The following is a 57,671-nucleotide window of genomic DNA, read 5'->3' on the forward strand; positions in this document are numbered from 1 at the left end:
CGGTAACAACCGGGTGGTTACGAAACATCGATCAACCGTCGCTGCTGTCATTTACTGTCCAGTTTGTCGAGGCCGCGACACGAAAGTGTACAACTATGCTTCCGGTAGACTCTCGCCTAAGTCACTGAATAACGCGGAGGAAATTCCTCAAAGGCGTTTTTGCGCAGTTGGCACAACTTTTGACATCATTCTTGCTAGGTGGCAGGAGCCGCCGACGAACGTCGAAGTCGTGAGTGAACAACGTATCGTTCTAATGCATCGCCCGTACGACAGTTGTTTGAGGATTAAACCATGCTCCGCACTCTTCCAGCCATATCTAAACCAAACATTGGCCGCCAGTGCAATATTACCGGCACCGATGTTCCGGAAGCAATGATATTCCGAGGCGACTTATTGATATCGTCGCTATCCGGATCGCCGCGCTCCATAAGCTCCATATATTACTATGATGATAACGGATCGGCGCTCTACGAGCGTCTTTGTAAGGAGGAATCATATTATTTATTCCGGGACGAGAGGAGCATACTCGCCAGAAATGCAAAGTCAATTTCTGGAATTACAGGCCCGGTTTCTCTTGTCGAGCTAGGATCTGGGAATGCAGAGAAAACACTTCTATTGATTACCTCTTATTCTGAGATTTTCGGGTCAGTTAACTACGCCGCTATTGACATAAATAGCTCTATCTTGAAGAGAGCTGCTGAAAATATTTTATCAATGAAGTCGGATGTAAACTTCACAGGAATTATCGGAACCTACAATACCGGCTTGGAAAAAGCCGCCACCCTCGTCGGCCCAAAACTCTTACTTTCCCTCGGGAGCTCGGTTGGAAATATGTACGATGATGAGTTATGTGACCTCCTCGGGTCGGTCCGATCGTTTTTGGGTCGCGGCGACTATTTCTTGGTTGGTATAGATTTGGACAAAGAATCTGACGTCTTGGAGGCAGCCTACAATAACCAAAGCGCAATTCTGGCCAATCTTTGTGTTCTGCAGCATTTGAATTGGCGTTTCGATGGAAACTTTGACCTATTTCAGTTTCGACATGTCGCATTCCATAATAAATCTCTTTTTCGCATGGAGGGCCACCTGGAGGCTATGCAGGCTCAATCAATCGATCTCAAAAAACTGAAATTCTCTTTCCACCTCAAAAAAGGAGAGATGATCAGGACGGAAATCATGCGGAAAGTCAACCTGCATCGGTTTCATGAGATGTTCATCAAGTATGGATTGAGCCCGGTGCATAATTGGACTGATTCTAACAAGAGATATGCGATATCTCTCTTACAGCGTGGATAAAGCGACAGACGTAGACTTCCGCGCTTCCGTGGATAATTAGACGTAGTTTTGGCCTTAACTTACGCTCAGCAGTGTAGCAAGCGTTAGCTTTACGCTGCACACGGGGCGGCGATATATCCTATCAAGAAAGTCAGGAGGGCAAACGTGAGCGAACCCACATCTTTGCGGCATCCCACTGCCGCGGCTGTACTCAGCAGATCTCAAATCGAGCGCATCATTAAGGCGACTAAGGACCGTTTCGATGAGCAGGTCGAGTTTTTGCAGCAGTTGGTGCGTGCCGCCTCACTTCGAGGCAATGAAGCGCGAGTTCAGAACATTGTCTCCAATGCCCTCGTAAATCGTGGCTATGAAGTGCGTAGCTTCACGATTGATCCAACTCGCATCGGCGAGGATCCTGCTTTTTCGCCGACTACTTTTGAACTCAGGAACTCAACTATTGTCATTGGTTCCAAGCATTCACCCCGAGAAGGCGGCAGGTCTCTGGCACTCAACGCACACGTTGATGTGGTGCCGGTTGGCAGAAGGGCGCGTTGGAAATACGACCCGTTCTCGGCAACTCTAGAAGGAGACTGGCTCTATGGCCGTGGCGCGGGTGACATGAAAGCTGGCTTGGCCGCAAACCTGTTTGCCCTCGACGCACTGTCGGCTGCGGGGTTCGACCTGACAGGGGCGGTCCAGTTTCAATCAGTCATCGAAGAAGAGACCACAGGCAATGGAGCGGCAATGGTTCTCGCCGAGGGCTTCCGAGCCGATGTTGTTCTCATACCTGAGCCTACCGATGAGAAGGTTGTCAGCGCCAACACCGGCGTCATGAAATTTGCGATCACTGTTCAAGGAGTACCCGCGCACCCATTCGAAGTCGCCGCCGGTAGGAGCGCACTCGACATCGCAATTCGCACCATCGAACATCTGCGCCGCCTCGAACAAGAGTGGATTGCAGAGCGCCCGTTCGACCAACCCGATTTCGCCGGCGTCGACAATCCGATAGCATTGACAATCGGCACCATATCGGGAGGCGAGTGGCTGGCCTCGGTGCCAAGTGAGTGTCGTTTTGAAGGCCGCATTGGCTTCTATCCTGGCGAAACCCCAGAGGCCCGTGCGGCAAGTTTTGAGCGCTTTCTCAGAGAAGTATTTCAGAATGATCCACTACTGAAGGGATGCCCCGAGCCGGAGATCGAGTGGGTCGGGGTCAAGCAAGGGGGATTTGTTCTTACACCAGGAAGCGAAGCAGAAGCACTTCTTGCGACAGCCCACACACTTGCTGACAGCTCCGGAAGGGAGCTTCAACGTTTCGTCATGCCTTGCTACCTCGACGCTGCTGTCTTCGCCTTGCATGGCGACATGACCAGTCTTGTCTACGGCCCGATTGCAGAGAACATTCACGCAGTTGATGAGCGGGTGAGCCTGTCGTCGCTGATGCGGATTACAAAAGCGATCGCTCTGTTTGCGGCGGCTTGGTGTGGAGTAGAGGCCCGACCCGAGCAAGTTTGAACAAAGGACGTAGAGCATGCTTCCGACCAGCCCGCGGTTCCGATCTAATTGATCTTTTCTAGAGCAACCGCAAAGCTCTTGCAGTCTGTGCTGGCGCCTGCTGTCCGCACCCTTAGTGTAAGCGGTCAGCAATAACGTCAGGTTTGAAGCTTCAGGGTGAACATCCGACGAGGCAGCTTCGCTGAAGGCTCGTCTTTAATTTACCGACTCGTGCGATAACCTGGACTTTGATCGAGTCAGAACGCCGGTGAAGCCTTCCGAGGTGACGCCCGCTCACCATCTCTGTCGAGATTCGCTAAGCTGGTGGTGGCTGCCCTGCGGGATTTTGTCCGTAGTTTCACATTTCATCGCAAGCGGTGTTTTGACGTTTTGACCGCACCTTCCGGATCGTAATGATGTTGAGCTCGAACGATGGCTTGGACGTATGTCGATTTCAGAGCTTACGCTTAAAATCGAGCGATGAGGAGCCGGTGCGCCGGTTCGAGGTTTGCGCCGGCAGCGGCCGACGGCGCGAGTGGTTAGCTTCACAATCGGGCCAATCATCGGGGTCGCCGTCGATCATTTTAATCGGAGTACCTTCTTATCATCGGCGAAATCATTCGGATAGCCGGGCTCACATGGCTGGTCGTGAGCATCCAGACACGGTTGTTGGACCTGACCGGAATGATGTGTCTCCACATAACAGCCTCCATCGTCTACTTCGGCGCGTTACTCTCCATTCCATCAACGCAGGGATTGCTCCGAGCAGTTGCAGGGAAGGCGCTCGCGCGAATTGTCACGGGCGCGGTCTCAGTAGGCTTGGCTGCAGAAGTGGTAGGTGCTGTTACGGCCGGTACGGCCCTTGCGCTATTCGGAACGACAGCCTGATGATCTGTATCGCGTTTTCGGCTTTGGCGGCTGCTTTTGCGAGTGGCTTGCATGCCGAGGGGAGGGTTCCGACTTATGCAAGTGGATCGTCCTACGTTGCCTCGATCACCGAAGGGGTACGGATTATCTTTGTCAATTGCCAAGTGTTAGTAATTTGCCTCGCACTCATCTATTCTTGGGCTACAGCTCAGATGGCCTTGTCACTGCTGGCGGGCTTTACTCGCCTGGAGCTTCGCCTGAATGCCGACGCCTATGGATGGATAGAAGCAATGTGGGGGATTGGAGGGTTGAGCGGCGGGGTTACTCCAATTTGCCTATCTCGTAAAGCATTTGACCGTAACTTGCTGCGATTCGGTGTGCTGCTTCTGCCAGCGGCGACAGCAGGCTTTTCCGTAGCACAGGGCTTTTGGACCACGCTGCTGCTGCATGGGCTGATGGGCACGGCCTTCGCCATAAATTTGGCGATCTGCAATTCGCACATCCTCAGGGCGGTCGACGCCCGCGCCATTGGTCGCGCCCGGAATAATCTTCAGGCCGCCATTGAAGCAGTAGGTGTTGGGGTTTTTCTATCTCCTATTTTTTATCGTGATGCATCCGTGCGTGAAGTCTATTTAGGGTTCTCTTTGATCCTCGCTTCGGCCGCAGCGATGCTCCTGGTCGCCCATCATAGGGCTGAAAGACATGCTAAAGCATTGCCCTCGGTTGCCCCCTGTGAGCGACGCGACAAGCCGATCCCCCAAACCCCCTGTGCTTTTGACTAGGCCGGCGAAGGCATGCGGCCATGTTGGCCGAAGCGGTTGATCGCAGAGTGCGGTGCCCCTGGATTCCGGCCGATGCGCTCTGTTGTGGGGATTACCAGACGCGCCATATGCTTGAGGAGCGCCAAGCTCATCGGCTGTCACGAATATCCGCACCTCATCGCTCGGCAGATCTATGGCCCCAAGCCCGCCAGTGTGCTTCTATCCTCCCAATCGTCACTCTGCCGAACGAAATTCGTCAGGCCGAGCCCATGCTCGCCTACGCAGAAAACGTGGTTTGTCAGTGCCTCCGTGAATTGACCGGATGACGATCACTTGCGCCGAGATCGGGGCTTTCTGAATGTGCTCATTGAACGAGCAACAGAAGGGAAGCTCTCATGGCAGGAAAGAAGTTTATCGGCCTTGACGTTCATCAGGACACTATTGCCATTGCAGTTGCAGATGATGGCGTTGACAGTGAGGTCCGTTATTTCGGGACAATTGCCAATCGACCTGAAGCCCTGCATTCGGCGCTGAAGAAGATCGGGCAAGGCGGCTCGGAGCTTCGCGTCTGCTATGAATCCGGGCCATGCGGGTTCATCATCTATCGCCTCCTCGCAAAGCTCGGCGTGGACTGCATGGTGATCTCACCGTCTTCAAAGCCGCGACGGCCGGGAGATCGGGTGAAGACCGATCGTCGGGACGCGCAAACGCTAGCCCGTTTGTTGCGCGCCGGCGAGCTGGTCGCGGTGTGGGTGCCGGACGAAGCGCATGAAGCGGTTCGCGACGTCGTCCGCGCTCGGCGGCAGGCGAAAGATGAACTCGGTGCGGCAAAGTCCACTCTGAAGAGTTTCCTGCTGCGTCACGGTCGACGGTTCAACGGCAAAGCGATCTGGGGCAAGGCTCATTGGGGCTGGCTGTCGGAACAGAAGTTTGCCTTTCCGCACCAGCAATTTGTGTTCGAGGAATACAAGCGGCGCATTCATGATCTGATCGCCCGTTGCAACCGGCTGGACGACGTTTTGAAGGAAGCCGTCTCTGGCTGGGTACTGGGTCCTCTGGTCCATGCGCTTCAGGCTTTGCGCGGTATCAAATTGACGGCGGCCGCTACGCTCGTTGCGGAGATCGGCGATCTGCATCGGTTCGGCAGCCCCAAACAGCTGATGGCATGGCTCGGCCTGGTACCGGCCGAGCATTCCAGCGGCAAGAGGATCAGGCGTGGAGAGATCACCCGCAGCGGTAACGCGGCGGCTCGGACGATGCTGATCGAATCGGCATGGCATTATCGTTTCCCGGCCCGCGAGGGGCGAAGCTTGATAGACCGGAATGCCGAGATTCCGGAACATATTAGAGCCATTGCCTGGAAAGCGCAGGTTCGCCTTTGCGCCAAGTTCCGGAGACTTGTCGCTTCGGGAAAGCAGACGGTCAAGGTTGTGACCGCCGTTGCTCGGGAGCTGGCCGGGTTCATCTGGGACATCGCCCGGCAAACACCGCCCGTCGCTGTTGAACCACGGCGCTAGCGCGCGCAGGGCGAAGCTGGTCTGGGTTGCGCAGCCCGGAGCGCGCGGCCTCAGCCACAACGCGGTAGTTGCGAACGGAAAGAAACACTGGACTTGGTTGGCGTGCTGCGCGGTCTGAATGATGTAGGATAATCCTCGATACGGCGCTGGGGCAGATATGATCAATGCCCGGTCAATTGAAGGAGGAAGGTCCGCGACGGAAAAGGGTCGTGCGGTAGCCAATCCGCGAATAGGTGCTTGATCAATCGTCGTCAGGCAACAGCCGCGCAGCACACCTGCCAAGTCCCCGATCTTGTAACGGCATCAATTTTGGTGCCAGAATTACTATGAGCACAATCAGTCGTGATCGTCATAGGAGTGCCGAAGTAAAATTCCCCAATTACACTGACGGGGTCGTCATGGACGAAATGGCCTTTTTTCGGCGGACGTCTCCTTGGTTTCGGCGGCGGGCTGAAGGCTGGCGGCGTGATCATCGCCTTCGAGCGGACATGCTCCGGCGTGAGCTCGGCATGCTGACGCAGTCGATAGCTTGATCCATCGATCTGCACGACCACGGCATGGTGCAGAAGCCTGTCGAGCAGCGCGGTGGCGGCCACCGGGTCGCCGAAGACATCGCCCGTTCGGCAAAGCCGCGATTTGAGGCAAGGATCATCGCGTCGCGTTCGTAGCGGGTGTTGACGAGTTGGAAGACCAGATTGCCGGCGACGGCCGGAAGATACCCGATTTCGTCGACGATCAGCAGGCTTGGCTGCAAAAGAAGCGGATGCGCCCTGGCGCATGCCTTCTCGTTTTCCGCGGCTACACGGCGCTGACCGACTTCTTGCGCAACTTAGGCCGCCGAGCGAGCAAGGCTTTGAGGTTCGCTTCGAGACACCGCGGGGCGAGCGGACGCAGGTCGATTTTGCCCAGTTTCATGTCGTCTTCACGGATGAACCGACGACGCCGAGGTTTGTCTTCCATGGTGCTCGCGGCTACAGCCGCCTCATCTGATCGCGGTTCGTGATGCATCAGAGCCTGCCAACCGTGCTGCGTTGCCACGTCGCCTGTTTTGAGGCCATTGGGGGCGTTCGGCGCGAGATCCTTTACGATCGGATGAAGACGGCAGTCACGGGCGAAGGCGCGACAGAGGGTATTATCTATAACCGTGCGGTGATCTCGCGCGTCAGTGCGGCTTTCATCCGAGGGCATGCCGTCCCTATCGGGCCAAGACCGTTTTGCTATATTCGTGAAGACTTCTTTCTGGCGCCCTCGTTCCTCAACCTCGACGACCTCAGCGCTGAACTGTGGCACTGGTTGGACAGCGTCTCCAGTCCGCGCACACATGCATCGAGCGGTAGCAGCCGCTCGTAGAGCGCGTCGAGAGGGTCACGCGCGAGATCGAGGAGATCACCCGGAGCGAGGCGAATTGCCGACGCCTGATGAGTATTCTTGGGTAGGTCCGCTCATCTCGATGACGGCGGTGGCGGCGATCAGCACGGGCGCAGCCTTCGACCGCGGTTGCGGCTTTGAGGTTTGGCGCGGCTTGATGCTTCGGCAGCAGAGTACCGGTGGTAAGCCGGTCCTCGGGCCCATCTCGAAGACGAGGCAGCAGGTATCATCGTCACTCTCTTGGTTGGTGCACTTTTCGCTTCGTTCGGGGTAGTTGCTCAGCCTGTCCCATATACTACAAGGTCAGGCATGAGACACGTCGCGTTGAGGGCCTCATAAGTTTGTGAACCGAATTCCCCGTTGGCACGATATATGCAAAGCTGCAATCGCTGTCTCACGGAGTGAGGAAAGATGATCGTGGGCCTGCCGTCGCTTTGGCCCTTACAGCCCAGTGGCGGCTGTGTTTGGCGTGAGGGAACTGAGAAGGGAGCCTGTGGATGGCTGATGGCAGACAGAGCCTAGTTTTTCAATCCGACGTCGAGTCGGAGCGGGTGACATTCCGAAAACCGGCGCCCAATCATGCAGCCGATGTGTGGGATCTCGTCGGGCTCTGCCCGCAACTAGACCGCAACTCGTTTTACTCCGAACTCCTGCTTTGCACTGATTTCGCTGACACTTGCGCAATCGCGGAGAGCGCTGGAGAGATTGTTGGTTGGCTATCGGCGTATCGCCCGCCCAGAGAGCCATCCACGCTCTTCGTCTGGCAGATTGCTGTGCATCCTGGGGTGCGCAACAGAGGGGTGGGCAAAGGCCTCATCGTCTCAGCCTTGAACAGGCCATGTTGCGAGAGCGTAACGCACATCAAGGCCACCGTCGCGCTCAGCAACAAGGCCTCCAACTCGCTCTTCGCTACTTTGGCTCGGGATCTGGATGCGCCAATTCGACAAGCTTTCTGGTTCGACCGTGACGTCCATTTTAAGGGGCGGTATGAGAGCGAATACATGATAGCGATCGGACCGCTCAAACCACGCTCCATTTAGCTCCTGCAGCAGCGCCTTCGGGCCTTCCGACCTGCTCGGCCCGACCGTCGGTGCCTCGCTATTCACTGAGTCTTGTGAACGGCAAGAGAGGGCAATATGGACTCCCAGTTCGACATCCCAGGTGGGGCTACGCGGTCGGCTTAAGGTGATCGGAGGTCCGACGGCCGGCGGCGCACAGACGCGGAGAAGACACGCAAGTAGGGGTGACACGCTGGCAGGCCATGACTGGCCAAAGCGGCTGCGGCATGAGTCTCTGACGCTGCCTGAAAGCATCGTCGCGGCTCCCCGCCTTTGCGGCGCTGCTGGTTGACGAGCCGTCCCGGCCGAGGCTGACCGGTGCCAGTGTTGATATCATCATGGATGATATTGTGATATTTGATATGGGCCGGCAAGATGCTCGAGCACGCCTACACGCTCCAAGGCGCTCCGCTATGCTTCGCGTCGCGCCATCTTCGAACGGTTCCTGACCGACGGCCGCATCGAGGTCGACTCCAACATCGTCGAGCGCTTACTCGCTCTTTGCCGGCAGCGACGGCGGCGGATGGACTTGGCGACCTGCGACCCTGCTGCACAACGGCGAAGATGAACAACGTCGATCCGCTGGTCTGGCTCACTCAGGCCCTCAAGCGGTTGCCAATGGCTTGCCGAGATCAGAAATCGACGCGATCATGCCGTGGACCTACCACCGCCTGAACGCTCTCGGGCTTATGGCTTACGGAACATCGTCAGAATGACTGCTTCAACGGTCAAGGTCGTCATCCGTGCTCCCAACGTTGGCGTTGACCAGCACGTCGAGCGCAGGGACTGTCGCATCTCTAACTGGCTAACTGTCGCGTTACCTAAGACGGTACTCCCAGGGATAACATCGATTGGACGTCCGCTCGCTTACTCGCCTGAATCGCTGGATCCGGTACAGGGACCGAATTTATCAGAAGCCGCGTATAATCATGGTGCGGGGTCGACATGACCTCGCGCGCTGATCCAAGCTCTAGAAGCTCGCCATGGCGCAGAACTCCGACCCGATGTGAGATTTCTTCCACCACAGCCAGATCATGGCTAATGAACAATGCGGCAAAGCCCAACTCCTTTTGCAAGGACTTGAACAGGTCTAGCACTTTAGCCTGAATCGAGACATCCAAAGCCGACGTCGGTTCATCCGCTACAATGAACTCAGGATTAAGTGCCAATGCTCGAGCGAGACCCACCCGTTGCCGCTGACCGCCTGATAGCTCTCCAGGATAACGGCCGGACATATCACGCGGCAGTTGCACCTGATCAAGTAACTCCAGCACTCGCGATTTAACTGCTGAAGCCGAAGACAGGGCGCGATGAACACGTAGCGGCTCGGCAATACAATCGAACACCGTCATAAATCGATTAAAGGAAGAAGCTGGATCCTGAAAAATAAACCCGACGCGTCGGCGCAATTCGCGCAGCCTCTCCCCTTTCACATGGCGCAGATCAGTTCCGAAAAGCCGCATCGCACCGCCAGTTACAGGCGAGAGCCCAACGACGGCACGGCCGATCGTGCTCTTGCCAGATCCGCTTTCGCCGACAAGACCCAACACCTCGCCAGCTGCGATGTCGAAGCTCACTCCCCTAATCGCGTGCACCAACGTTCTGCCGAAGCGGCCCGGATAGGTAATCTCCAGCTGATTAGTCTCAAGGACCAGCCCCTCCCGGTTGGTAGCATCCTCCTTCGGCGTCCCCTCGCCCAAACGTGGGACTGCGGCTAGTAGTCTGCGGGTATACTCAGCTTGCGGCGAAGCAAAGAGTGCCGCGCTGGAGGCCTCTTCTACGATCCGGCCTTGGTACATTACCGCCACCCGGTCTGCTAGCTCTGCCACTACTCCTAGATTGTGAGTGATAATTAGGATCGAAGTGCCAATTTCGTCTCGGCAGCGCCGCAGCAGATTCAGAATGCCCGCCTGGACGGTCACGTCGAGAGCGGTCGTCGGTTCATCTGCGATGATGACCGCCGGGCGAAGCGCCAGCGCCATGGCAATGACGACCCGCTGTTTCTGACCGCCAGAAAGCTGATGCGGGTAGTAATCGACCCTCGTCTCAGGATCCGGGATACCGACTTCGCGCAGGAGCTCAATGGCACGGGCGCGACGTTTCCGCATATCACCCATTCCGTGCGCCCTCAGCCCTTCACCAATCTGCCAGCCGATGGTAAACACAGGATTGAGTGCGGTCGATGGCTCCTGAAACACCATGGCTGCTGCTTTGCCGCGAATCCGCTCCAGGTTCTTCGGAGAGGCTGCAAGCACGTTCTCCCCAGTCAGGTTAATGCGCCCGTCAACAATAGCGCCTTCGGGGAACATTTTCAGAGCTGAACGGGCAGTCAATGATTTGCCGGAACCGCTCTCGCCGACCAAGGCGAGTATCTCACCAGGTCTAAGTTCCAACGAGACATCGCGCACAGCCTCAATCGCGCCTTGGCCAAAAGAGATATTCAAGTTCTCGATGACGAGGGGCATGGTCATTGATGATCTCCTTTGCCGCTGCGCGGCACGACAAGACGAAAAAACCTCCTTACGCCACCAGCTTCTCGGGCGCTCATCCTTGGATCAACCAGATCGCGCAAACCGTCACCGATCATGGTGAGGCCGACCACGGTGATCACTACGGCCGTGCTGGCGAAAAGAACCATGTATGGCGCTTTTGTAATTGCGGCCTTTCCATCATAAAGAATATTGCCCCAACTGGCTGCCGGCGGAGGCACGCCCGCGCCGAGAAAGCTCAACGCTGCCTCAATCACAATCGTCTCTGCGAAAATGAAAGTTACTTGCACCGCTACAATCGATAGCACATTCGGGAAGATGTGCCTCGCCATGACATGGAGATTGCTTCCTCCCATGGCTATGGCAGCTTCGACGAATGTTTCTGAGCGAAGGGCAAGCGCACGAGCGCGCACGAGTCTGGCGATGCCTGGCACAAAGACAATCACCAGTGCAATCACAAGATTGCTGAAATTCGGCCCGAAGGTCGCCGTCAGCGCGAGCGCGAACAGCAGGGCTGGAATGGCCATCAACCCGTCGCAAATTCGCATAATGACATGGTCCAGCAGACGAGAAAAGCTCGCGAGGATGCCAACAGCAACGCCGAGCGAGGCAGCCAGCACGGTGACGAGGGCCGCCAGACTAAGGGATGTCGAAGCCCCGAACAGAATGCGCGCCGCCAGATCTCGTCCGAAATTATCGGTGCCGAAGGGATGCGCCACCGACGGCGGCTTCAGCCGATTCAGAGGATCGACCGCCAGTGAATCGAGGCCCATCAAAGGTGGGAGCACGACCGCAGCTAGCGCCATCCCCCCGACGATGATCAGGCCAACGATCAGGTGAGGATTTTGCATCGCGCGGGAAAATGCCCCGCCACGCCGACCGAGGATAGTTTGGGTCAATTCAGTCATAGCCCTGTTCACTTCACAACTGAGTCTGTAAGTCGCACCCTAGGGTCGATGACGCCGTAGAGCAGATCCACCAACAGGTTGAGACCGAGATAAATGATGGTCAAGAACAGGACAACGCCCTGCAAGACGGGATAGTCGCGTCGCTCGATCGCATTGACGAGGAGTGAGCCGATCCCAGGTATATTGAAGATCGACTCTGCTACGACTGCACCACTCAACAGTGATGCGAAGCTCAAACCGATCATCGTGATGATTGGTAGACCCGCATTGCGCAACGCGTGGGCGAAGAGCAATCGATTCTCGCTGACACCGCGGGAGCGAGCGGCATCCACGTATTCTGATTTCAAAACATCGAGCACCGAAGCACGCACCGTGCGTGTGATAAGAGCTGCATAGATCGTTCCCAGGGAAAGTGCGGGAAGGATAAGATAACGGAGCCCGTTCCAGGGATCGCTAAATGGATCGCGGTAACCTGCCACCGGCAACCATCGGAGCCAGACCGAAAAAATGATTACCAGAAGGAGACTGAGGACGAAGCTCGGGAACGTAAGTCCGATAAGGGTAAAGCCTGCGATTCCCTGATCGAAGGCCGAACCTCGCCAACGGGCTGCCAGCGTTCCCAATGGGACGGAGATCACAAGGGCGTACACAATGGTGAGGACGGCAAGTTGCATTGTCGGCCCAAAATGCTGCCCAATCGCGGTACTCACAGGCATATTCAAGAAATAGGATGTCCCCAAGTCCCCGCGGAACGCATGCGACATCCATTCAAGATAGCGATGCCAAAGGGGCTCATTCAGTCCCATGCTGTCCCGAAGCTTCTGGACGTCGGCTTCCAGCGCCTCTGGCCCAAGCACAATGCGCGCCGGATCTCCTGGTGCTAACCAACCGAGAGAGAAAACAACGATTGAAACAACAAGCAAGACGGGGATAAGTGCCCCCGCCCTCCGGAGAGTGTATGTGAACATAAGATGAAACTCCGAATTCGGGCGATGCCGCACCACGCATGGATGCGGCATCGCTGCACTAGAGCGACCTCATCAGCCAAGATCTTCGGTTTAGTCGCGCAGACGAGCAGTCCAGAACATCAGGTCGTATTGAACGTCAATCGCCTGAACCCGTTTAGACGTCGCGAACGGGAAGTCCACCTCGCCGAGTCTCACGGATGGAATATAACTCTGATTCCATTCTTCCAACTTGCGATAGAGTTCGTTCGCTTGCTCCATCGTGCCTGCCTTGCGAAACTTGGCTAAAATGTCTTCAAGCTTCGCGTCTTGCGGTCCTCCGGGAAAATCCTTGTTCAGGAAAATTAGCTGCGTTGGTGCGGGCTTGGGGGAGGCCTCCAGAATGATCAGGTCCCATGCCTGCCTGTCGGCCCGCGCCTTAACATAGGTTGACCAATCGTAACTTTCGAGCTTGACCTTCAAGCCCAACCTCTGCAGCTGTTGCTGGACGACGATTGCGGAATTGTACATCTCTGCATAGTCGCGAGAAGTAATGAGGACTAATTCTTTGCCATCATAGCCTGCTTCCTGAAGCAGGTTCATGGCCTTTGTAACATCGGCGGGATTGAAATCGGTCTTGCCGACGTCCGCTGCCCACTGTTTCTGAGCCAGCAGCATCAAGTGGTTGTTTAGCCGGAAGAATTGCGGATCAACGGCAGCGGCGGTCAAAACCGATTCCCGCTCAAGCCCTAAGTTGATCGCCTCACGGGCACGCTTGTCCTGAAAAATGCCTGGCTTGCCGAAATTGAATCCCAGATTGATCATCGCGCTTGATGCCGAGCCAAGGTTGAGTTCATCACTCGAGCGCAGCTCCGATATGCTATCGTATGCCAGGGGAGTGGCGATATCGTACTCGCCGCTGGATAAGCCGAACGTCCGCGTGGATTCGTCGGGTACAAATTCAATTCTCAGCTTGGCGAATGCCGGCGTGCGGTCCCCTGCTGTGCCACTCTGTGTGCCATCGAAGGACGTATAGTCAGCATAGCGCTCCAATTCGAGCGCACGATCTGCCTCCCAGTTAGTCAGTCGGAATGGACCCGTTCCGACTAACTTGGTCACAGGCTTATCTGTTGCTGCTTCAGCAATCACGCCCGGCATAATAACAGGATCCTGCGTGTAGGCAGGTGCTAGCGACTCCAGCGCATTGAATCGTGGGACGGGAAGATTGAGCACAACCGTGTCCGCGCCTTCGGCAGCCCAATTTGCGCCCTCGAAGACGCTTTTTCCTGTGAGAGAGTAAGTCTGCCATCGCTTAAGCGATGCGACGACATCCTTGGAGGTCAACGGCTCACCGTTGTGAAATTTGACGCCACTACGCAAGGTAAAGCGATACGTTCGGCCATCTTCGCTGACGCTCCAGCTTTGAGCAAGTCCGGGCTGGACGTTCATACTGGCATCAAGCGTAACCAATGTTTCGAATATGTTCCGAGCGAGAACGTTCGTTGTACTTACGGTAGTTACATGCGTGTCGAGACTTGGCGGCTGGGCACCAAAGGCTACGACCAGAGTATTTTCCTCCTCTGCGAAGCACGTGTTCGAAAACGTCAGTGAAGCCGCCGCGAGCGCCAACACCGATGCGCCGAGCAAGCTACGTCGTGTGAATTTAAATGCCATTGTAGTTCCTCTCTGTTTAGGTTTGTTTTGTATTGTTTTGGTTTAGGATGTGAGCTGGTTCACATTTCTTTTGGCATCGCCTGACCCCGACGCCTTAAGTTCAGGTTCACTCATGACCAGACGACAGGTGTTTGAGTTCAACTCCAGCTTGGTTCCAAACGGCTGGGAGAGTGCCGAAAAGTGCTCGAGGATGACAGATGCGGCCTCCCCTAAGGCAAGCCGCGGTCGTCCTCGGCGATGACGAGCTTCGCCCAGGCCCAGCGACACCGGGTGGATGATCAGGGAGACGAGATCATTACCTTCGAACTCGCAGACCGGTAACACGGTTTCCCAATATCTTGGATAAGCGGGGAAGCCGATGCGGTCATTATCAGTTCGCTTCTGGTAAAGGGCGCCTGGTGTATGACTGTCCTCTACTCGAAAAAGATCATACGAGTCCGCTGGCAGGCGCTGTACCAGCTCGTTCTGGCCAATAAAATTGCCGAGGCTATAGAAGATTGGCTTCCGCTTATAAATTTCGAGGCCTCGCAAAATGTGAGGACCGTGGCCCACGAAAACATCCGCACCTGCGTCGATGGCAGCATAGGCGAACTCTCTTATGAACTCGGCAGGATCCTCTTCCCTTTCGCCTTGCTCGTGTGCATGTATGCTCACCACGACTATGTCCGACATTCGTCGGGCCTCCTCGAGCCAGCGCAGGATTTCATCGAGATCTTGCTTGTTCGGGGTTTGTCGGTGCTTAGGGCAGTCAGCTGCCCGAAAATTCATGCCGTTGAATGGAAAAATATCGGCCGCACTCTCAAAGCCGAAGCCGAGATCGATGTCGAGGCGGCGCAGTTGCTCGATGCCTAAGTCAAAGGAGATTATCTTTATCTGCTCCAGCTGCGCAGGGAGGATCTCGTAAACGTTCTCGACACGAAGAGGGTTCAGACCCGGCCTACCCTGCATCGCACGCGTCCGCCTGGCGGCCTGCTGCCCACGAGCAAAGGTAGAGGCACAAGCTACCATGCCAAAAGTTGCAGATGGCGTTGTAAAATAGGAGACCTGCCTTGCTTCCTCGAGGTCTCGGCCGCAACCCGCATGACACAGTCTTCGGCGGTCGAGTTGATGCAAGACATACTCCAGCCCCGATATGCTGTAGTCCAAGCTGTGATTTGTTGCGGTTGCGAACAGGTCAAAACCCGCTTCAACTAGTTCATCCAGAACCCACGACGGCGCGCCGAAATGGGACCCGCCACTATCAAGCGCGGGATCTCCTTGGAAATCATTGGGTAATACTTCGAGGTTCGTGAACGCGGCATCAGCTTGGCGAATGATGTCAAATAGAGGTTTCACTTCCCGGTCGCTGTTGCTGAGAAGCCGCCGTTGGATGATGCTGTCGCCGGTCAGCGCTAACGTTGTCATGCGGCTTTCCGCCTCCCGAGATGATAGTTGTCGTAGAAATTGGTCGACCAGCAACGGTAGCCTCTGCGCTCCGTTCTAGGCCCAAACATGCGGTCAAATGGCCGATGCTGGTAAGTCAATCGGGCTCCAAATCTTCTCCAGCGTCATGTTCGCTTTGCCTTGCGTAATACTTTTGGCAGCACGTCGTCGGGTATCGGGCATTCGTAGGGATTACCGTCCATACGCGATCGGTACTCAGTCTTTGCGGCTTCGACCAGTGATCGTTCGTTCAAGAGATCGAGGGCCGTTGCGGCGAGGACCTTAGCTGCATACGTCATCCCCTTGTGAGCGGCGGGGAGCTTGCCTTGCGCCACCATCTGCCAACTATGAAAGGGTGTACCGACAGCGTAGCAGGCTCCCCAGAACTGCGCTGTTGGCACGACCCGGCTAACGTCAGCGACATCGGTTGAGCCCAGATCGAGCTGACGCTGGTTGCCAAGTGGGACTACACCCGTGTGCATTACCTTTGATAAGTCAACATCGAGCCCAAGTTGCACGAAGGAATCCGCGATTTCCTCCTCTGACAATGTTTCACGGATTCGTTCTCCGAAGTCGAAATCCGAAGCATCGAAATCCGGGCCTCCGGCGGCTTCCAGATTGCGCTGGAGTGCACGGTCGAGCACAGTATTTGGAAGCATAGCCGAAGTGGCGCGGTCAATTTCACATTCGACCGTCGTCTCAGTCATCAGCGCGGCGCCCTCGGCGATCTTTTTTACGCGCTCAAAGATGGCCCAGACTGCACCTATGTCGAGTGAGCGCACGAGATACAATACCGAAGCTTCGGCCTGGACCACGTTCGGCGAGATCCCCCCTGTACTAGTGATTGCGTAGTGCACGCGGGCAGTCTGCGGCATGTGCTCGCGCATGTAGTTGACGCCGACGTTCATCAATTCAACGGCGTCCAGAGCGCTACGACCGAGGTGCGGCGAGACGGCAGCGTGGCTCGCTTTGCCTGCGAAATGAAAATAGGCTTGCAAGTTGGCAAGCGTGTCGGAGACATTTACGGCATTAAAGGGACTGGGGTGCCAGCAGAGAGCGGTGTCAACATCGTCGAATGCACCTGCGCGAGCCATGAACGTCTTTCCAGAGCCGCCTTCCTCGGCCGGGCAGCCGTAGTAACGGATAGTGCCGGACCCATTATTGGCCCTCAGGTAATCTTTTACTGCGACCGCGGCCATTACGCCTGCCGTGCCAAGTAGGTGATGACCACAGCCATGGCCTTCCTTTGACGGGTCGATTGGCTGCATCTCGGTTGCACCGGCAACCTGGCTTAGGCCCGCAAGCGCGTCATACTCTCCAAGAATGGCAATGACGGGAGAGCCGGCGCCGTACTCGGCCGTGAAAGCAGTCGGAAGCGCGGCAATATTCCGCTCGATTCGAAAGCCTTCCTCCTCCAGCGCCTGCATCTGTGCCTTCGACGATTCGTGTTCCTGGAAACGTATCTCGGCGAGATCCCATATGTGGTCAGCGAGCGCTATGAACTTGTCCTTCTTAGCATCAACGTGAGCACAAACTGCTTCGATCACGAACTTGCCCCCCATTCGATTTCTGGGCCGACCTGGATGTACGACATCTGCAGGAACATAAGCCCCCCCAATCGCCCCCTATCTGCCCCCCTCCAAAAATGATAAAGAAGCTTAACGCTCATGTCTGCGAAGCGTAAAGCTACCTTTTGCTAGCTAATAGATAGAATGTTGCAGCGTCCTGTTATGCATAGGTGCGCATATTGCTAGGGTCGTGTATGCCCCACCGAATGCGGGGCGACAAAAGGTGGCCTGCTGCCGGTGTCGTGGACACCGAGATAAGGTGCTCCTCCTGAAACCGGAGAATATGTGCGGGCTTCTGTAATTAGCGGATAGCGATTCCAGTAAAGCGCGGACAGCGTCCCGCACAGACGACGAGCGGGGCTGCTAATGTGTAGGTCGGGCAAATTAGCCTGTGCCGACCAGCGCGGAACGGGATCCCCGCAATGCAGATCAGCTTCTCGCGAATGACGTGTCCGCCTCCCTGCATCCCAACTTTAGCCCGTCTTAGTCATGACGGGCATATGATGGGCTGACGGGTGTAGCTTAAGCAAATGATGGCGTAGGATTAGGTTGTCTAAGCCACTCCGGTCGACTGCATCTTGTTGCCCGTTTGCTTTTCCAACCGCTGGACGCAAGAAGATCACAGCCGCTTTTAACGGCGGACGCATCACAAGCGGCGTCTGCAACTGAATGACGGCTTGCCGGGCGATCCACGATCCGCGTGATCCGGGGCGGGTGAGGCATGGCCGATATCCTGCGCGGCCGCATCTTCGCTATCGCCCAGCGCCTCCGAGGATGCCAATGATCTCGACCGGCTACGCTTCGACCCGGCCTTCAAGCTCGCCTGCGGACGATTGCCCGACAGCGGGCTTGACCTGTGCTCGTAGCCGACCTGCTCTCGCTTGGAGAACCTGCCCCGACCTCAGGACCGTGATGCGCTTGGGTGGCGGGCTGGTCAACCTGTGGCCATCGATTTATGCCGCGCCGCGGGAAAACATTACGCGCGACATCCATGACAAGGTGGACGTCGTTCACGGCCATCAACAGCTTTCGTTGTTCAACGGCCACAATGACGAGTGCTTTTCTTTCCGTTCCACATCTACGACCCGATCTAAATCTACGACGCTCGCCCTCTCGCCACGAGCCTGCGTCCGGGAAAGACACTGACAGGCAAGGAGATCCGCGGCGACAGCCACTATGGCCGGGCGCACACGTCATGCAATGGTGTGAGAACAACAGAACAACAACGGCAGCGACTATCCGCTCGGGCTCGCCGGCGACAAGGTTCTCAAGCGTCTCGTTGAGAAGACCGCCGACGACATCCGCCCCTCGCCCTTGAACAGATTCCGGTGCTGCGCGGATATACAAATACCCGATCTGAGGCGAAGTCCTGCAAGGAGGAACACCGCGTCTGCGCCCGGATCGAGGCGACTACGATGGGCCTCGACATCCTTTTCGTCTCCACCAACATTTTTGAGGGCTCCGCTGAGCCATGTACTGCGCCCGCGGTCAGGCCGAGAACCAGATCAAGATGCACAAGAGCCTGCTTGCCTCCGACCGGCCCTCCTGCCGATTACTAATCGCCAACCAGGTCCGCCTTGTCCTCCACACCGCCGCTACTGGCCGCTACTAACGCTGCGCTAGGCCATGCCGCGCGAGATTGCAAGTGCAAAGCCGAGCCGCCACGGTCGGGCTGCGACTCACCAAGTTCGGCACCCGCATTACCGGAAACCGCCTCGCGCATCCGCTTCGCCTTCGACGCTACATGCCCCGGGGCCGAGCTCTTCCGCCACCTGCGGCCCGCCGCGCATGAACGCCGGGGCGACGATGCCAGCAGAGCCAAGAACCCTTTAACGTCAAACGCGTGCCGCCAAGTCCCAATCTTCCTACCCAAAGTCTACTCCACACCGTGAATAAGAGGGGTTAGTCACACTGGGGTTCACCGCGCGATATTACTTTGAAGATGCGTTCAAACGCCATCGCAGCCTGATTTCTTCTACGGAAACCGAAGCCGCGTAGGTCGCCGCGTTGCAGCACGGCAATAAGCTCACGAAGTTCCGACGAAAGAAGCTCCACTTCTTCTTTCCAATCGAGCTTAGGCACACAGCTTAACCAGATTCGGCCGATCTCAAAGTAAAGATTTTCAATGATTTCCCGCGCCCGAATGTTGGAAATCGCTGCTGCTAGTGCTTCTTCCGCGTCGCGATGTATCCTTCCAAGCAAATGGATATTATGGTTTGATTGTAATTGCTCTGACTCCTCAACCAATCTTTGCAGCGAGTGAATTGTAGACGCTGGTATCGGCAAATCAATGAACCTGTAAAGGTTCTCAGCCAAAACCATTCTAACTTCGTATATCTGGCTGAGTGTTCTTGCATCAACTTCGGTTACGGTTGTGTAGGAACCTTGAGACCGCACCAAGAGGTGCTCGAATTCTAGGCGCTGGAGCACCTTTCGGAGCGGCGTTCGACTGATCCCAAATTCGGCAGCTAATGTATTCTCCGACAACTTTGTCCCCGGGGAATACTCTAGCAGCGCTATGCGATTGCGCAAAATCGCATAGATTTCTGAGACTGAGTTGAACGACTGATCAGCATCAAAGATGTTCATTCCGGTCGCAGATCCCATAGTCGCGGCGTCCCCCTTAATCTTCGAGGGCCTACACCTCAGCGAGATTTCTCGGTAGTGTGGTCAGGAACACGGCGCCAGTTTCTTCAACCAGCACACAATCCGAAAGGAAGTTGTCGTTCCCAGCATCATCCGTAATCCATGTGAGCAGGTGGAATACCATCCCTTGCTTTATCGGGACAGTACTAGCGCCGTGCAAACTGTTTACACCCGGACCGCCTGTCCAGGTTGGTGGAAACGACACCCCTACCGTATAGCCGCAATGCTGAAGCCGCGCAGACACGTTTGACGCATTAAGATGAGCTTGCCAAGCTGCATGCACATCAGAAGCCAGAGCACCAGGCTTCAGGGCGTTCAAGGCCTTCTGGTGTGCTTGGTTGCTGATTTCTGCGAGCTTTTTTGCCGCCGCAGGAGCCGGTCCAACATAGCCTGTTCGCGCCATTGGCGCGTGGTACCGGTTAATGCAGCCAGAGAGCTCCAGAAGGAAAGAGTCGCCGGTCTTCAGTTTACGGGACGTCCAGGTGGTGTGAGGCTCGCAGATTCTTTCGACCGACCTGATGAAGGGCGGGAACCCCGGAGACTGTCCACCGGCAGAAATCATGGCGTTGTAGACTTCGGCAGCAACGGTGTTCTCAGCAACACCGTTGCCCGCTGCGGCGATGCCTGCGGAGACCATAGCGTCGGAAATCCGTGCTGCCTGTTTGGTTTGCTCAATTTCGAAAGGAGATTTCACGAGACGCATTTCTTCGACGATGCCCGAAGAGTCCACAAAATTGGCGTCAGGGAGAGTTGCACAGATCGGTGTTTCGATTGCAACGTTCCAGGCACTGTTCCTTTGGAACGCTACGCGCGCGCTCGTGCCAGCCATCTTGACCAAGTGCGATGCTATTGCCGCCGCGACGTCGTCATTGTCTCCATATCCGACAAAATCTACGTTCGTGGCCTGGCGCACGATCGTAGGCGTTTCAATACGTCTTGCGAAGAGCACCGGCTTGCCCTCCATCGGGACCAGGAGGGCGTGCAGGCAGAAATATCCTTCGTAGTCGAGCCCAGCGAGATAGTAAATGTTCTCGGGACTGGTGAAAATCGCCACGTCGACGCCGCGTTGTTGGCACGTCTCCCTGACCCTCTCGAGACGACGTTCGCGCTCGACTTCGGCTTTATTGATAATCTGCTCCATCTGAGTTTCCTTTCAAGCAGTAGATGAAAGTGATCGAAGTTGTTCTATCTTTGCTAAAGGTGGCGGGCAGCCTGTCTGGCCTAGCAGGCGAGAAATCTTCGTGAGAGATCTACGGTGACGGGTTCTTGAAGCGGGCACTGCGTCGGTTCAAATGACCAACGATCGCCATCAGGATTATCGCCATTACAATCAAGAGAGTGGCCACTGCCGTAATGGTGGGATTGAAACTTTCCCTGACACCGCTCCACATTCTGATGGGCACCGTGTGTTGTGGCGGCGTAGCGAGGAATAGGGTCACGACGATCTCGTCCCAGGACCAGACAAACGCGAAGATCGCGCCTGAAATGACACCGGGCGAGATAAGCGGCAGTGTGACCTCGTAGAAGGCACGTGACGGCGATGCCCCATGAACTGCCGCGGCTCGCAGCAGTGTTTGATTGAACCCTTTCAAAGTGGCTGAGACAGTTATCACGACGAACGGGGCGCCAAGGGCGGCATGAGCCAAAATCAGGCTCCAGAACGTGCCGACGAGCTTAAGTTTAGCGAATACATAGAAGAGCCCGAGGCCGGACACGATCGCCGGGACGACGAGCGGCGATACGAGCACTGCGAACACAACATTTCTATATCGCCAAGTGCTCTGGCTCAGTCCCAACGCCGCCAGAGTTCCTAGCACGGTGGCCAGCACCGTTGAAGAAATACCAACTATAAAGCTGTTCAAGATCCCGCGTTGCCACATAGTCGATGTTGATGAACCACCGAAGATCTCCGCGTACCATCGAAGGGAGAATCCCGGCATTGGATAGGTAAAGTAGGGGGCGGAGTTGAACGATAGCGGTATGATGACGATGATCGGCAGAATTAGGAACAACAGTACAAGCCCACCGACGAGCGCAAGGGCAGTCTTGGGTAATACGGAAGCTGGCCTGGTGAGCATTAGCATCGGCGTTGTCATTGTCCTGCCTCCTGCGTGTAGGTGGTCGTTCTAAGTCTAGCGAACAAAAGAATGACCGCTCCGACGACCACAAGGAGGAGTACGCTCAGGGCAGCAGCAAGGCCCCAGTTGCCAAAGTTGCTCGCGTTTTGGGCGATGTAATAGCTCAGCATCTGATCAGCGGGTCCACCAAGAAGTGCGGGTGTGATGTAGAACCCCAGAGTGACGATAAACACGAGCAATATACCGGCCCCCAAGCCCGGAAAGCTAAGTGGAAGATAGACCTCCCAGAACGACCGAAGTGGGGGAGCGCCAAGCGTAGCCGCCGCATTCAGGTAGGTACTCGGGATCTTCAGCATCACGCTGTACAAAGGAAGGACCATGAACGGCAGCATCACATGAGTCATCGCGACGTACACTGCGAACCGGTTATAAATTAGCTCTAGTGGCTCGGACCAAAGACCGAGAAACATACCAACGTCGTTAATCAGGCCGTGCTTTTGCAGAAGCACAAACCAAGCCGTCGTTCGGACAAGCAGAGACGTCCAGAACGGCAACAACACAAGTAAGATCAACTTAATCCGCAATGCTTCGGATGAATTCGCAAGAAAATAGGATAGAGGATAACCAAGAATAACGCAGGCTGAAGTGACCACAAAAGTCATCCATAATGTGCGGGCGAGGACATCGAAATAAAAACCACGACCATCTGACGTTGTTTCAGTGGCAGACATTCCGAGCGCTGTTCTGAAATAAAACAGTGAGTACTGGCTTGAGGCGTCCCGAAGCGCGAGCCAATACCGGTTCTCTTTCCAGCGTCGATCGATCTGGATCAATCCTTCCATGCCATTGACGATTGGAGTACCGGAGATCTTTTGCCCGGTCTTCATTAGAAGGGATTGAAAACCGGGGATTGCATAGTTCAGTCGGCTACCCGCTTGGCCCAGGGTTCTATTGCCCGCGGCCTCCTTGACATCGCTAGCCAGGGCGGCGAACACCTCATCCCTCGGCAGACCATTCCCATCCCAATGCTGAATGAGGCTTGCTGTGTTCGGAAGCACGTTCGAGACTTCGGGGTCTTCAATACTTCTGATCAACATCAAGACGATTGGGAGAGCAAAGATCAGGGTGATGTAGAAGAAGAGAGGAGCGACGAGCATACCTCGCCGCACCTCTTTTAACCTCAACTCGCGACGGTAACCGTAGGCGGCCGAATCATCGAGAGCTTTGGATATAACTTTGGCAGTGATGGTCATCGGATACTCCGGCAATTCCAAGCTCTTCCTGGCCAAAATGCGCGGCCGCCTACAATTTGCGACATTATTGCTGAGCCACCCAGTTGTTGAACCGCTCCGTCAGATCTTCCTGGTGATCAACCCAGAACTGGACATCCATTGGAAAGCCGTTCTTCAAGTTTTCGGGACTTGTTGGAAGTTCGGGATTGAGTTCCGCGGGAATGAGCTTGCCCGCGGCCAGGACCGCAGGTCCGTTAGCCACTCGTTTGGTAACTTCGGCGATCAGCTCCGGTTTGGTGGCATACTCCAGGAACTTGTAAGCGTTGTCGACGTTGGGCGCGCCCTTGGGCATGATCCACATTGACGTCTCCCAACGGAACTGATTCCAAACGGTCTTGATTTGCTTTTGACCCTCACCGTGAGCAGCACTGTACAAGCGGCCGTTCCAGCCGACCGTCATTGCAACTTCCTTGTCTGCGAGAAGCTGGACGGATTGTGCGCCGGTCTCCCACCACACGATATTTGGCTTGAGTTTCGAGAGGCTTGCGAACGCGCGATCGACACCTTCCGGTGTGCTCAGCACTTCGTAAACCTTGTCCATGGGGACCCCGTCTGCCAACAACGCAAACTCAAGAGTTCCGTTGGGAGACTTCCGCATCGCGCGTTTGCCTGGCCATTTTTCCACATTCCAGAAGTCAGCCCAGGATGCTGGGCCAGGCTCCGCCACCTGATTTGTGTCGTAAGCAAAATTGACGGAGTAGATAACATCGGGAATTCCACACTCGATCAGGCTTCCGGGAACGAAGTCATTTTGCGTCAGCTTCAGGCGCCCGAGATCGAAACGTTCCAGAAAATCCTGCTGGCAGCCGATTGCGGCAATCACGGACTCACTCTCGGCCAGCTGCCAATTGTAGGTGCCGGTGGTAGCCATGGCGCGAATTTTTCCGACGTCACCAGAGAAAGCGTCCGCGAGAACATTGATCCCCGTCTCCTTGGTGAAGGGCTCGTAAACCTCTTTTCGCAGAGCTTCTTCGAATGTACCGCCATATGTCGCGATAGTAAGATCGTCGGCTCTCGCGGCTACGGTAGACGCAACCAGCAAACCGGCCAATGCGGCTGCCGAGTATAGGTTGTTTGAGATACTGCGCATGCACTTCCCCCTCTTCTTCCTTGGTTGTCAACACACAATCTGCACCACTAAGGGCGCGCGCCGCCCTCGAGCGATCAGACGAACGCTCGGTGGTGGATTTGTTGATGTACGTCCTATTGCTATGCTCGCAGCACTCTGCAGTCCTGCGACCTCCATCCAACGAACAGATCCTGGCCAACCCGGTACTCAGGAGCGCCATGAGTTCTTGGTATCTTCACGAGAAATTCCTCATTTCCCGCCACGTCCAGCCGGAGCCGGGTCTGGTCTCCGAGTTCGATGACTTCGTTCACGCGCCCCCGGTACCTGTTCCGGTAGCCTTCTCCGGGAGAAACCACGACCCGCTCGGGGCGTATCACCAGGACGACGCTTACTTCGGGTGACAAGTGGTGCGGGCTAAGGCCTTCGCCCCGCGAGCCATCATGAAGCTCAACGTTGCAATTGTTGCCTTGTGAATGAATAACCTTTGCACCCAATTTGTTGTTTTCTCCAACGAACGAAGCAACGAAAGCAGTGTCAGGCGCGTCATAGAGCTGCATGGGGGAAGCAATTTGCTGGATCTTTCCCTCGTTGAACACCGCAACGCGATCCGCCATCGTGAGAGCTTCACTTTGATCGTGTGTGACGAAGACCATTGTCACACCGAGGCGCCTATGTATCTGGCGCAGCTCGAGCTGCATTTGCTCCCTCAGCCTCTTGTCCAAGGCACCGAGCGGTTCATCAAAGAGGATTACTAGTGGTTCGAACACGAGCGCGCGCGCAAGCGCAATACGCTGCTGTTGCCCGCCCGAAAGCTGATCAGGCTTCCGCGTTCCCATACCGGGGTCACCAAGATCGACCATTTCGAGTGCTGATTGCCCGAGCCGGCACGCATCTTTCCTGGATATTCCCTGCATGCGAAGCGGGAAAATTATGTTCTCCATGACCGTCATATGTGGAAACAGGGAGTAATTTTGAAATACCATGCCAAATTTTCGCTTGTGCGTTGGTATATCCTGTAGCGACTTTCCCGCCAGCGTTATGCTGCCGCTGGATGGATGCTCGAAGCCCGCCAACATTCCGAGCGTTGTGCTTTTTCCTGAGCCGGACGGGCCAAGTAGCGCGAGAAACTCGCCTTTGTATATGTCCAGGCACAAGTCGCAAACGACAAAAGTCTTCCCATCGTAGGTTTTGTTGACCTTATGAAACTTTATAAGCGGGTCTTGATCGTGATTAGGCATGCAGTTCCCCTGCGTCAGCTAGAGCTGCGCGTCGATCTGTTCTCAGATCTTTTTTGTCTTCTGCGGCAATGGCATTTCACGCCTGCCACGCTGATATTCTTACCATCAATTGCGCTTGTGTACAAGTAAGTTCGCCTCCATTGGCCTGCTTTTTTGGTCGGCCGCCCCGCTTACTGTCTCGCGCGGAAAACGGGGCGAATTTACCTTTTTGCGTCCAGTTTCACTGCCTTTCACGCTGACATAAAGCCGATTGGGCGTAGGAAAGCGGCCACGCATCGATCATCCCGTGTGATGCTAGCCGCCATGTCGCCACCTTGGATACAAGTCATCCCTCGTCCAATCCAGCGGTTAGCGAGCAGAGCTTACGGTAGGTCTTCTACGCCGCAATGCGGCTACCGATGACGCCGAACTCGGGACTCCGTGACGGAGGAAAGGGACCATGCGAGGCAGCATCTTACGCGACTTGGTTGAGATGCTCTGCAATAAAGCCAGTCAGGGAGACAGCAAACGTGGTCGGGATGCATAGATCGAACTCCTCCATTCCAACTCTATCAATCAGCACGCTAACGTGGTGGATCGCAGTTTGGGCGAAGGTCCCGATTGGGAAGCCGGCCTCCGACAAATCAAGCGCGACCATGCGACTAAGCAAGCTCGCTGCACCACGCCCGTTTAGCCGCAAGCAAACTCGCGAATGCGAAAGATCCAGCGTCACAATTTCGTCAACTGCTTCAAAGTTCATCGCCGTGTCCGATCGGACGAGAACTCGATCAGGCGCGATGCGCCATACACTCGTCAGCCCTCGGCGAAACGATGAGCGGCAGTCGCTCGGGAGCGAAAGGGCTTGCTTCCGCAGAATACCGTCAGCGAGAATGTCAAAATCTTCCCACCCGGCAAGCTGGGTCAAGGTCCCCAACTCCACTTCACGGATCGTCACGGGAAGTCCGTCAGAGGTAGTGCCACGCACTGGTGACTGATGCTTCTTAGCCATTCTGATGATGTCCTTCCGGATCGAAGAAATGATGCGAAACGACTTTTGCCTGCCACGTTTCATTGCCGACAAAGTCTACCACTTGAATTGTTTCACCGAACCTCTGAGGACCCCGCGCCAGAAGTGCCAACGCGATATTCTTTTTCAGCGCCGGCGAGTAGGTTACAGCAGACACCCACCCTTCGCCGTGTCCTTTTGTGGGAGCATTCATTGCGAACAGAAGTGAGCCCGCCCGCGCACTGGAGTCTCCGATGATTTCCAGCCCCACCAAAGAAGGCCGTGATGGATCTTCGAGTACCGGACGCTTTCGAAGTACGGAGCCGACAAATTGCTTCTTGGTGGACGCGAAGCCCTCTAAGCCGAGATCCTTCAGGGTTGTGCGCCCATCGATTTCCGACCCGGCTATGTGTCCCTTTTCAATGCGAAGGGCGCCCATGGCTTCAAGACCGTAGGGCCTGAGATTGTATGGAACGCCAGCCGCAATAAGGGCTTCCCAGATCTCGCGGCCACGTTTGGCTGGAATAAAGAGCTCATAGGCAAGTTCACCTGAGAAGCTCATCCGGTGCAAGCGGCAAGCCACTTCAGCAATCGTGACATGAGTAAAGTGGTTGCTTGGTAGGACCTCGTTGCTTAGATCTACACCTGCGAGGGCGGCTAACACACCCCGAGATTTCGGGCCGGCAATTGCGATAGCAGCCCATTGGTCTGTGACGGAGGTCACATGGACCCTGAGGTCCCTCCATGCGGTCTGGAGGAGGTGCTCCGCGTTCGCTAGCACCTTGGCGGCGTTTGCCGTCGTTGTGGACATGAAGTAATCGTTCTCGCCCAGGCGCGCCGTCGCGCCATCGTCGAAAACGAACCCATCTTCGCGCAGCATTATGCCATATCTCAACTTGCCGGTAGGAAGCGTTTTGAAGCCATTCACATAAACGCGGTTGAGGAATTCCGCGGCGTCCGGCCCCTGCACTGCGATCTTGCCAAGCGTGGAGATATCGACGATGCCGACATGCTTGCGCACGTGGGACGCTTCGCGAATATAGGCCTCGTTGATACCCTCACCCGAGGCCGGGTAGTACCATGGACGAAGCCACAGGCCTGCATCGATCATCTCCGCGCCATTCTCTTCATGCCAACCGTGGATCGTTGAAAGCCTGATCGCTCGTAGATGACGATCCCGATCATGACCAACCAAGGTACCTAGCGCCACCGGCGTATAGGGCGGTCGGAATGTTGTCGTGCCGACGGAGGGGATGTCCATGCCGCGCAGGGTTGACATGCGGGCAAGAGCATTGAGGTTCGACGTCTTCCCCTGATCGGTTGCCATGCCTGATGTTGTATAGCGCTTGAGATGTTCGACCGAGACGTATCCTTCAAGATGGGCTTGATCGATATCGGCCAGCTTCACGTCGTGCTGAAAATCCACAAATGCTTTACCGGGAGTGCTGCCATCTGCCTTGGTGATGACTGTCACCGGCGCAAGATTGCGGCCCCAGAAGTCAGCGTGGCCAAGTAGAGCGGGTTCTTTCCCGATGCCTCCACCAGCTTTGTGGCCCTGCAAGAGAGAATCTTTGAGCGATGGGGACCCGACGAGCGAGCCGACACATGTGAATGCCCCTCTTTCCGCTGGCGGTAGAAACGTGTCCAGTTGCCTGTCATATTGCGGCTTGCCAAAGCGCTGACTCCAAAGGTGCAGCGTCGGAGTCCAACCACCAGATACGGTGACAAGATCGCAATCAATCCGCAGGCTCCTTCCCACCGCTTTACCCTCGGGCGTAACGTAAACGACGTATGCAGCCTTTACGCATTTGCCACCCACCACCTTCAGGACCGCATGTCCGGGCCGCAGGTCAATTCCCGCCTTTCTCGCATTCTCCCCGAGTTGGGCCGGGACCTCGCGGCGCAGGTCGCAGATTGTTACCCTCGCCCCCGAGTTTGCGAGTTCGATGGCTGCGGTATATGCGCTGTCATTGTTCGTAGCCACCACGATCCGTTCGCCGGCAAGAACAGCATATCGATTCAGATAAGTACGAACAGCTGAGGTGAGCATAACCCCGGACACATCATTGTCGGCGAAAACCATGGGTCGTTCTATCGCTCCGGTCGCTAGGATAGCCCGTTTGGTTCGCACCACCCAGTAGCGCTGCCGCGGTTTTCCCTTCTCGGGCGCGCGAATATGGTCCTGCACACGCTCCACGAGGCCGAACACCTCACAGTCATACGCTCCGAAAGCCGTGGTACGCCTCAGAACACGAACGTTCGGAAGATCTGAAAGCTCCGCAGCGGCCTGGGCGAGCCAGACATCGGAGGGCCCGCCCGCCGGTTCGCTGAGAAGCGATCCGCCAAGGTCACGGTCCTGCTCGACGAGTATGACGTTGTCGCCCCTGCGGCCAGCCGCGAGAGCTGCAGCGATCCCCGCGGGGCCTGCCCCTACAATCAAGACATCACAGAAGGCGTTGATCTTCTCGTAGTGGTCGGGATCACGAAGCGTTGTTCCCCGTCCCATGCCGGCCGCCTTACGGATGAACCGCTCCCAAAACATCCAGAACTTCGTCCCGCCGAAGGGACCGATGAAGGTCTTGTAGTAAAAGCCGGCGCCGAAGAAACGGGACATTAGCCCGTTGACCGCGCCAGCATCGAATTGGAGACTTGGCCACGCGTTCTGAGGTGTCGAAGTCAATCCGTCGAAGACTTCCACCATTGTGGCTTGTGCATTGGGTTCGTGGCGATCACCCTCACGAAGATGGACAAGGGCGTTAGTCTCTTCGACACCAGCTGCAACGAGACCACGCGGCCTATGATATTTGAAGCTGCGCCCGACGATCTGCTGACCGCCAGCGAGCAAAGCGGATCCTAAAGTGTCTCCGAGATGTGCCGAAAATGACCGCTGGTCAAACTGGACGGTGACGCTAAGAGAGCGATCGATCCGTCCTCCGGTTGTAAGTCGCCGGGCCGTCATACCGTCACCTCACGCGCAAGGAAGGAGCCAAACATCTCGTGTGTCAGTGTATCGCGTTCAACGACGATCCACTGCCTGCATCCGGCGACGTGGTGCCAATATTCTTTGTGCCGACCGCGTGGATTCTCACGAATGAACACATATTCATGCCAGACCTTGGGATCCGTCTCACTGATATCAGGGCGGCGAACGGTTGCATCTTCGCCGTATGTAAACTCAGTTTCATCCCGCAGCCCGCAAACTGGGCAATAAATTCTCAGCATGTTTGAACCTCATTGGGCCTTCGGATACGGGCCGGCGCCCGTCTCGTCGATCTGATAGCCACGCTCGAAGCGGCTCAGCGTAAACTCAGCGCTGTCCGGATGTGGTTCTCCCTTGGCGATGGTCCAGGCAAAGCAATATCCTGAGGCAGGTGTCGCTTTGAAGCCACCGTAGTTCCAGCCACCGTTCAGCCAGAGGCCCTCGATGGGCATTTTGCCGATGATGGGAGAACCGTCCATCGTCATATCCACTGCACCGGCCCAGTGGCGCAGCAAACGCAGACGCGACAGCGACGGCATGAGGGCTATGGCGCTTTGGAGCGTGTGTTCGACGATGGGCAGTCCACCGCGTTGCGCATAGGAGTTAAACCCGTCGAGATCACCGCCGAGTACCAGGCCGCCCTTATCGGACTGGCTGATATAGAAATGCGCGCCCCCGTAGATGATCACATGGTCAACGAGCGGTTTCAGTGGCTCTGTGACAAAGGCTTGGAGCAGGTGGGTTTCGATGGGCAGGCGCAATCCTGCCTTGCTGGCCAAATGGCTGGTATGGCCGGCAACTGCAAGGGCCACCTTATTTGCGCGGATCGGCCCGCGTGTGGTTTCGACCCCAACGATTTTGTCCGTTTCCCAGATATATCCGAGCACCTCACATTGCTGGATAATGTCGACGCCTTGTTTGTCGGCCCCGCGCGCGTACCCCCATGCGACCGCGTCATGACGCGCTGTGCCAGCTCGGCTTTGTAGGAATGCACCATAAATCGGAAACCGCGCGCTTGCGGAGTAGTCCAGGAAAGGAAGCCGCTTCTTTATTTCTGCGCGATCGAAAAATTCTGCATCAATACCGTTTGCCCGCATCACATTTGCGCGGCGCCGTAGGGCATCCCCCTGTCCCGGCGAATGGAAAACATAGTAGTAGCCACGCTGCGACAACATGACATTGTAGTTCAGATCTTGACTAAGATTCTCCCACATCTGCACCGATCGCTCGTAGAACTCAGTGTTGCCGGGCATCATGTAGTTTGAGCGTACGATGGTGGTGTTGCGGCCAGTATTGCCGCCACCGAGCCAACCCTTTTCCAGGACAGCAACGTTGCGAATCCCATGCTCCTTAGCCAAATAGTAGGCGGTGGCAAGTCCGTGACCACCGCCACCCACGATCACGACGTCGTAACTTGGCTTCGGCGCCGGATCGCGCCAGGCACGCGGCCAATGCTTGTTCCCCAACAATCCATGGCGTAGGATGGAAAGGGCGGAATAGTGGCTCATGTAAACTCCTCGCAAAAATCGAACTCTTGTCGGCTTCAAGAGCATTCGCCGTAGCTTCAGACGCGGTTGCGATCGTTGCGACACGATACCGTCGAACAATTCAGCAGTTGCAGTGGAGCAGAAGGCAGCTCTTGCTATCCATTACCCGCCGTACGAGGGTTCCAGAACCGAGACCAGTTTGCCACAGAGCCGACGTTGTCACGAAGATCGGTTCAATGAAATTGATGGCCCCACCCGCGTTGTCAGCATCTCAAAGTAGCGCCTGGTCTGTGCAGTGAGCTCACTACAGCTCATCCCCTTGAGCTGGGCTGGATTTCAAAAGTTTGGATGCTCCTCCCAAAGCCTAGTTTTCGAGATGATAAGATGGCGCCGTGCGTGGCGTAAAGCTAAATTTCGCTCACCAAATGCAACTAATGTACAGCACTTTGCTCCCTCGAAATAGACAAATTGCGTGAAGCTGACATTGACGATTCCGACAGACCGCTATTTGCAATGATGGTGGGGATGGGCGAAGCCAGTGCGGTGCCTGCAGAGAAGCTGCAGGTCTCGAAGGGGACAATTCAGAAACGCCTCGATCGCTCGTACTCACTGGCGTGGTTCGTCGATGACTGCCTCTATTGGCGGACGCGCGCGGCCGATCTCGCTTGTGTTGCGACAGACACACGGAGCATGCTGCGGTAACCTTCAGCCCAGTTCAGCCTGGTGGCGCGAGCAGCAACCTAACCGATAGGATGGCAAGCACCTCCATGAGCAGTTGGCAGACGAGGAATGCCATGTCTCTACAGGCAGCGATGCAACCTTAACCGCGGCAAAAATGGGATCACGTCCTTCTAGAACGATGTAGACATCGTCGGTCAAGCCTGAACTCTCAAAAAGACTACTGCGGCGCTGCGGCCTCCTCCAGAGCTCCAGAGACGACACGCCGTGTTTCTGTGCTCTCTCGCCCCATCGGCTAATCCCTACACCTGGTCTCGCCACTTCCCCACGGTCTTTCATCGGTACCTTACCGCCTACGGGGTGCCGTGGCTGAAGCCTTCGGTCGCTGTAGCTCAGCTCGAACGGCTGCGTCCTCTTGGCGCTGCCATGAAGAAATTTGCCCGTAGAGTTCACTATATGGCGGCGACAACAATATGCCACTGTGGGACTTAGTGCCTAGCACCTAATGCGGCACCGTCAGTTGTTCCCCGCCCAGATTCTCGGTCGACGGTGACCCCATGGTCTTGCCTCCCCTAGATCCCGTGCCACACGCACCAGCGTTGCCTCATCCCCAAAACGGCCGACGATCTGAATGCCGATCGGTAGTTCGGCAGCGCTTTCTGCTAAGGGCAAACTGACCGAAGGTTGGCCAGTCACATTGAATACGCCGAGGTGAGCACCTTCCTGATATTCGGCTTGCATAAATTCTTCTACCGAGGTTGTCTCATTGGTCAGAGTGTCATTTCCGCCATGCGGCCGGGCAGCAATGGACATCACTGGAGTCAAGAGTATGTCGAAGGCATTGATTGCCTCGCCCACGTTGAGCCGCATCCGGCGGATGGCGTCGTGTACTTCGGTCGAGCGCGAGAGTGGCTGCTTCTGGGCACGTTGATAGAGTTTCAGATTAACCGGCTCCACGGTGTCTGCACTGATGGGGCGCCCCAACACGCCCGCTGCTATTTCAAGTGATCTAGCGCCGAGATCTGACACGCCGAGCATGATTTCAATTAGTTCTTCGAACTTATATGGCGGTTCAATCTCGGTGACAGCATGTCCCATTTCTTCGAGAAGTGACGCGGTCATCTCGACTGCCTGTAAGATTTCCGGCTCGAGATCTACGGGCCCCCACTTTGTCATGGCAAGCCCAACCCGGAGCTTGCCCGTGGGCCGTGAAAGTTCCTCTATGTAGGGGCGGCCGGGCTGGACGATGACGAACGGATCACCGACTTCGGAACCTGAAAAAGCATCCAGCGCCGCCGCCATGTCGCGTACCGTTCGACATAGAACAAATTCCCTACTTAAACCAAACCATCCGTCCTGACGGTCCGGGCCCCCGGAGATGCGTCCACGGGAGGGGTTCAGCCCAACAAGGCCGCACCAAGCCGCTGGTTGTCGAATTGAGCCGCCACCGTCGCTGGCATGCGCAATTGGAGTAATACCTGCCGCCACTGACGCTGCCGCCCCTCCAGATGACCCGCTTGCAGAACGATTCAGATTCCACGGATTGCAAGTGATTCCGTTCAGAATTGTCTCGGTCATTCCGGACATACCAAATTCAGGCGTTGCTGTTCTTCCGACAGTCCGTAGCCCGGCTTCCCGAGCCCGTCTGTAGAAATGGCTTTCACGGGTGGGGCGATAGCCCCTGAATAGTCTACTTCCTTGTTCCTGTAGGCGACCAGCTTCCGCCGATCCGATGTCCTTCCGCAGGAAGGGAACGCCTGCAAACAATCCATTGTCCACGCCAGCTATGGTCTCAGCATCTTCGTAAAACTCAATGACGGCGTTGATGCGCGGATTGACCAGGTCATGAGCTTCCCTCGCCAAGGACGTCAGTTCTACAGCAGTCACCTCTCCGGCCCTCACGAGAGAGGCCAGACCTGTCGCATCATAGTTGACATATTCATCTAAGCGCATCGCGACCATCCCTTCTTAGTTTGGTTGGCGTGCTTTCCCGCCCAAATGACGGGTATTGATTAGCGCTGTTACCGCTCTGCCAGCCAGCACGCGGACATGTGGTGAGGCCCGACTTCGATGGCCGGCGGCTCCTCCACCTTGCAGCGGTCGAAGGCAAGGGGGCAACGCGGATGGAAACGACACCCGTTCGGCAAGCGCGCGGCGCTTGGAACCTCGCCCTGCAATGCCGGAACCCCCGGGCGAGCTGCGCCGCCAATCTGAGGCGTGGCGTTTAATAGAGCGACTGTATAGGGATGCCGAGGTTTGAACGTGATGTCATCGGCGCTGCCGATCTCGACCAGCTTTCCAAGATAAAGGACAGCAATCCTGTCAGCGATCAACCATGCGAGCGGCAAGTCGTGGGTAATGAACAGCAGCGCCATGTTGTGTCTGTCGCGCAGGTCAACAAGGACTTGAAGAATTTGTGCCCGTATCGAAACATCGAGCATGGACACGGGCTCGTCGGCGACAATAAGCTCCGGTTTTACGGCAAGCGCTCCGGCAATTACGACGCGCTGTCGCTGCCCGCCAGATAGCTCATGTGGAAAACGGGCGAAGAAATCACCGGGAGGATTAAGCCCGGCGGCCGCAAGCGCTTCGCTAACCCGCTCTGAAAGTTGAGCATCGTTGTCTACCAGCCGCAATGAGCGCAGCGGTTCCGCCACGATGTCGAACGTCGTGTGCCGCGGATTGAGCGCCTGATAGGCGTCCTGGAAGATCATTTGCACGTGATGCCGATAAGAGCGTAGGGCCGAGGAGCTTCTTTGCGAGGTCATGTCGCGGCCCTCGAACAGCAATCTGCCGCCTGTTGGCTGCGAAAGTTTGGTGATGACGCGGCCCACCGTCGACTTGCCGCTTCCCGATTCCCCAACCAGAGCGACGATCTCGCCACGCCCGACGTTGAGGTCAAGCCCGTCCACGGCGCGCACGGCGCCGCAAGGCCTACCCAGCATGCGATCGAAGAGCCCACCCTGAATCGGGAAGTGGACCTGCAGGTTCTCCAGACGCAGGATATCCGAGGAGTCACGCATGAACCGTAACCATGTTTTCTTGCAACGGCGGGTGAAGATGACAGGCGACCCGTCCATGCCCAAACCGACCAAGTCGAGGGACTTCAGTTGTGCAAACCGACATGGTCGACGGGCAGCGTGGATGGAACGCGCAGCCCGACGGTCGATTGACCAAGTTGGGGGGATCACCGGGAATTGGCCGTATCATCTTTTTGCCGTTCGCAGGGTTCGGGATCGAGGCGATCAGAAGTTTGGTGTATGGGTGCTTAGGCTCGGCGAAGATTTCGGCGACAGTGCCGTCCTCGACGACCCGGCCGGAGTACATGATCATCACGCGATCACAAGATTCAGCCACCACAGAGAGATCGTGGGTGATCAAAATAAGGGCAAGGTTAAGCTGGGATCGCAGATCCCGTAGCAGCTTCAGGATCTGAGCCTGTGTAATGACGTCGAGCGCCGTGGTGGGCTCGTCACCTACAATGATGGAGGGGCGACATGCGAGCGCCATGGCAATCATCACCCTCTGACGCATGCCGCCCGACAACTCGTGGGGATAGGCTACGCCGCGATCCGCCGGAATACCGACGAGTTCGAGCAGCTCAATTGCCCGCGCCGTCGCCTCGCCACGCGTCATCCCGAGCTTCAGAATGCACGGCTCAGCGATTTGCTTGGTAATGCGGTGAACGGGATTAAGCGCATTCATCGCGCCCTGAAAGACAACGGACGTCTCGCTCCAGCGATGCGGCCGCATGGCGGCATCGTCATCGATAGGCAGTCGCTGTCCCCGATAGTGTACTTGGCCGCCGCTGACTCGCGCGTTGGGGGATAAGAGACCCGCAATTGCCATTGCCGTCGTAGTCTTCCCACTCCCCGATTCACCGACAAGGGCGACTGCCTCACCGGTTCGAAGTTCGAAGCTTACGCCATCGATCGCTCTCAATGGATCGCCCTTGAGTCCATAGTCGACAGAGAGCCCGTCGACTCTGAGAAGCGGTTCCTTGTCTGGGAACGAGTTTGTCATGGGATCGCCCTGCGCCGTGGATTGAATGTGTCGTCGAGGGCATTACCGATCAGGACAAAACTAAGCGATACCATGAGCGCACATACTCCAGGAGCGCCAAGATACCACCAGGCTCCAGCACTGGCCGCTCCGGCGCGTTGGGCGAGTGAAAGCAAAGTGCCCCATGAAGGCTGCAACGGATCGCCGAGTCCGAGGAATGAGAGTGAAGTCTCGATATAGATCGCACCCGCGACGACTAGAGCTCCGTTGGCTGCAATTTGCGGCACGAGATTGGGAAGGATGTGGCGCACCATAATGCTAAGATTGCTGCTGCCCACCACCCGTGCACGATCAATAAACGTTCGTTCCTTAATTGATAGCGTTTGGCTGCGAACGATGCGTGCGACGAATGACCAGCTTGTCATCCCGATAACGGTAATAATTACAAAAAGAGAAAGACGGAAACCGAGAATATATCCACTGCGCCCCATCACCTCGAGAACCACGGGCGTGATGATCAGCGCCAGTACAAATGATGGCATAACAAAAAAGAAATCTGTGATGCGCATCAACCAAGTGTCAACCCAACCGCCAAAGTAACCTGAGGCCATGCCAACCGTACTGCCGACGACGAGGCTAATCACTGTCGCCAGCAGCGCGATTGTGAGTGATATCCGCGCACCATGAACGATTAGATTGAGCACGTCCCGCCCAACCTCGTCGGTTCCCAGCAGATGCTGGCCTGATGGTGGCGCCAAGAAGTCGCCAGTTGCATTGATCGCAGTCTGGAGCGGCCCTACCAGCATGTTAGGCATCGCTGCCACAATAAGAAAGAACACCAAACATACGAGACCTACTTGAGCGCCGCGATCCCTAAGAAATTGTCCCAGAAAACGTTTTACCGCTCGCGTCCGGCCTCGTGGGGGATATTTGACAATATTTTCCGTCATTACCGAACTCTCGGATCAAGGATGCCGTAGGCTAGATCGGCCAAGAGGTTTGCAGCAACGATCGACGCACCCAGTAGCAGGAATATGCCTTGGAGGACTGGATAGTCTCTCGCATTGAGAGCCTCCACAGTAAGGCCGCCAATCCCGGGCCAGGCGAAGACGGCTTCGACGGTGATTGCACCCGCCACCACGTAGCCCAGATTGAGGGTAATCAAAGTTACGACCGGTAGCATTGCATTGCGACATGCGTGATGCATCAGCATCTGACGATGGGTTAATCCCTTGGCCCGAGCGGTCACCATGTAGTCCTCGGTGACCACTTCGCTCATCGCTGCACGTGCGACCACGACGTATTGGCCGATGAGTCCCAAGGCCACGGCTGCGACGGGGAGCGCAAGATGTTTCAAGTAATCGAGCAACCGGTCAACGGAGGCGATGCTAGCGCTGGGTGAATATGCGCCATAGCCCGGAAGCCAGCCCGAAACCGTGCTGAACGTCACTATCAGTAGCATTGCAAGCCAGAATGCTGGCGTTGAATAGAGCGCCAGAGAGGATACTGTAGCAATATTGTCGATGGCTCCTCCCCTGCGCCAACCCGCATATAAGCCAAGCATAACGCCGCCTAGGATGGCGATGATTTGGGCCAAACCAACCAGGGCAATGGTGGCCGGCAATCGCTCGAAAATCAGGTCAGCGACCTGCCGTCCCCTGAACTTGAAGCTGTAGCCCAAATCGCCGTGGAGAGATGCCCACAGGTAGTCGACTACCTGATCAGGGAACAGAGGCCGATCGAGGCCCCAGTTCTGGCGCTGCGCCTCAATTTGTTCAGCGGTTACTGAACTGCGCGCCCCCGCCAACAGCATGTTAGCGGGATCGCCCGGAATCACCCTGAATAGGATGAAGTTCAGCGTGGCCACGATCAGTAGCGTCACAATCGCCCGGATCAGGGCGAGACCGAGCCGCCTGCTCATAAAGTTTCTGCTTGCTTGGCCTGCCATCAGATTGACTTCAAGCGATCGAGCGGGAAATAGCTCCACATCGACAGGATGTCCTGAGTTCCCCAGCCAACGAAGCAGTCCTTCCGATGGGCATCGAGCACGAAGGGGTAACACAAGATGATGTACGGCGCTTCGGTGTAGATGAGGCGGACTGCTTGCTCCACCAACTCTTGGCTCTTCCCGAGGTCGGCCGTACGGTCGACCTTCGATAATAGGGCGTCGAATTCATCATTCTTCCAATATGCCCTGTTATTTTGACGGTCGGCGCTGTTGCCTAAGCCGAGCACGTCGTGAGCCGAGGGGGACAACCATGTTCCAGCAACGAGCAAATCCCAGCCTCCGCCTCCGTACGCCGGGGGCGCTGTGCGGGAGTTAAGCGCGCCGCTGTCGAGTTGCGTCACCGATACGGGGATGCCGATTTGGCCAAGCCAGCCCGCGATGAGTTGGACGACCGCCGTCGGGATCTCTATCAAATTCGCCATTGTTCCGGTAACCAGTTCGAGCTGGAAGCTTTTCCCCTCCTTGTCTTCCCGGATGCCGTCGCCGTTCGTGTCCCTGTAACCCGCCGTATCCAACCGCCGCGCTGCCTCCTCTAAATTGAAGTGGCGCTTGATGTCACTTAGGTCCGAGTAGTAATCGGTCGCCACAGGCATGACCAATCCAACACCAGGATCGGCGTGCCCACGGAGGGCGCGATCAACTATTGCGTTCTGGTCAATCGCATAGCCAATGGCGTCGCGAAACGCCGGATCCTGGAGGGCTTTGGTGCTGCCGGCCCCCTTTTCAGATGCGGTGTTGAAGGCCAAGTAATTCCGCTGCTCGACGCGGTTTTGACCAACTACGATGGTCGCATCTTTTGATAGGTCGGCCCACTGGGCGGCCGTCAGGTACATCCCGTAATCAAGGTCTCCGCTCTTCAGGCCTTGGGCGATAGGATCGGCCGTATTGAAAAGGTGGAAGATCATGCCGGCCGATGGCGGCTGACCCGCACGAAAGTATTGATTCGGCGTGAGGCGGACGAATTGGCCTTGCAGGAATTCCGCGACGATCATCGGGCCCGTGCCGACTAGCGGCGGCTTGTTTTGAAAGGTGCCGCGCGCATCGGCATAAGAGACATCCTTCCAGATGTGCTCAGGGACCATCATTATGTAATTGTCGATAGGCCAGCGGGTGGGCATCTTGGTCACGATTTCTAGAGTCTCGTCATCGGGCGCCGTGATAGACGTGACATTCTCCAGACCGCTGGTGTTGTTCCAGCCGACGTTCAACTCGTCGGGCTTGCCTATGGAGCCGCGCAGGTAGTTGTAGGTGAATGCGGCGTCCCTCGCCGTGGCAGGCTTGCCGTCCGACCACTTCATCCCGGGCCAAATCTTGAAAGTCCAGGTGACGTTGTCATCGGCAACAGACCATGACTTCGCAAACCCCATCCGGTCTTGGTGCCGCTGGGCATCAACGCCGACGAGGAAGTCATAACTGAATACTAGCGGCCAGAAAGCGCCCCAGGTGGCGAAGGGGTTCATCGAGTCGGGGGCGGCGACTCCACCAACGCGGACGATGCGATCATCGCAAGACGCGGCGAACGCCGGTGAGCGCAGGACCCAGGGTGCTGCCGATCCCAGTAGCATCGCCTGCACAAACGCACGGCGGTTGAATACATGATTCATTTCCTACCCCTCCCATTAGCCGCGCCTGATCCGCGCAGCAACTTGCCAGCCGCTCAGACCAATGATCATGGATGCGAAGATCCAAACGCTCCTCCCAGAGCCAAGTTTTCAAGATGATAGGGTGGCGGCTTGCAAAGCGTAAAGCTGCAGTTTGCTCCCGAAATGCTAGTAATGTGCAGCAGATTGCTGTATCGAGAACGGCAAACTGCGCGGAGCTGAGCAATGGATGATTTTGATAGGCAGCTAATTGCACTCCTCAGGTTGGACGGGCGAATGCCAATTGCGGTGCTTGCAGAGAAGCTGGAGGTGTCGAGGGGGACAATTCAGAAGCGCCTCGATCGCTTGATCTCGACCGGTGCGGTGCGCGGATTCACCGTTCGCACCCGACATGAATTGGACGAAACGGTTCTGCGCGCTATTACAAGTGTAAAAACCTCAAGCAAGAAGCCTGCCGCTCTCATAAAGGCACTGCACGGTGTTCCAGAAGTCGTTGCGCTTTATACAACGAACGGCGGGTGGGATTACATTGCTGACCTCCGCGCTGAAAGCCTTTCGGATCTAGATCGTGCTCTGCGAGAAATACGGAGTATCGATGGGATCGCTTCGACGGAAACCAGTATTTTGCTTGGCTCGGTATAATGTTGGTTCGCACATCCTTCGGTCTGGAATAACCGCCATTGCTATTGGGGGAGCGGACCGTTTGGAATCTCGTCAAATCCTTGATTGAGCCGCAGGGATATACCTGCACTCTCCACCGCGATCATCAGCTTTGTACACTTGGATAGGCCCCGAGCAATAGGTCCTGTCGGTCGGGCTGCACCTGCGATGTGTCTGCCGCTTTTCAGGAAGTGTCATTAGCGGCCGATCCAGGTTCGCGGCTGCCGACTGAACACAATGGAGATTCGGTCATAGCATTCTGATCAACAAAACTGGCGTTCAGATAGCAAACGTTAGCTTTACGCTGCGCAGGGCAGCGTTACATCCTACCGAAAATTCAGGAGGGCAAACGTGAGCGAACCGACATCTTTGCGACATCCCATCGTTAAGGCAGTACTCAGCGAACACCAGATCCAGCGCATCCTCAAGGCGGTCGAGGATCGCTTTGAGGAGCAGGTCCAATTTTTGCAGCAGCTGGTGCGTGCCGACTCGCTCCGAGGAAATGAAGCCGGAGTTCAGGCAATTGTTTCCAACGCTCTCGAAAATCGTGGCTATGAAGTGCGTAGTTTCGCGATCGACCCAGCTCGCATCGGCAGGGATCCTGCTTTCTCCCCGACCAAATTCGATCTCAAAAACTCGACTGTTGTTGTTGGGTCCAAGAATTCACGACGAGAGGGTGGCAGATCTCTGGCACTCAACGCACATGTCGACGTGGTGCCGGTTGGGACGGGCGCACGTTGGAAATATGAGCCTTTCTCCGCGACACGAGAGGGGGACTGGCTCTACGGTCGCGGGGCCGGCGATATGAAGGCCGGCTTGGTCGCTAACCTCTTTGCTCTCGATGCGCTAGCGGGTGCTGAGCTCGACTTAGCGGGGCCAGTCCAGTTCCAGTCGGTCATTGAAGAGGAGACCACCGGAAATGGAGCGGCCATGGTCCTCGCCGAGGGTTTCCGCGCCGATGCTATTCTCATATCTGAACCGACCGGTGAGCAGCTTGTCAGTGCGAACACCGGCGTCGTAAAATTCGCGATCACTGTTCAAGGCATGCCGGCGCACCCGTTCGAGGTGGCTGCCGGTAGGAGTGCAATTGATATCGCAATCCGCACTATTGAACATTTGCGTCGGCTCGAGCAAGAGTGGATAGCGGAGCGCCCCAACGCGCTTCCTAATTTTGCTGAAGTCGACAACCCCATCGCTTTGACGATTGGCACGATGTCAGGTGGTGAATGGCTCGCTTCCGTTCCCAGTGAATGCCAGCTTACAGGCCGTATCGGCTTCTACCCCGGAGAAGCGGCATCCAGCCGTGCGGCGGCTCTCGAACAATTTCTGAAACAAGCGTTTACAAGCGATCCGCTGCTGAAGGGATGCCCCGAACCGGAGATCGAATGGGTGGGCGTTAAGCAGGGGGGATATATTCTTGCTCCTGGAAGCGAAGCAGAGGCGATACTTAAGGAAGCGCATACCTTGGCTGACAAGTCTGAAGGGCAGCTTCAGCGCTTCGTAATGCCGTGCTATCTCGACGCCGCTGTCTTTTCCTTGCATGGCGAAATGACCAGTCTTGTGTACGGGCCGATTGCGGAGAACATCCACGCAGTGGATGAGCGAGTAAGCTTGCCATCGCTGATGCGGGTTACGAAGGCGATCGCCCTTTTCGCAGCAGCGTGGAGCGGGGTAGAGGCTCGAGCTCAATGAGGGCAATGCTGAGCACAGCACGCATCCAACTTGATCCAAGCGATCGCCATCTTACCGCTTTGCACTACTTCGTTTCATACGCTGCGCCATAGCAGGAAGGCAATCGATGTCGCCAAGGCGCGTCAGCATAGGATACGCTGGGGGCTGCAGGGGCCAGCTTCGTAATGCGTGGTGTCTCGTCTGCAGGTCCTCGGCTGCGCTCAGGCAAACAACGGCAACCGCCCAATAATAGATGAGTTTAACGATGACCCAATACGTGCTTACAGTTTCGTGCAGATCATCGCGGAGTATCGTTGCAGCGATATCGAGCTACCTTGCCGCACAAGGATGCAACATTGTCGACTCCAGCCAGTTTGACGATCTCGAAACCGGCAAGTTCTTTATGCGACTTTCCTTTGTTTCCGAGGAGGGTGTGGGCGAGGCAGCTCTGGTGGAAGGCTTCAAGCCAGTCGCAGAGAGATTTGCAATGGATATCGAGATTAAAGATGCTGAGAAGCGCATGAAGGTGCTCCTGATGGTGTCGCGTTTCGGCCATTGCCTGAACGACCTGCTCTACCGCTGGAAGATCGGCGCGCTGCCGATCGACATCGTCGGCGTCGTCTCCAACCACTTCGACTATCAGAAGGTGGTGGTCAACCACGACATTCCCTTCCACTGCATCAAAGTGACGAAGGAGAACAAGCCGAAGGCGGAAGCCCAGCTCATGGAGATCGTCGAGCAGACCGGCGCCGAGCTGATCGTGCTTGCCCGCTACATGCAGGTGCTCTCCGATGCGCTCTGCAAGAAGATGTCGGGGAAGATCATTAACATCCACCACTCCTTCCTGCCGAGCTTCAAGGGTGCCAACCCCTACAAGCAGGCCTATGAGCGCGGCGTCAAGCTGATCGGCGCGACGGCCCATTACGTCACCGCCGATCTCGACGAGGGTCCGATCATCGAGCAGGACATCGCCCGCATCACTCATGCGCAGTCGGCCGAGGACTATGTCTCGATCGGCCGCGACGTCGAGAGCCAGGTGCTCGCCCGCGCCGTGCACGCCCATATCCACCACCGTTGCTTTGTCAACGGCAACCGCGTTGTCGTCTTCCCGCCGAGCCCGGGCTCTTATGCCTCCGAGCGCATGGGATAAGACATGGCGTCTGCGATTGTAATAGACGGGAAGCAAGCGGCAGCGTCGGTGATCGAGGCTGTGAAGGCTGCCGCGGCAGGACTTGAGATGCAAACCGGTGTGAAGACCGGGCTAGCGGTCATCATCGTCGGCGATGATCCGGCCAGCCACACTTATGTCGGCGCCAAAAGCCGCATGGCCAAGGAATGTGGTTTCAACTCGATCCAGCACACGTTGCCGGCCGAAACGACGCAGGAGGAGCTTGCAGGCCTAGTCGGCTCGCTGAACACAGATGCCTCCATCCACGGCATTCTCGTGCAGTTGCCGCTGCCGAAACATCTTAATTCCGATGCAATCATCCAGTCGATCCGGCCGGAGAAGGATGTCGATGGCCTGCATGTGGTCAATGCCGGCAAGCTTACAATCGGCGACCTTTCGACCGGACTGATCTCATGCACGCCGGCCGGCGCCATGCTGCTCGTGCGCTCGATCCATGGCCATGACCTGTCGGGGCTGAATGCCGTCGTCATCGGCCGCTCCAACCTGTTCGGCAAGCCGATGGCGCAATTGCTACTGAATGCAAATGCGACCGTGACGACGGCACATTCGAGGACGAAGGATCTGGCGTCAGTGGCACGCGGCGCCGATATTCTGGTGGCGGCGGTGGGCCGTCCGGCAATGGTGAAGGCCGACTGGATCAAGCCCGGTGCCACGGTGATCGATGTGGGCATCAACCGGCTCGCTGCGCCGGAGCGGTGCGAGGGCAAGAGCCGATTAGTGGGCGACGTCGCCTATGACGAAGTCTCCAGAGTTGCGGGCGCGATCACGCCGGTTCCGGGCGGCGTTGGGCCGATGACAATTGCCATGCTCATGGCCAACACAATTGCTGCAGCATCCCACGCGAACGGCCTCTCGACTCCGTCGTTCTAGCAACCCGCATTAACTCGGCTTACCCAGTTTGCAGTGTGTGCATCAGCGGTCCTTCGCGATAGTAGAGTTGTCCAATAGGGCATCCGATATCTTCCTCGAAGCCTTGAATCGAAGGACGAGCATGCTTCCGTCAACTTTGATTTGAACCAATGGCGATTGAGAAATGTCTGGAAAGAACTCACAGCTAATTCTGCTCTTTATCCCGTGACGCGTGATGTGAGAGCGCGCGCGTTCATTGATAGGGCAATGTACGAGAATTGGTACAAGGAAAGCATCGACAACCCCGATGCCTTCTGGGCCGAGCACGGCAAGCGCCTCGACTGGTCGAAGCCGTTCACCAAGGTCAAGAACACGTCATTCGAAGGCAACGTCTCGATCAAGTGGTTCGAAGACGGCGGGACCAACGTTTCCTATAACTGCATCGACCGCCACCTCAAGGACCACGGCCATCAGGTCGCGATCATCTGGGAGGGCAACGATCCCTCGCTCGACAAGAAGATCATCTATAACGAACTAGACGAGCATGTCTGCCGCTTCGCCGATGTGCTGAAGAAGCACGGCGTCAAGGAGGGCGCCCGTGTTTACATGCCCATGGTTCCGGAAGCGGCCTATGCCATGCTCGCCTGCACCCGCATCGGCGCGGTGCACTCGGTGATGTTCGGCGGCTTCAGCCCGGACGCGTTCGGCGGCCGCATCGTCGACTGCGAATCCACATTCGTGATCACCTGCTACCGGCCGAGGTCTTCATGGCACATTTGCGCGAAAGTAGCTGACGCCCTACCCTTCACACGGCATTGTTGCACTTGGATTAGATTCTTCAAACTGGGAACGGCTCACAGCCGATGCGGTCGTCGTGGCCCTTGGCAGCTATTCGCCGCTGCTGCTCAAGCGCTACGGCATCAAGCTGCCGGTCTACCCGGTCAAGGGCTATTCCTTGACGATCCCGATTACCGATGCCTCGCGCGCGCCGGAATCAACGATCATGGACGAGACCTACAAGGTTGCCATCACGCGGCTGGGCGACCGCATCCGCGTCGGCGGCATGGCGGAAATCTCCGGCTATACGAATGATGATGGCCAGGCGCGCCGGCGCACCCTCGAGCATTCCGTCATGGACCTCTTTCCGGGCGGCGATGCCGGCGAGGCGACATTCTGGTCGGCTCTCAGGCCGATGACGCCGGACGGCACGCTGGTAATCGGCCCAACGAAGATCGCTGGCCTCTTCCTCAATACCGGGCACGGCACGCTGGGCTGGACGATGAGCTCCGGCTCAGCCCGCGTCATTGCGGATCTCGTGTCTGGCCGGGAGCCTGAGATCGACACCACCGACCTTGCCATCAGCCGATACGCCTGAGCCATTCACACAAAACACGCAAGGAGGACTGAACCATGATCGAACCGGTTTCTATAAGCGATTTTCCCGGCGCAGTCGGCCCCTACTCTCAGGCCATCAAGGTGGGCGATCTGCTCTTCGTCTCCGGACAGTTGCCGATCGATCCGGCGACGGGTGAATTCAATTCGGCAAATGCGGTCGAACAGGCCGAGCAATGCCTGAAGAACCTTGAGGCGATCGCCAAAGCTGCAGGCACCGAGCTGTCGAAGACGGTGAAGACGACTGTCCTCGTCACCGAGCTCGGTGATTTCGGGGAGGTCAACCGCATCTATGCCGGCTTCTTCTCCACGCCCTTCCCTACCCGCGCTTGCTATGAAGTCAAGGCACTGCCGAAAGGCGCGAAGGTGGAAATCGAAGCCGTCATCGCCTTGATCTAACGGCGACAGAACCGCCAGCAAAAGAACGCGCCGGAGCAGTGATGGGTCATTGCTCCGGCTTTCCCGTTCGACGCTGGCGTCAGCAAAGGCATAGCGGTTGGGCCGTGAATATTAGGGATGACGCTGACGCCGGCATTAACAAAACATCTGAAAAACCCGCAACTCTTTCGCGACCTCGCAGCCGAGCCTGCTCCGTCGCTGGCGACCGCAAGAAAACTCTTTCCCGTCCTCAATCCGTCGACCGGCGAGCTGCTCGCAGAGGTGACCCGATATGAGCGCTGACGATGCTCGCGCAGCCATCGAAAGTGCCCATGCGGCGCAGGAACCATGGGCTCATCTTACCGCTCGCGAGCGATCGAATGTGCTCTGGGAGTGGCATCGGCTGATCCTAAAGCACAGCGACGATCTTGTAGCGATCCTGGCCGCCAAGATGGGCAAACCCCTGGTGGAGGCGAAATCCGAGGTGCAGCACGCGGCGGCCTATCTTCAGTGGTTTGCCGAGGAGGCGAGCCGCATTTATGGAGAGACGATCTCCGCACCGTCAAACGACAGGCGAATGCTGGTGATCAAGCAGCCGATCGGCGTCGTCGGCGCGATCACGCCCTGGAACTTTCCAGCCTCGATGGTGGCGCGCAAGATTTCGGCGGCGCTTGCCGCCGGCTGTATGGTCGTCCTGAAGCCAGCGGAGCAGACCCCTCTGGTCGCAGGCGCCATGTTTGCGCTGGCGAAACTGGCCGGCTTTCCGGAAGGCGTTCTGAACCTCGTCTATGCGTCGGACGGTGACGCTAGGGGCCGAGGACTATCCTCCCATCCGAAGGTGCGAAAGGTCAGCTTCACCGGCTCGACTGAGGTCGCCCTGTTGCTGATGCGCCAGTGTTCGGATCAGGTCAAACCGATCAACTTCGAACTCGGCGGGAATGCGCCTTTCATCGTCTTCGACGATACCGACATCGATACCGCCGTTGACGGGGCGATAGACCGATGTCTTCAGCAGGATGCGCCTGGCCCAGGAAGAAACCTTCGGTACACGCAGGGACCTTCCGGGCGTGTGAGGTGGAGCTTTGTTTCTCCGTCTCCGGCCGTGCATAGGAAGAGGCCGCCGAACGATCACCAAGGCGTGTGGTTCTGCTTGGCAAAGCCCGGCGGCCATTTGATTTCGGATCAGATGCCGATTGCCTCATAGGCTTCGGCAATCTGTCTGATGGAGGCGACATACGCGGCAGTGCGATAGTCGCCAAGCTCCGGCTGTTTCTCTAGCAGATCGCCAATGCGGGCCCAGGTGCTGCGCATGACGTCTTCGAGGCCTGAGCGAACCAGGTCGATCTCGGCGCCGCCTTCCAGGAACTCGTCTCGGACATCGGCCGGGAACTCCTTGCCGGTCATCCGCTCGAGCGCAGCCGCAATCGTTTGGTTGCGTCGCTCGCGCCGACGACGTTCCATCAAGCCGAAGGGGATATGCGTCAGGTTCTTGACCCACTCGAAATAGCTGACGATGACACCGCCGGCATTGACATAGAGATCGGGAAGAAGGGTCACGCCGCGGGAGCGAAGGATCTTATCCGCCTCGAAGGTAACAGGCCCGTTAGCTGCTTCGACGACGAGATGGGCCTTGATGCGCTGGCATTCTCAGCATAAATGGCATTTTCAATCGCGGCGGGAATGAGAACGTCGCAGCGCTGCTCAATGCCGGTCATATCGCCAGTGAAGGATTTGGCGCCTTCAAAGCCAAGAATGCTGCCGGTGCGGATCTGGTGCTGCTTGAGTGACTCGACGGAAAGGCCTTCAGCATTGGCGACATAGCCGTCGCGTTCAGCAACGACAGTGACGCGTGCACTATCCTCCTCCGACAAGAACTTGGCGGCGTGATAGCCGACATTGCCGAAACCCTGCACGACGACCGAGGCGCCTTTTAGATCGCGCCGGCCGTCGAGACCGGGCGTGCGGGTGTCGCGAAGATAGCTCTGGATGGCGAACTGCACGCCCCTGCCCGTCGCTTCCGTCCGACCGGCAACGCCGCCCTTCGACAGCGGCTTTCCGGTGACACAGGCACGCGCATTGACAACGTCGGTCGGATTGGCGCGACGGAACTCGTCCATCATCCAGGCCATTTCCCGCTCGCCTGTGCCGATATCGGGAGCCGGAACATTGACGCCTGGACCGATGAGGCCGCGCTTGTTGAGTTCCTGGGTAAAGCGGCGGGTGATGCGCTCGAGCTCCTGCGGTGTCCAATCGCGCGGATCGATCTTCAGCGCGCCCTTGGAACCGCCAAACGGCACGTCGACAAGCGATGACTTCAGCATCATCAGCGCCGCAAGTGCCTCGACCTCTTCGGCATCGGTGTTGGAGGCATAGCGAATACCGCCCTTGACCGGTTCGCAGTGCTCGCTATGGATCGAGCGTCAGCCGGTGAAGCTGTACATTCGTCCGCGCAAGCGAACGCCGAAGCGGACCGTGTAAGTTGAGTTGCACTGGATGATTCGATCGGCCAGTCCCTCGGGTAGATCCAGAAGGACATGGCATGGCGGAAGCTCTGGTCGACGCTCTCCAGGAAGGCTGCGGAACCGACCTGCATCACGCACCTCTCGAAGCTTGAGGAGTATGGTTTCGAGACTTTCGTTTGCCGAACTTTATCGGCGGCTGTGATCTTGCATGCACTTTGTACTTCCTCCAGGCATTAGAAATCGGGTGCCAACACCGAACGCTCGACGGTGGTCGGTTGGTTGTTCAACTTGAGAGAATTCGGTGATCGGCATTGCGTGCGAGTAGCGCGTAGATCAGCGTGAACAGGCGACGCGCCGTGTCCTTGTCGATGCTGACCTTAGTGGAGAGACGCTCTCTCAGCAGCTCGGCCGCTTCGTTGTGGATGCCACGCCGGCCCATGTCGATCGCCTTCAGCCGCTCAGGTCCGGGCCGGCCCGTCGCATCGTAGTAGCTTTCGCAAATGCGAGTGTAATCCTTGAGCAGCCGCCGGAAAGGCGTGAGCGACAGATAGTGGCTGACCACATGCACTCCGTTGTCGTCGGTAACGTGCAGGGCCAAGCGTCCGTCCGCGGCTTCGATCTTGAGGCGATAGGGGCCACCCTCATGGGCGATCGGCGTAAAGGTGTTGGACTCCAGAAGGTCGATGATCGCGAGCGCCTGCTCACGCTCGACGCGCGCCTCTCGTGTCCTGAACGAGCAATCGAGTGCGACATCGCAGAGACGGTACTCGGCGCCGATCATGACAGTTGCCTCCCCTCCCAGCCTTGCATCAAGTCACCTGAGCCTCACCACCGATTGATGCAAACGACCTTCGGCTGGGTCATGTCCTCGTAGGCGAAGCGGACGCCTTCTCGGCCCATGCTGCCGTATTTGAAGCCGCCGAAGGGCATGGCGTCGAACCGATAGTCGGAGGAGTCATTGATCATCACCCCGCCGGCTTCGATGCGGTTGGCCGCGTCGAGCGCAACATTCAGATCGCTGGTGAAGATGCCGGCGTGCAGGCTGTAGTCGGGATCGTTGGCCATCTCGATCGCCTCGTCGAGCGTGTCGAAGGGAGCTAGTATGACAACTGGCGCAAACACTTCCTCAAGCCAAAGCTGGCAGGTCAGAGGCGTGCCTTCAAGCACGGTCGGGTGATAGAGAGATCCTTCACGGCGGTTGCCGCAAAGCAGTTTCGCGCCAGCTTTGATCGCTTCGTTGACGGCAGCCTCGGTGCGTTCGGCGACCTGTTTGGAGATCATCGGCCCGACATCAGTGTCTTCTCGCAGCGGATCACCGGCCTTGAGCTTCTGTGTTGCCGCAACGAAGGCATCACGGAAACGGTCGTAGAGCTCCGCCTGGACCAGGATGCGCTGCGCACCGATACAGTTCTGGCCGGCCGCCCAGAAAGCACCCGAGACGCAGCCCTCGACAGCCTTGTCGAAGTCGCAGTCCTTCATGACGATGACCGGCGCATTGCCGCCGAGCTCCATGGCAAGCTTCTTGAGGCCAGCCGCGCGGCTGATCGCCTCACCGGTGGCGAAGCCACCGGTAAAAGACACCATCCGCACCTCGCGTGCAGCGATCATAGCGGTCACCAGTTCTCGGTCGCCATGGGAGATGGTGATGACCTCTTCGGGCAGGCCCGCCTCCCGCAGCACTTCAACGAGTTTGACCGCCGAGAACGGCGTCAGGTTCGATGGCTTCAGCAGCACGGCATTGCCGCCGGCAATCGCCGGGCCGAGCTTGTGTGCCACAAGGTTCAGAGGGTCATTATAAGGCGTGATCGCGGTGATGATGCCGAGCGGTTCGCGGGTGAACCAGCCCTGGCGCTGTTCCGAGCCAGTATAGGCGTCGAAGGGCACGATCTCGCCGGCGTTGCGCTTGGCTTCTTCCGCCGACAGCTTCAGCGTATTAACGCAGCGGAGCACCTCCTTGCGCGCCTGGACGATCGTCTTGCCGGCTTCGCGAACGATGGTCTCGGCAAAAGCATTGCTGCGGCTTTCGACGATCCGGGCGGCCCCTTCGAGTATGCTCGCCCGTTCGTGCCGCGGCAGATTGCGCGAGATCTCGGCCCCGCGGCGAGCCGTTGCCAGCAACCGATCGATGTCGGCGGGATCGGTTGCCTCGACCGTCCCAAGCAGCGCCCCGTCATAGGGGCTATGAACAGAGATCGGCGCCAGGCTGGTGGTGATGTGGAGTTTGGCGGCAGTCATATAGCCAGGTTCCCTATTCCTGATGACCTCTTTCTGGAGGTCGCGTTTGTCCCAGAAGGCAAAGGTAATGGCTTGCCCTGTTCCGGCGTCATGCAATCGTTGATGACAAGTTTTCTGGCGGCCGCGATTATCGGACGCCTTGGCTCAAATATCGATCAGAGCCTCTGGCCGTCGCGAACCAGTTCGTCCATGACGGAGCGAACGGCCTTCTCGGCAATCGAGACGATCTCGTCGACTTCTTCCTTTGTGGTGACGAGCGGCGGCGCAAAACCGAGAATGTCGCCATGCGGCATTGCGCGGGCAATCAGGCCGCGGTCACGGGCAGCTTTGGAGACACGAGCTCCGACCTTCAGCGACGGATCGAAACGTTTCTTGTTCTCACGGTCGCCGACAAACTCGATGGCGCCCATCAGGCCCACACCACGCACTTCGCCGACGATCGGCAGCTGGGCGAACTTCTCCTTGAGCTGTGCCTGGAAATAGTCGCCGACCTCACGGGCATTGCCCGGCAAATCTTCCTTTTCGACGATGTCGAGCACCGCATTCGCTGCGGCCGCACCGATCGGGTGGCCGGAATAGGTGTAGCCATGCGAGAAGGCGCCGACACGATCGGCGCCGTCTTCCAGCACCCTGTAGACCTTCTCCCCGACAATTGAGGCTGAGAGCGGGAAGTAGGCCGACGTCAGCCCCTTGGCGACTGTGATCAGGTCAGGCTCGATGCCATAGTGCTGTGAGCCGAACATCGAGCCGGTGCGGCCGAAGCCGGTGATCACCTCATCGGCGATCAGCAACACGTCGTGCTTCTTCAGCACCGCCTGGATGGCTTCCCAATAGCCTTCCGGCGGCGGGGTGATGCCGCCTGTGCCGAGAACCGGCTCGGCGATGAAGGCTCCGACATTGTCGGGGCCAAGCGTTTCGATCATCTCGTCGAGCTCGGCGGCGCGGCGGGAGGAGAATTCCCGCTCGGTCTCGCCGGGGTTCGCGCCCCAATAGTGATGCGGAACACCCGCATGGAGGATCCGCGACAGCGGCAGGTCCATGTGGTCATGGTAGAAGCTCATGCCGGTCATCGAGCCGGAGACGACACTACAGCCGTGATAGCCGCGCTCACGCGAGATGATCTTCTTCTTGGCTGGCTTGCCACGCAGGTTGTTGTAGTACCAGACGAGCTTGGCCTGGGTCTCGTTGGCGTCCGAACCGGACATGCCATAGAACACCTTGCTCATGTTGCCGGGCGCCATCCTCACCAGACGATCCGACAGAATCGCAAGCTCGTCCGTCGTGTGCGCCGCATAGGAGTGGTAGTAGGCGAGACGATAGGCCTGGCGGGAGATCGCCTCGGCAACCTCGGTGCGGCCATAGCCGACATTGACGCAGTAGAGGCCAGCAAAGCCGTCGATCAGCTGGTTGCCGTGCGCATCCTGGATGCGGATCCCCTTCCCCGCATTGACGATGGTCGGCTCGCCAAGCTTGCCGGCCGCAAAGTCCTTCAGCTGCGTAAACGGATGCAGGACCGTGTTGCGGTCCTTCTCGGCGATGTCCTTGATGTTAACGGTCATTTTAAGCCCCTTCCGTAGCGCGATGATCTTAGCCGGCGAACAGGAAAGCATCGCAATGCGCTCAATCGAACGTCCGCACCCAATTTGGATGCGCCAATGTGCCGCCAAACTGATGCAGATTGACGGCGAACATCATGCAGTCTATGCAGGATTCCTCCGCAGCTCCCTATTGTTTGCAGGATTCCTCAACCATGGCGCTCGATCGCGCGGACATCGCGCTTCTTAAGGCCGTTCAAACGAACAACAGGCTCACGTCCGAGGAATTGGCCGAGCGGGCGAACCTCTCTCCTACGGCCTGTCAGCGCCGGCTCAAGCGCTTGCGCGCCGAAGGCGTTATCGAAGCCGACGTTTCTATCGTCTCACCTAAGGCGGTCGGCAGGCAGGTGACAGTCGTGGTTCTTGTATCGCTTGAGCGCGAGAGGGCTGACATAATCGATCGCTTTAAGTCGGCAATCAGGAACACGCGTGAGGTCATGATCGGATACTACGTGACCGGCGAAGCCGATTTCCTCCTCGTCGTCACCGCAAAAGACATGCAAGACTACGAGCAGTTCACCCGGCGCTTCTTTTACGAGAATAATGACATCAAAGGATTCAAGACAATGGTGGTCATGGATCGCGTCAAAGCCGGGTTCAATTTTCCTATCGAAGTCTAGTGGGATGATCTCAATGCACTGCTTCTTGTGGGTTGGGATCAGGTGACTGGCTTCTCTTCCATTGTGAGCGGCTCCCTTTATCCAGCGCCACGACCCGGTCCAACCCCGGAACTCCAAATGCCCCTCCGCCTGAGCTCACTGTTCGGGCGATCGAGAAGAACCGCTGCCCATCAGGCAGTTCTAGCCATTGCGTTACCGCCGTCCATGGTGCCGAAAACACCTATGCAGTGCGGGGCTGTTGAGAAATCAATTGACAGCGGCTGCTATGCGGATGCCACCGACGAACCAGATGCAAAGGCTTTTCCATTTATGAGGCGATATCGGGCGGAATTCGCAGCTTCTCGGCAGTACGGCCGTCAGATAGGCTTGGATCTTCATATTTGTCAGGCCGCGCCGGATCGCCCTCGATGGGGTCCGTGCCAGGTCTTGGCTTCGCCATGACATCCCTCTGAGCGCCAACGGTGGCGTTGGTACAAGGCTCGGTCTTCATCCGACCAGCGTTCCCGCTGGCGGCGAGCTCGGAGAAGCGCAGGATAGTCATCGCCGAGCACCACAGCTTTATTGACCCGGCCCTTCGAGAGGCAAAGTCGGGCCATATCGCAATGTCGGCAGTCGGCGGCTCGTGATGTAAAGAAGCGCCCATGTTTGATGGCACGACCTGCCTTCAGGATTTTGCCGCGCGGACACTTGAAAACATCATGCATGGGTCGTAGCGAAAACGTCGCATCGGCACCGGCCTGCGGATCGGTTCCGCCTTTGCTGGAATCACTGCCTGGATGGCGCGTTGCTCCATGCCTGCAAATACCTTAGCTTAGGCGTAACCTGCATCGGCTGTCGCGGTCTTGATCGCTGCCCCTGTCATGTCAGCGACTGTGTCAAGGCGATCAAGTATGACCTGTCCCTCATTCACCTCGCCGGTCGTAACCTCCACGTCGAGAACTACACCGCGGGAATCATCTACTACCGCGTGCTGCTTGTAGGTTGGTTCAAGCCGGCGATTGCGCCCGTTGGTAGCCATGGAAGCGTCAGGGTCAGTGGTACAAACCTTCTTGTATTTGCCGGTTTTACGACTATTTCGTTCTCCATCAGTGTCTTCGTTAGCGATGGCGATAGCATCCACATGGCGAACTGCGATGCTCTCCCAGCTCACATCCGCACGGATGAGGGCATCTACATGTACAATCTCACCGTTGGCGATCTTGGCTGCCGCGCAGACTTTTACCGTTCGCTCAAAAATCTTACGAAAGCGGTCGGCACCCCAACGCTGACGGATTCGGGTCAGCGATGAATGGTCAGGAAGCACTTCATGCAGACGAAACCGACAAACCAGTGGTTCGCAATGTTAACCTGCGCCTCGGGCATACACCTTAGCCAGTATGTGATCGTCTGGGACCAACTGCCGCAGCGAGCCGCACATGTAGAGTTCGAGCTGATCGCGTTCCTTACGGCCGAGCATCGTGAAGGCTCCAAAGAATCAACGATAACTCAATTGAATCAGAAGCATGGGACTTCTTCAACAGCCCCCGCGTCCACTTCATGCGCGACGTGCTCGCCCATGCCGGCAAGAGCGGCCGCCGTGTCGTCTCCGCCTTCATCGCCACCGCCTTCGCCCAGGACACACCGGAGACCGCCAGCGCCCAGTGGCGCGCCGTCGCCGACCCGATCCGGTCCAAGGTCCCGAAGCTCGCCGCCATCATGGACGAGGCCGAGCATGACGTATCCGTCCGGTGAGGACCGCGGGGGTTACTGCACCGAACCTTTGGCCTCTGTGACAGGCTTGGGCGGCGCGTCACCCATCTCTGTGGGCACATTGATCATGTACCGAAGATTATCGATACCGTCCTCCGTGAAGACGACGATAGGCTCGCTCCATTCTGAGGCTTGGACGCTGTCGTAGGCGCTGAGGCGTCCGTCCTCGGAGAACATTCCGATGGAGCAATCGTGGAGAAAGGCCTCATTCTCCTCGAGCATTTCGGCCACGTATTTGAGGGTGTAGAGGGTCGTGTTGCGATATTCCATCGTCGGTCCATTCTTCGGTCAGGCGACCTTGTCGGTAGCCACTTTCGAAGAAGACCAGTTCCACGGCAACAGCTCTTCGAGCCGTGCGACCGGCATGTCGGCAATGCGGGCGAGGATGTCGGCGAGCCAAGCCTGCGGAACCCGTGGATCGGCTCGCTTGGTTGCAGTCGCCACTGCCGCGAAGGGTAACTATTACTGAAGAACTGTGCGACCGGCCAAAAATCGTCAGGTCTTGACGGGGTAGCCGAGATTGTGCACATTTTGGTTGGTGTTAAACACTTCGGCGAAACATTGCTCGATAACGATGGTCCCGTCCGTCGCCGATAGCGCTATACGGCGTGTCATTTTTCAGTCTCCACCGGTAGGACGAACCCTATGCATGATCGAGCACGACAATCGTGTCAATGGATAACCGAAATTGCGCTCTGAAGGGGAGAAAGTTCAACTCGGCGTGCGACTGCCAAAATGTCCTCAATTTGGAGATCACTACTCCCTCAAGGTTTAGAATCTGGGACAAGCCGACACCGCCCAGGCGGCTTCGCCTCAGGCGAAAGCTGAAATAGAGAAGCGGCTGAACTACGGTATGCCAACAAGCCTGCTGGTGATTCCTTCGATGCCGACTTCAGGCCGACGTTCGTGACCGCACCGAAGAACCGGCCAGACCGCTGATGGACTGACGCAGCCTGCTGCGGAAAGCAAGTAGAAGTTTATCGAGCGCCCGGAAAGTCTGGATCAGCGGGTAGGCGAAATTGCACTCTTTCGCACATCCGCACGCAGGAAAACGGCTGGACCAAAGTGCAGAGTTGCTCGGGCAATTGCTTGTTTGATTTGTCATTGGCCCGCAGATTTGGCGGTTGGCGTTCTCGCCGGGCCGCTCGCTGGGCGGCCAAGTTTAGCCATGCTGATGGACGGTGTGAGGGTGCCCGGCCTATGTAGGAGAAACGTTCCGAGACCTTATTGGAGCGATGTCACGCTACACCGCAAGATCTCCAGAAACTGGAACGCAATGGGGCACAGTCAGCTATCCGCGATGAGAAGCCAAACGGACCGAAGGCCCGCCCGAGCAAGTCAGGGAGTGAAATATGACCTCGAACGTCCATGCCGCAAACCTTGCGCCTTCCAAGCATAACCAGAACCGACGTATCGACCGAGCTTTGTGCACACTTGCTGCAATGGCATTGATAGTGAGCGCCGGATTGGCGCGCGGAGCGGAAAGAGCGAACATGGAGGCCGTCGAGGTGCCGGGCCTTCAGGAGCCAGCTGAAATTATCGTCGATCAATGGGGCGTCTCCCATATCTACGCAAAAAGTGAGCGGGATGCATTTTTCCTGCAGGGCTGGAACGCGGCGCGAGACCGTCTTTGGCAGATCGATTTGTGGCGTAAACGCGGGCTTGGCCGCCTCGCCGCGTCCTTCGGGCCCGACTATGCCGAGCAGGATAGAGCAGCGCGTTTATTTCTCTATAACGGTGATATGGAAGCCGAATGGGCCGCCTATGATAAAGGAGCACGCACCGCCGCGGAAGCTTTTACCAACGGCGTCAATGCCTATGTGGCGCGCGTCAAGGCTGATCCGAAACTGTTGCCGATCGAGTTCCGCCTGTCTGGGTCAGAGCCTGCGACATGGAACGCTGAAGATATCGTGCGCATCCGCTCCAATGGCCTGACCCGCAATGTCACGTCGGAAGTGAAGCGGGCGCGCTCAGCCTGTGCCGCCGGGATCGAGGCCGATGCCCTACGCCAGAAGCTGCTGCCGCCAGTTACGCCAACCCTGCCGGAGGGCCTCGATCCTTGCTCCATACCCGAAGATGTCCTGCGTGATTTCGTGCTGGGCACGGACGCCGTTTCCTTCCCGCCCCATACGAAAAAGGCGTCACTGAACGATCCGCAAAGCTACCGAACACGGCTTGCTGAGCTCGAAACTTCGATCTCAGCTACCGGCTCGAACAATTGGACCATTGCACCTTCCCGCACCGTGACAGGCCGGCCGATCCTAGCAGGCGATCCGCACCGCGATCATGCGGTGCCTTCGCTGCGCTATGCCGTGCACCTCTCCGCGCCTGGTCTGAACGCCATCGGCGCTGGCGAACCGGCGTTGCCGGGTATCTCGATGGGGCACAATGATGCAATTTCGTTTGGCTTGACCATCTTCCGCATCGACCAGGAAGACCTTTATGTCTACGAACTGGATCCTGCCGATCCCAACCGCTACCACTACAAGGATGGCTATGAGACCATGCGGACGGTGACTGAGGAAGTCCCGGTTAAGGGCGAAGAGCCGCGGAAGGTCGACTTGAAGTTTACGCGGCATGGCCCGGTTATCTACATCGATAAGCAGAATAATCGTGCGTTCGCGCTACGCTCGATCTGGTTCGCGCCGGGCTCATCACCTTATTTCTCCTCGCTCGGCTTCATGAAAGCCCAAAACTGGGACAGTTTCCGCAAAGCCGCAGAAGGCTGGGGCGCACCTTCGCTCAATCAGGTTTACGCTGACACCAAAGGCAATATTGGGTGGACAGCATCCGGCTTCGCTCCCGTGCGCCGGAATTGGGATGGATTACTGCCGGTGCCCGGCGACGGACGTTATGAATGGGACGGCTTCCGTAAGGGCAGCGAATTGCCGTCGGCATACAATCCCGAGCAGGGTTATTTTGCCAGCGCCAATGAGATGAACATTCCGGAAGGACACCCGCTGCATGATAGGATAGGGTTTGAATGGGCAAGCGACTCGCGCAGCCAGCGCATTCGGGAAGTGTTCGCCGCAAAAGAAAAATGGACGTTAGCCGACGCAATGGCGTTGCAGGTTGATGACACCAACTTCCTCGGCCGGCGGATCGCCAAATTGCTAGGGCCACTGCAAAGCGACAATAAAGAGATTGCGACCGGCTTGAAATTACTCAAGGACTGGGACGGTCGTACCCCGGTGGACAGCGCGCCGGCCGCCTTGGCAGAGGTATGGCTGTCAAAGCATCTCGGACGCAGCGTGGTGGCGGTTGCCACGCCCGAAGCGGCGCGCGGTATTGTCGGTGGAGGCGATCTGGACGCGATCGCAGATCTGCTTGAGACGCCTGACAAGCGGTTTGGCGACAACCCCCAGGTCGCACGCGACCGCATTCTGCTAGAAACTCTGGGCGAAGCGGTGCAGGAGGTGTCCGAACGACTTGGTCCCGATCCTGCGAATTGGGCCTGGGGTAAGC

Annotated in this window: 38 protein-coding genes and 12 pseudogenes (1 of these 50 running past the window's edge); 19 read left to right on the top strand and 31 right to left on the bottom strand. The window is 57.1% G+C overall.

All coding sequences use genetic code 11. The features are described 5' to 3' along the window. Positions 1-291: 291 nt before the first annotated feature. The 4 genes from AYK65_RS00005 (at position 292) to AYK65_RS00025 (ending at position 5,911) form a co-directional block, all read left to right on the top strand. Positions 292-1,296, top strand: coding sequence for an L-histidine N(alpha)-methyltransferase (locus tag AYK65_RS00005; protein ID WP_081157695.1), 1,005 nt, complete (start codon positions 292-294; stop codon positions 1,294-1,296). Positions 1,297-1,440: 144 nt separating this feature from the next. Next, positions 1,441-2,787: an ArgE/DapE family deacylase gene (locus tag AYK65_RS00010; protein WP_081157696.1), complete on the top strand. Its 1,347-nt coding sequence runs from the start codon at positions 1,441-1,443 to the stop codon at positions 2,785-2,787. 866 nt (positions 2,788-3,653) lie between these two features. After that, entirely contained in the window at positions 3,654-4,415 is a 762-nt protein-coding gene (locus AYK65_RS00020) for an MFS transporter (RefSeq protein WP_081157698.1), read from the top strand. A gap of 374 nt (positions 4,416-4,789) precedes the next feature. Beyond that, on the top strand, positions 4,790-5,911 hold the full coding sequence (locus AYK65_RS00025) for an IS110 family RNA-guided transposase (protein WP_081157699.1): 1,122 nt from the start codon (positions 4,790-4,792) through the stop codon (positions 5,909-5,911). A 379-nt stretch (positions 5,912-6,290) separates the two neighbouring features. Here AYK65_RS00025 and AYK65_RS34025 read toward each other — a convergent pair. After that, positions 6,291-6,711, bottom strand: a pseudogene (locus AYK65_RS34025) (ATP-binding protein); the annotation flags it as partial. A 13-nt stretch (positions 6,712-6,724) separates the two neighbouring features. Between AYK65_RS34025 and AYK65_RS32855 the strand changes: the two are divergent. The 3 genes and pseudogenes from AYK65_RS32855 to AYK65_RS00045 all read left to right on the top strand — a co-directional run. After that, positions 6,725-7,243: pseudogene (locus AYK65_RS32855) on the top strand (transposase); the annotation flags it as partial. Positions 7,244-7,776: 533 nt separating this feature from the next. After that, complete coding sequence (gene ectA, locus AYK65_RS00040; RefSeq protein ID WP_081157700.1) at positions 7,777-8,319, top strand: diaminobutyrate acetyltransferase; 543 nt, start codon at positions 7,777-7,779, stop codon at positions 8,317-8,319. Positions 8,320-8,737: 418 nt separating this feature from the next. After that, positions 8,738-9,053, top strand: a pseudogene (locus AYK65_RS00045) (transposase domain-containing protein); the annotation flags it as partial. Positions 9,054-9,158: 105 nt separating this feature from the next. Here the strand turns inward: AYK65_RS00045 and AYK65_RS00050 are convergent. The 6 genes from AYK65_RS00050 to AYK65_RS00075 form a co-directional block, all read right to left on the bottom strand. After that, positions 9,159-10,808, bottom strand: coding sequence for a dipeptide ABC transporter ATP-binding protein (locus AYK65_RS00050; protein WP_081157701.1), 1,650 nt, complete (start codon positions 10,806-10,808; stop codon positions 9,159-9,161). Then, positions 10,805-11,734 carry an ABC transporter permease gene (locus AYK65_RS00055; RefSeq protein WP_081157702.1) on the bottom strand — a complete coding sequence of 310 codons (930 nt, stop codon included), beginning with the start codon at positions 11,732-11,734 and terminating at the stop codon, positions 10,805-10,807. Before AYK65_RS00055 ends, AYK65_RS00050 begins: the two co-directional genes overlap by 4 nt. An 8-nt stretch (positions 11,735-11,742) precedes the next feature. Beyond that, positions 11,743-12,702, bottom strand: coding sequence for an ABC transporter permease (locus AYK65_RS00060; RefSeq protein ID WP_081157703.1), 960 nt, complete (start codon positions 12,700-12,702; stop codon positions 11,743-11,745). Positions 12,703-12,792: 90 nt separating this feature from the next. After that, the gene (locus AYK65_RS00065) at positions 12,793-14,352 is read right to left on the bottom strand and encodes an ABC transporter substrate-binding protein (RefSeq protein ID WP_081157704.1); all 1,560 of its coding nucleotides are present in this window, start codon (positions 14,350-14,352) and stop codon (positions 12,793-12,795) included. A 42-nt stretch (positions 14,353-14,394) separates the two neighbouring features. Next, positions 14,395-15,756, bottom strand: a complete 1,362-nt coding sequence (locus AYK65_RS00070) for a CapA family protein (RefSeq protein ID WP_081157705.1) — start codon at positions 15,754-15,756, stop codon at positions 14,395-14,397. Between the two features lie 143 nt (positions 15,757-15,899). Further along, complete coding sequence (locus AYK65_RS00075) at positions 15,900-17,321, bottom strand: M20 family metallopeptidase (RefSeq protein ID WP_244559939.1); 1,422 nt, start codon at positions 17,319-17,321, stop codon at positions 15,900-15,902. A 570-nt stretch (positions 17,322-17,891) separates the two neighbouring features. On the opposite strand from AYK65_RS00075, the pseudogene AYK65_RS00080 reads away from it, so the two are divergent. Then, a pseudogene (locus tag AYK65_RS00080) lies at positions 17,892-19,117 on the top strand (transposase); the annotation flags it as partial. A gap of 127 nt (positions 19,118-19,244) precedes the next feature. Here the strand turns inward: AYK65_RS00080 and AYK65_RS00085 are convergent. The 16 genes from AYK65_RS00085 to AYK65_RS00165 all read right to left on the bottom strand — a co-directional run bounded on the left by AYK65_RS00085 (position 19,245) and on the right by AYK65_RS00165 (position 39,409). Continuing rightward, entirely contained in the window at positions 19,245-19,931 is a 687-nt protein-coding gene (locus tag AYK65_RS00085; RefSeq protein WP_172401970.1) for a GntR family transcriptional regulator, read from the bottom strand. 49 nt (positions 19,932-19,980) lie between these two features. Continuing rightward, the gene (locus AYK65_RS00090; RefSeq protein WP_081157708.1) at positions 19,981-21,129 is read right to left on the bottom strand and encodes a M24 family metallopeptidase; all 1,149 of its coding nucleotides are present in this window, start codon (positions 21,127-21,129) and stop codon (positions 19,981-19,983) included. Between the two features lie 109 nt (positions 21,130-21,238). Continuing rightward, positions 21,239-22,084 carry an ABC transporter permease gene (locus tag AYK65_RS00095; protein ID WP_081157709.1) on the bottom strand — a complete coding sequence of 282 codons (846 nt, stop codon included), beginning with the start codon at positions 22,082-22,084 and terminating at the stop codon, positions 21,239-21,241. Then, positions 22,081-23,319, bottom strand: a complete 1,239-nt coding sequence (locus AYK65_RS00100; RefSeq protein WP_081157710.1) for an ABC transporter permease — start codon at positions 23,317-23,319, stop codon at positions 22,081-22,083. Before AYK65_RS00100 ends, AYK65_RS00095 begins: the two co-directional genes overlap by 4 nt. Positions 23,320-23,383: 64 nt before the next feature. Then, positions 23,384-24,448 (bottom strand): ABC transporter substrate-binding protein, encoded by a 1,065-nt coding sequence (locus AYK65_RS00105; RefSeq protein WP_081157711.1) that lies wholly within the window; start codon positions 24,446-24,448, stop codon positions 23,384-23,386. Between the two features lie 119 nt (positions 24,449-24,567). Further along, positions 24,568-25,665: an ABC transporter ATP-binding protein gene (locus AYK65_RS00110; protein ID WP_081157712.1), complete on the bottom strand. Its 1,098-nt coding sequence runs from the start codon at positions 25,663-25,665 to the stop codon at positions 24,568-24,570. Between the two features lie 454 nt (positions 25,666-26,119). Further along, on the bottom strand, positions 26,120-26,653 hold the full coding sequence (locus AYK65_RS00115) for a sarcosine oxidase subunit gamma (RefSeq protein WP_172401971.1): 534 nt from the start codon (positions 26,651-26,653) through the stop codon (positions 26,120-26,122). Continuing rightward, entirely contained in the window at positions 26,646-29,609 is a 2,964-nt protein-coding gene (locus tag AYK65_RS00120) for a sarcosine oxidase subunit alpha family protein (RefSeq protein WP_081157714.1), read from the bottom strand. Before AYK65_RS00120 ends, AYK65_RS00115 begins: the two co-directional genes overlap by 8 nt. Then, positions 29,606-29,872 (bottom strand): sarcosine oxidase subunit delta, encoded by a 267-nt coding sequence (locus AYK65_RS00125; RefSeq protein WP_081157715.1) that lies wholly within the window; start codon positions 29,870-29,872, stop codon positions 29,606-29,608. Before AYK65_RS00125 ends, AYK65_RS00120 begins: the two co-directional genes overlap by 4 nt. Before the next feature lie 9 nt (positions 29,873-29,881). Next, on the bottom strand, positions 29,882-31,138 hold the full coding sequence (locus AYK65_RS00130; RefSeq protein ID WP_081157716.1) for a sarcosine oxidase subunit beta family protein: 1,257 nt from the start codon (positions 31,136-31,138) through the stop codon (positions 29,882-29,884). Positions 31,139-32,311: 1,173 nt separating this feature from the next. Next, positions 32,312-33,748 (bottom strand): amidase, encoded by a 1,437-nt coding sequence (locus AYK65_RS00140; protein ID WP_081157736.1) that lies wholly within the window; start codon positions 33,746-33,748, stop codon positions 32,312-32,314. Positions 33,749-33,816: 68 nt separating this feature from the next. Next, the gene (locus tag AYK65_RS00145; protein WP_081157718.1) at positions 33,817-34,818 is read right to left on the bottom strand and encodes an ABC transporter ATP-binding protein; all 1,002 of its coding nucleotides are present in this window, start codon (positions 34,816-34,818) and stop codon (positions 33,817-33,819) included. Further along, positions 34,811-35,818 (bottom strand): ABC transporter ATP-binding protein, encoded by a 1,008-nt coding sequence (locus AYK65_RS00150; protein ID WP_081157719.1) that lies wholly within the window; start codon positions 35,816-35,818, stop codon positions 34,811-34,813. The genes AYK65_RS00145 and AYK65_RS00150 overlap by 8 nt, the downstream gene beginning before the upstream one ends. After that, positions 35,815-36,747, bottom strand: coding sequence for an ABC transporter permease (locus tag AYK65_RS00155; protein WP_081157720.1), 933 nt, complete (start codon positions 36,745-36,747; stop codon positions 35,815-35,817). Before AYK65_RS00155 ends, AYK65_RS00150 begins: the two co-directional genes overlap by 4 nt. Continuing rightward, on the bottom strand, positions 36,747-37,745 hold the full coding sequence (locus AYK65_RS00160; protein ID WP_081157721.1) for an ABC transporter permease: 999 nt from the start codon (positions 37,743-37,745) through the stop codon (positions 36,747-36,749). Before AYK65_RS00160 ends, AYK65_RS00155 begins: the two co-directional genes overlap by 1 nt. After that, entirely contained in the window at positions 37,745-39,409 is a 1,665-nt protein-coding gene (locus tag AYK65_RS00165; protein ID WP_081157722.1) for an ABC transporter substrate-binding protein, read from the bottom strand. Before AYK65_RS00165 ends, AYK65_RS00160 begins: the two co-directional genes overlap by 1 nt. Positions 39,410-39,631: 222 nt before the next feature. Here AYK65_RS00165 and AYK65_RS00170 point away from each other — a divergent pair, with 222 nt between their 5' ends. The 8 genes and pseudogenes from AYK65_RS00170 to AYK65_RS00205 form a co-directional block, all read left to right on the top strand. After that, the gene (locus AYK65_RS00170; protein WP_081157723.1) at positions 39,632-40,048 is read left to right on the top strand and encodes an Lrp/AsnC family transcriptional regulator; all 417 of its coding nucleotides are present in this window, start codon (positions 39,632-39,634) and stop codon (positions 40,046-40,048) included. Positions 40,049-40,417: 369 nt separating this feature from the next. Beyond that, on the top strand, positions 40,418-41,758 hold the full coding sequence (locus AYK65_RS00175; protein ID WP_081157724.1) for an ArgE/DapE family deacylase: 1,341 nt from the start codon (positions 40,418-40,420) through the stop codon (positions 41,756-41,758). 244 nt (positions 41,759-42,002) lie between these two features. Then, positions 42,003-42,887: a formyltetrahydrofolate deformylase gene (gene purU / locus AYK65_RS00180; protein ID WP_081157725.1), complete on the top strand. Its 885-nt coding sequence runs from the start codon at positions 42,003-42,005 to the stop codon at positions 42,885-42,887. A gap of 3 nt (positions 42,888-42,890) precedes the next feature. Beyond that, a complete protein-coding gene (locus tag AYK65_RS00185) occupies positions 42,891-43,796 on the top strand; it encodes a bifunctional methylenetetrahydrofolate dehydrogenase/methenyltetrahydrofolate cyclohydrolase (protein WP_081157726.1) in 906 nt (301 codons plus the stop codon). Positions 43,797-44,000: 204 nt separating this feature from the next. Then, positions 44,001-44,525, top strand: a pseudogene (locus AYK65_RS00190) (acetyl-coenzyme A synthetase N-terminal domain-containing protein); the annotation flags it as partial. A gap of 100 nt (positions 44,526-44,625) precedes the next feature. Then, positions 44,626-45,150 (top strand): annotated as a pseudogene (locus AYK65_RS00195) (FAD-dependent oxidoreductase); the annotation flags it as partial. A gap of 35 nt (positions 45,151-45,185) precedes the next feature. Beyond that, positions 45,186-45,566, top strand: coding sequence for a RidA family protein (locus AYK65_RS00200; protein WP_081157728.1), 381 nt, complete (start codon positions 45,186-45,188; stop codon positions 45,564-45,566). Positions 45,567-45,683: 117 nt separating this feature from the next. Next, positions 45,684-46,542: pseudogene (locus AYK65_RS00205) on the top strand (aldehyde dehydrogenase family protein); the annotation flags it as partial. A 185-nt stretch (positions 46,543-46,727) separates the two neighbouring features. Here the strand turns inward: AYK65_RS00205 and AYK65_RS00210 are convergent. The 4 genes and pseudogenes from AYK65_RS00210 to AYK65_RS00225 form a co-directional block, all read right to left on the bottom strand. Further along, positions 46,728-48,138 (bottom strand): annotated as a pseudogene (locus AYK65_RS00210) (Glu/Leu/Phe/Val family dehydrogenase). Positions 48,139-48,290: 152 nt separating this feature from the next. Next, a complete protein-coding gene (locus AYK65_RS00215; protein WP_081157729.1) occupies positions 48,291-48,788 on the bottom strand; it encodes a UPF0262 family protein in 498 nt (165 codons plus the stop codon). A gap of 44 nt (positions 48,789-48,832) precedes the next feature. Then, positions 48,833-50,242, bottom strand: a complete 1,410-nt coding sequence (locus tag AYK65_RS00220; protein ID WP_081157730.1) for an aldehyde dehydrogenase family protein — start codon at positions 50,240-50,242, stop codon at positions 48,833-48,835. Between the two features lie 155 nt (positions 50,243-50,397). Next, positions 50,398-51,801, bottom strand: a complete 1,404-nt coding sequence (locus AYK65_RS00225) for an aspartate aminotransferase family protein (protein ID WP_081157731.1) — start codon at positions 51,799-51,801, stop codon at positions 50,398-50,400. 191 nt (positions 51,802-51,992) lie between these two features. Here AYK65_RS00225 and AYK65_RS00230 point away from each other — a divergent pair, with 191 nt between their 5' ends. Then, positions 51,993-52,457 (top strand): Lrp/AsnC family transcriptional regulator, encoded by a 465-nt coding sequence (locus tag AYK65_RS00230; RefSeq protein ID WP_081157732.1) that lies wholly within the window; start codon positions 51,993-51,995, stop codon positions 52,455-52,457. Between the two features lie 82 nt (positions 52,458-52,539). On the opposite strand, the pseudogene AYK65_RS32860 reads toward AYK65_RS00230, so the two are convergent. Further along, positions 52,540-52,677 (bottom strand): annotated as a pseudogene (locus AYK65_RS32860) (short-chain fatty acyl-CoA regulator family protein); the annotation flags it as partial. 56 nt (positions 52,678-52,733) lie between these two features. Further along, positions 52,734-53,913, bottom strand: a pseudogene (locus AYK65_RS00240) (transposase); the annotation flags it as partial. A gap of 68 nt (positions 53,914-53,981) precedes the next feature. Here AYK65_RS00240 and AYK65_RS00245 point away from each other — a divergent pair. Beyond that, positions 53,982-54,176 (top strand): annotated as a pseudogene (locus AYK65_RS00245) (transposase); the annotation flags it as partial. A gap of 24 nt (positions 54,177-54,200) precedes the next feature. Here the strand turns inward: AYK65_RS00245 and AYK65_RS00250 are convergent. Beyond that, on the bottom strand, positions 54,201-54,476 hold the full coding sequence (locus AYK65_RS00250; RefSeq protein ID WP_081157733.1) for a hypothetical protein: 276 nt from the start codon (positions 54,474-54,476) through the stop codon (positions 54,201-54,203). An 18-nt stretch (positions 54,477-54,494) separates the two neighbouring features. After that, positions 54,495-54,614: pseudogene (locus AYK65_RS00255) on the bottom strand (transposase domain-containing protein); the annotation flags it as partial. 944 nt (positions 54,615-55,558) lie between these two features. Here AYK65_RS00255 and AYK65_RS00260 point away from each other — a divergent pair. Beyond that, a protein-coding gene (locus AYK65_RS00260) for a penicillin acylase family protein (protein ID WP_081157734.1) crosses the window boundary here: on the top strand, positions 55,559-57,671 show its 5' portion. It continues 359 nt past the right edge of the window; the window shows 2,113 of its 2,472 coding nt (coding positions 1-2,113); it begins with the start codon at positions 55,559-55,561; its stop codon lies beyond the right edge, outside the window.

It is taken from the genome of Ensifer aridi (assembly GCF_002078505.1).
GTDB classification, from domain to species: domain Bacteria; phylum Pseudomonadota; class Alphaproteobacteria; order Rhizobiales; family Rhizobiaceae; genus Sinorhizobium; species Sinorhizobium aridi.

What these genes read in the sequence shown, in the direction of transcription:
- AYK65_RS00110 (WP_081157712.1), bottom strand. Translation starts at nt 25,665, where the DNA reads ATGCCTAATCACGATCAAGACCCGCTTATAAAGTTTCATAAGGTCAAC.
- AYK65_RS00225 (WP_081157731.1), bottom strand. Translation starts at nt 51,801, where the DNA reads ATGACCGTTAACATCAAGGACATCGCCGAGAAGGACCGCAACACGGTC.
- AYK65_RS00215 (WP_081157729.1), bottom strand. Translation starts at nt 48,788, where the DNA reads ATGATCGGCGCCGAGTACCGTCTCTGCGATGTCGCACTCGATTGCTCG.
- AYK65_RS00025 (WP_081157699.1), top strand. Translation starts at nt 4,790, where the DNA reads ATGGCAGGAAAGAAGTTTATCGGCCTTGACGTTCATCAGGACACTATT.
- AYK65_RS00185 (WP_081157726.1), top strand. Translation starts at nt 42,891, where the DNA reads ATGGCGTCTGCGATTGTAATAGACGGGAAGCAAGCGGCAGCGTCGGTG.
- AYK65_RS00220 (WP_081157730.1), bottom strand. Translation starts at nt 50,242, where the DNA reads ATGACTGCCGCCAAACTCCACATCACCACCAGCCTGGCGCCGATCTCT.
- AYK65_RS00050 (WP_081157701.1), bottom strand. Translation starts at nt 10,808, where the DNA reads ATGACCATGCCCCTCGTCATCGAGAACTTGAATATCTCTTTTGGCCAA.
- AYK65_RS00115 (WP_172401971.1), bottom strand. Translation starts at nt 26,653, where the DNA reads ATGGCTAAGAAGCATCAGTCACCAGTGCGTGGCACTACCTCTGACGGA.
- purU (WP_081157725.1), top strand. Translation starts at nt 42,003, where the DNA reads ATGACCCAATACGTGCTTACAGTTTCGTGCAGATCATCGCGGAGTATC.
- AYK65_RS00065 (WP_081157704.1), bottom strand. Translation starts at nt 14,352, where the DNA reads ATGGCATTTAAATTCACACGACGTAGCTTGCTCGGCGCATCGGTGTTG.
- AYK65_RS00250 (WP_081157733.1), bottom strand. Translation starts at nt 54,476, where the DNA reads ATGGAATATCGCAACACGACCCTCTACACCCTCAAATACGTGGCCGAA.
- AYK65_RS00125 (WP_081157715.1), bottom strand. Translation starts at nt 29,872, where the DNA reads ATGCTGAGAATTTATTGCCCAGTTTGCGGGCTGCGGGATGAAACTGAG.
- AYK65_RS00150 (WP_081157719.1), bottom strand. Translation starts at nt 35,818, where the DNA reads ATGACAAACTCGTTCCCAGACAAGGAACCGCTTCTCAGAGTCGACGGG.
- AYK65_RS00090 (WP_081157708.1), bottom strand. Translation starts at nt 21,129, where the DNA reads ATGGAGCAGATTATCAATAAAGCCGAAGTCGAGCGCGAACGTCGTCTC.
- AYK65_RS00005 (WP_081157695.1), top strand. Translation starts at nt 292, where the DNA reads ATGCTCCGCACTCTTCCAGCCATATCTAAACCAAACATTGGCCGCCAG.
- AYK65_RS00020 (WP_081157698.1), top strand. Translation starts at nt 3,654, where the DNA reads ATGATCTGTATCGCGTTTTCGGCTTTGGCGGCTGCTTTTGCGAGTGGC.
- AYK65_RS00145 (WP_081157718.1), bottom strand. Translation starts at nt 34,818, where the DNA reads ATGCGTGACTCCTCGGATATCCTGCGTCTGGAGAACCTGCAGGTCCAC.
- AYK65_RS00055 (WP_081157702.1), bottom strand. Translation starts at nt 11,734, where the DNA reads ATGACTGAATTGACCCAAACTATCCTCGGTCGGCGTGGCGGGGCATTT.
- AYK65_RS00085 (WP_172401970.1), bottom strand. Translation starts at nt 19,931, where the DNA reads ATGAACATCTTTGATGCTGATCAGTCGTTCAACTCAGTCTCAGAAATC.
- AYK65_RS00100 (WP_081157710.1), bottom strand. Translation starts at nt 23,319, where the DNA reads ATGACCATCACTGCCAAAGTTATATCCAAAGCTCTCGATGATTCGGCC.
- AYK65_RS00200 (WP_081157728.1), top strand. Translation starts at nt 45,186, where the DNA reads ATGATCGAACCGGTTTCTATAAGCGATTTTCCCGGCGCAGTCGGCCCC.
- AYK65_RS00165 (WP_081157722.1), bottom strand. Translation starts at nt 39,409, where the DNA reads ATGAATCATGTATTCAACCGCCGTGCGTTTGTGCAGGCGATGCTACTG.
- AYK65_RS00230 (WP_081157732.1), top strand. Translation starts at nt 51,993, where the DNA reads ATGGCGCTCGATCGCGCGGACATCGCGCTTCTTAAGGCCGTTCAAACG.
- AYK65_RS00170 (WP_081157723.1), top strand. Translation starts at nt 39,632, where the DNA reads ATGGATGATTTTGATAGGCAGCTAATTGCACTCCTCAGGTTGGACGGG.
- AYK65_RS00160 (WP_081157721.1), bottom strand. Translation starts at nt 37,745, where the DNA reads ATGGCAGGCCAAGCAAGCAGAAACTTTATGAGCAGGCGGCTCGGTCTC.
- ectA (WP_081157700.1), top strand. Translation starts at nt 7,777, where the DNA reads ATGGCTGATGGCAGACAGAGCCTAGTTTTTCAATCCGACGTCGAGTCG.
- AYK65_RS00070 (WP_081157705.1), bottom strand. Translation starts at nt 15,756, where the DNA reads ATGACAACGTTAGCGCTGACCGGCGACAGCATCATCCAACGGCGGCTT.
- AYK65_RS00095 (WP_081157709.1), bottom strand. Translation starts at nt 22,084, where the DNA reads ATGACAACGCCGATGCTAATGCTCACCAGGCCAGCTTCCGTATTACCC.
- AYK65_RS00120 (WP_081157714.1), bottom strand. Translation starts at nt 29,609, where the DNA reads ATGACGGCCCGGCGACTTACAACCGGAGGACGGATCGATCGCTCTCTT.
- AYK65_RS00105 (WP_081157711.1), bottom strand. Translation starts at nt 24,448, where the DNA reads ATGCGCAGTATCTCAAACAACCTATACTCGGCAGCCGCATTGGCCGGT.
- AYK65_RS00155 (WP_081157720.1), bottom strand. Translation starts at nt 36,747, where the DNA reads ATGACGGAAAATATTGTCAAATATCCCCCACGAGGCCGGACGCGAGCG.
- AYK65_RS00140 (WP_081157736.1), bottom strand. Translation starts at nt 33,748, where the DNA reads ATGCGCTTAGATGAATATGTCAACTATGATGCGACAGGTCTGGCCTCT.
- AYK65_RS00060 (WP_081157703.1), bottom strand. Translation starts at nt 12,702, where the DNA reads ATGTTCACATACACTCTCCGGAGGGCGGGGGCACTTATCCCCGTCTTG.
- AYK65_RS00130 (WP_081157716.1), bottom strand. Translation starts at nt 31,138, where the DNA reads ATGAGCCACTATTCCGCCCTTTCCATCCTACGCCATGGATTGTTGGGG.